A 57,671-nucleotide genomic window follows, 5' to 3' on the forward strand; every position below is an offset into this window, starting at 1 on the left:
TAAACGATCAACATTTTCATATTGATTTCATGTTAATTATCGTTACGTTTGTATTACAAAATAATTAAATCGAAGTTCATTCAAAAGTCCTAGTGATAATATCAAAAAAGAGTGATACAATCAGTGTGTATAAAAGAACGGTGTGCTTTATTAGGGAACATTAAAGCTAAATGCTTTTTACATACGTTAAATAAATATAGGAGGTCATTGCATGTTGTTAGACAAATTTGAAACTTACATTATCAACATTGTAGGTTTAAAATCTAGATCAACTCGAAAACATTTAATCAAAGTCTGTAAAGACGTTAAATTTTGCGATTCATTTCAATATTCAATAATCAAACACGACGATATACCAGTTTTAGAAGTTAGCTTACCTAAGCAACAACTTCCATATTTCATTAGTTTTTTAAGTTTTTACCAATTTTCAATTTATCAGATTTTATCTCCTAAACGATTAAATACGCTATTAGATACTGAACAAACATATCAAGCTTCTAAACGTTTCGACTTAGCAATTGATGGCCTCCAAGATGCATTCATAAAAGATAAAGTCATTGATATTATGACTTATTTCTCAAATAATTATGAAATTAAATATACTTTAAATAACAACTTTGCAAGCGTATGTTGTGCACCTGAAACGTTTAGTAAATTACTACAAACTATTGCATGTAGAAATATTGATATTCTTTCAGCATCTTATAAAACACGTGCGATGCATAAAGCAAATATATCTTAGTAAAATTCGTGAGATTGTATTAAAAAATATTATAAGTTATATAGCTAATTTACACTAGCTTATAGAACAGAGACGATACTCTTCAAGTGTATCGTCTCTATTTTTTAATTCTGTTCAAGCAATATCACACCCAACAAAAGTTTCTGGTGTTGTGATCAGTATAAAGCTAAGTTGGACAAGTTAACTAATTATATTAAGCATTGTATATTAAAAGCCAGTAAATGAATAAATACTAATTCACTTACTGGCTAAATTGATTAATTATTTTTTATCATTATCATCAAAAACTAAATGTTCAAATGCTTCACGTACTTGGGGTACAGTCATTCCAACAACGACTTGTACATTTTTACCGCTTTTAACTAATCCGTGCGCCATTTGTTCATGAGTGAAATATCCACTATCTTCAACTTTTGTTTCATCATTAACTGTTAGACGTAAACGTGTTGTACAATTAGTAACGTCTTTAATATTTTCTTTTCCGCCTAATCCTTCTAAATAATAATGTGCTTTCGCTTCATATTCATTGCTAGGTTGGAATCCAGAATTATCAGTACTTCCATCGCCTTTTTTCTCTTTATAATCTTTTTTAGAGAATAATTTAACTTCTTCTTCAGCTCGACGTCCTGGTAATGGAATATCAAATTTCAAGATTAAATATCTGAATACAACGAAATAGATACCTGAGAAGATCAATCCTATAACAACTTGAGCTACATAAGTTAGCCAATGATTTTGTCCTAATGGAATCCAGTTCGTCGCGATGAAATCAAGCAATCCACCGCCCATGTTACCAACAACACCGAAACCATACATAATTGTATCCATTGTCGCTGCTAATAATGCATGTATAACAAATAAGTAAGGTGCGATAAATAAGAATGTAAATTCTAAAGGTTCAGTAATACCAACAACCACCGCAGTTAATGTAGCTGGTACTAATAACGCAGCAACTTTTTTACGATTGGCTTTAGGTGTTGTAGAATACATTGCTAATGCGATACCGATAGCACCAAACACTTTACCGTTACCTTGTAACATGAAACCATAATGGAATTGTTCTTTTAACGGTTTACTGCTTTCAGCAAATTCATTTAAATGTCTAAACCACTCTGCTTTAAGTCCGTCTTTTGCAACAACCGGACCTACTTCAATTGGTGCATAGATGAAGTGATGTAAACCAGTCGGTATTAACACGCGTTCTAAGAAATGATACAACCAAACACCGATGTAGCCTGATGCGATAATGAAATGTTGCATTGATTCAATACCATTTTGTATTGTTGGCCAAACGACACAAGTAATTGCAGCTATTGGCAACATAACGAAGAATGAAATCGTTACAACAAATGTTAAACCTTGGAATACACCTAACATCTCTGGTAATTTTTTACTATAGAAACGATTATGTATCCATGTCACAATGGCAGAAATAATGATACCACCTAAAATATTAGTATCTAAAGTTTCAATACCAGCAATCGCTTTTAATCCAGTTACATTTTCTACACCTTTTTCTAAATTAGCACCAAATGTATGTGGCCATTGCGTTAAAATAGCGTTGATAAAGGTATTAAACATTAAATAGCCCATCAATGCAGCTAAAGCCGCATGACCAGGGGCCTTCTTAGCTAGAGATAAAGGCAATCCAACCACAAATACGATTTCCATATGATTGAAGATAACCCAACCACCTGATTCAATTACAGACCAAAATTTAAACCAAAATGTATGATCATTTGCTAATCCACCCATGATGGTAGGATTTTTAAATAATGTTGCAAAACCTAATACTATCCCAAAGAATGCAAACATTAATACGGGAACAATCATTGCACTCCCAAAACGTTTAATAGCGTTCATAATTTAACCCCCAAATCTTTCTATGTTGTACTTAAATATATCGTACATATAAAAGCGTTTTCTTAATATCTATTATAGTAAACGCTTACACTTATACAATGACGTTGACCGATTTTGAAATAATTTTGTATAATCAGTTTATGTTTTCTATACATGAAAATATTTTCAGGAAAGAGTAAGAGGTGTCTTTGTGCTACTAGATGAAAAAGTAAATGCCAATTTTGACAAGTTAAATGATAATGACCTACAAATTGCACACTTTGTAAACACGCACGTAAATCAATGTAAAACTTTGAAGATACACGAACTTTCACAATATACTCATGCATCTAACGCTACCATTCATAGATTCACACGAAAGTTAGGATTTGATGGTTATAGTGACTTTAAATCCTATTTAAAATTTGAAAGTGAACATTTAAGTCAACTACCTAAAGATTCGATGGATGCTTTTAAACAAGAAATAGAGACAACATTTAGCTATTTAGATCGTATTGATTATAATTTGATTACCGATAAACTTAACCATGCGTCTACCGTCTACTTATATGGTACTGGTCGTGCACAGAAAAATGTTGCGGACGAAGCTCAGCGAATATTATTAACGATGCATAAAAATATTATCGTGTTACATGACGTTCATGAGTTAAAAATGGTACTGAATCGTTCTATTGATGAAGATTTATTCTTTATTATTTCTCTATCTGGTGAGAGTCACCAACTCACAGACGTTACAAATCTACTTCAATTACGCCAAAAATATTTTATCTCAGTTACAACAATGAAAGATAATTCATTAGCCCAAAAAGCGAGCTATAACGTTTATGTATCAAGTAATACTTTCTATTTATACGATGGTACAGACTACTCAAGTTTTATTAGTTATCATATCTTCTTTGAAACATTACTCAGAAAATATAATGAACGTAAAGATAACGGTGAACTCAGTTAATCTTTATCACAACTTAATAGCGGTACTGATTAATTATTAACACATCAAAACCCCAACAATGAGGTTGTCTTTGTAAACTCTCCTTGTTGGGGTATCCACCCTAGTAAGAATGACTAGATATTTGGTAATATTGATATCAAATTTCTAAGTTTAGACTGCTAACGTGAATTCACGCAAAGGCCTAAGTTTTTATTTTAATAGATTATTGTCTTCTACATATTGTTCAAGTATTTGATGCATTTTATCAAACATCAATTCTAAACCGTGAACAGTAGAATCGTGATATTCCTTTTTCTTTTGTTTGTATTCTAATGTTGTTAAGCGTCGTTCACGTTCAACTAATGACTGATAAAAGAAAAACATTTGTGTGCCACCGTTTTCACGCTCTTCAAATTCAACTTCAATGACATCCTCTTGATCACTTAATTCAGGCATACCAATTGTCATTTTAATATACTCATTGTCAACGAGTTCTTGATACGTACCTTGAATAATATTTTGTCGTCCATTACGTGAATCAACTATGCGATATGAGCCACCTTCAGTCATATCTACATCAATTGACTTATTCGTACGTTGAGATGTCATAAACCACTGTTTTAATAAGTCAGCATCCGTCCAAGCTTGATATACTAATTCTGGTGAGTATTTTAATAAACGTTCGATATGAATTTCAACATGTTCATTCTCAACATTATACTTTGCCACTTGTTTCACCTACTTTCACTCTTATATCTATTTTAACGCATTTCAATACAGTTCCAAACTTTGAACTATTAAAATGTTTAATTATTTTAATTTTTCTTATTAAAAATGCTTATTATAAGCCTATTATTGTTATTTGTTTTTACTTTAAGATTTAGCTTTAACACGAGGGTATCTTAATATAATAGCTATAATACCGCATATCCCTAATAAAAATGAATAAATGCAGTAAGGCATTACACTAAATGGTGAAATACTTGCAACGCCAGCTGCAGCTATCACTTGTGGGCTATAAGGTAAAAAGCCTTGAAAGCACCCTGCAAATATATCTAATAAACTTGCAGATTTACGTGGATCAACATCATATTCATCTGCAATATTTTTGGCTAATGGACCTGACATAATAATTGAAATTGTATTATTAGCTGTTGCAATGTCAGCTGCGCTCACTAAACCAGCAATACCAAATTCAGCACCACGTTTAGTTATAACTTTAGAACGAACAAAATTTAATAACCATTCAATTCCACCATTATGTTGAATAATTCCAACTAAACCACCGATTAACACTGCTATGATTGCAATGTCTTCCATACCTATAATACCCTCTGATACTGCATTTAGTAATCCTTTCCAACCAAAAGAACCATCAAATAAGCCAATAGCACCTGATAATAACGTACCACCGATTAACACAATGATTACATTTACCCCTACAAGCGCTAATACTAATACTAGTACATAAGGGATTACCTTAATTAAATTATAGTCATAGCTTTTAGAGTGATCTATTGAGATACCGTTAGTAAGGAAGAATAAGACAATAATTGTTAATATTGCTCCGGGTAGTACAATCCAAAAATTCACTTTGAATTTATCTTTCATTCTTGTTTTTTGAGTTCGAACAGCAGCTATGGTAGTATCTGAAATCATCGATAAATTATCGCCAAACATAGCACCACCTACAACCGTACCCATTGCTAACGCTGCTGGAATATCAGTTGCCTGTGCAAATCCAAATCCAACAGGTGCTAATGCAGCAACTGTACCTACAGAGGTACCCATTGAAATTGACACAAACATACAAATTACAAATAATCCAACGATGATTAAATTTTGAGGTATCAATGATAAACCTAGATTTACTGTTGATTCAACACCACCCATTTTTTCAGTGGTAGTTGAGAAAGCACCAGCCAATATAAATATAAATACCATTAAAATGATATTGGAATGACCTGCTCCTTTTGTAAACACTTCAACTTTGTTAGCAAATGTTTCTTTCCTATTCATTATTAAAGCAACAATAACAGTAATCGTGATAGCTACATTTAAAGGCATATTAGTGAAATCACCTGTAATGGTACCTACACCTAAAAACAATGCAATAAATAATACTAATGGAAGTAACGCCCATGCATTGCCTTTTCTTTGTTCCTCCATACTAAACCTACTTTCCTTTTTAAAAATAATTTTATTATTAAAGTTACAAGATTACTGTCATAACGTCAATAAAGTTTTATGAAAATTACATATTAAAACCATAGTTAATGTCTAAATTATCAATTAGTTGGACGCTCAATTGTAAATTGCTCACCTAATTTAGCGTAATCATTACCTGCTAAACGGGCAACTGGTTTTAATTGTTTCGCATCAATTTTACTATCACCAAAATACACATCATCTTGTATGTGGTACTTAACAATTTTTCCAATAATTAAATCAGCACCATCATCTTCAGTGCCTAATAAAATCATTTGTTCAAGTTGACATTCAAATCTAATTTTAGCTTCTTTTATAGCTGGAATATCAATCACATCAGATGAGATGGTATTGAGTTCTGTTAAATCAAGTTCATTATCTTTAGGATTAATAGATGCAGCCGTCTTATTAATTTCCTCAACATTATCTTCATCTGTAACATGCACTACAAATGATTGGCAGTTTTCTATATTAATTGCCGAATCTTTACGCTTTCCTCCTGCTCTCTGTGCCGAAATAGCAATCATAGGTGGCGCATTATTAACTATATTAAAAAAACTAAATGGCGCAGCATTTACATGTCCTTCGCTATCAGAAGATGTAACAAATGCTATTGGCCTTGGTATGATTGAACCACTTAATAGTTTATAATTTTGGATATCTGATAGTTGATTAGGATCAATATGTTTCACTGTAATCCACTCCTTTCAATACAAAAACGCAAGAGTCTTTTTTGAAACCCTTGCGTTGGATTTATATTCTGAGATATTTAATTGATTTGGATGCCACCTGTGACGCCAAAAACTTGACCAGTCGTATAACTTGAATCCTCTGAAGCAAGTAATACATATGTGCCTGAAAGCTCTACAGGTTGACCGGCTCTACCTAATGGCGTGTCTTGACCAAATTGAGGAATCGCTGATTGTGGTTGACCACCTGTTATTTGAAGTGGAGACCAAAATGGACCAGGTGCTACACAATTAACGCGAATACCCTGCTCCCCTAATTGCTCAGAGAAACTTTTTGTTAATGAGATAATCGCTGCTTTTGATGCTGCATAATCATGAATCAATGGATTTGGATTATAACCTTGAACGGATGATGTTGTAGTGATTGACGCACCAGGTTGTAAATAATCCAATGCTTTTTGAATTGTCCAGAATACTGGATATACGTTTGTTTCAAACGTTTCTTTAAAAGATTGTGTATCGAACTCTTCTAATTTATCGTGATACTGTTGATGGCCTGCTACTAATGTCACATTGTCTAAACCACCTAATTCTTTATACGCTTGTTCAACTAAATCATAGTTAAATTGTTCATCACGAATATCTCCAGGTATTAATACAGCTTTACGTCCTGCTTTTTCAATGACAGCTTTAACTTCTTGAGCATCTTGTTCTTCACTTGGAAGATAGTTTATTGCAACGTCTGCCCCTTCTTTGGCATATGCAATCGCTGCTGCACGTCCTATTGCTGAGTCTCCTCCTGTTACAAGCATTTTATAATCTAACAATCGGTTATGACCTTCATACGATGTTTCACCACAGTCAGGTTGTGGTGTTAGTTCAGATTGAAGTCCAGGTAGTTCTTGTTCTTGTTTTTCATAATCAGATGTTTTAAATTTTGTTCTTGGATCTTGTGCACCCATTATTTACTCATCTCCTAAAACATGTTTAGTGTATGTTTACCCGTTCATCATGCTTTTTAAATCACATTTTAAAAATTGTAATATAGCTACACAAATCAAACTCTTAAATGAAACATCGATTATTCATTAAATGCTGTGTCGTCAAGCAATTGATAAATCAACGTTATAAAGTACTCAGGGACTTTCTCAAGTATACGCTCATCTGGATCAAACTTTGGATGATGTAAATCGTATTTACTATTAGAACCAATAAACGCAAATACCCCTGGATGGTTAGCTAGTAAACCAGAAAAATCTTCGCCAATAGTATATGGATTCTCTAATTCTATGATTTGATAACCTACCTTTTGAGCAGCTTCCTTAGCTTGCTCAGTTAAGTATGCATCATTAAAAACTGTTCCTGGCAGTTTAGTATATATAACTTCTATATCGACATTGAACAATGCCTCTAATCCTTTAGCAATCTCTTTAAATCGTTGTTCTATATAATTTTGAACCTCTGGCTTAAATGAGCGCACTGTACCTTGGACATATGCTTGGTCAGCAATCACATTCCATGTATTCCCAGACGATACTTCTCCAATAGTTACTACAGCACTATCAAAAGCTGATAGATTTCGACTTACAATCGTTTGTAAACTTGTTATTAATTGACCAAGTACCATGACTGGATCATTACCTTGTTCTGGTTTAGCAGCATGTGCACCTTTACCGTGAATTTTAAATTCAAAACGGTCTACTGCCGATGTGATTGGTCCAGATTTAATTGCAAATTCTCCAATATTTAAAGTTGGATAGTTATGGAAACCTAATATCGCTTTAACATCGTCTAATACATCCGTCTCTGCAATCGCTTTGGCACCATATCCCGTTTCTTCTGCAGGTTGAAATATAAATTTCACGCGCCCTTTAAGCTTATCTTCTTGTTCTTTTAAATTTGTAGCAATGGCTAGAATACTTGCTATATGAATATCATGGCCACACGCATGCATCACACCTTCATTTGTTGAGGTGAATTCATGTTCAACTTGCTCTGTAATTGGTAAAGCATCTATGTCTGTGCGAACAGCAATACAAGGTTCACCATGTCCTATTTCAGCTATAAGCCCTGTTTCTAAAGGATAATCTATGATTTTTATATCATAAGCTTGTAATATGCGTTTTAATCGCTTAGTTGTTTCATATTCTTTCTGAGATACTTCAGGAAATTGGTGAAATGTGCGTCTCCATTTAACATAATCATTGTAAGTTGTCATAGCGACGGTCTTCCTTTCTTTGTAAAAATAAAGTGAATGACATAATAAATAAGTGTGCCTATAACGACACCTATAGCTAAATTGTGTGACATTAATATTAAAATAATTGTTATGCACATTACGATACTATGCTTTATAGGTGCTTCTTTTAAATGTTTAAACGTACGTCTATCAAATGTATTCATTGATATTGTAATTAATACCGAAGCCAACACTGCCATAGGAATAAAACCTACAATCGGTCCTAAAATAACGACGCAAGAGAGAAGAAATAATCCTGTAACGAATGTGGCTAATCGCGTAGTAGCACCCATTTTAAAATTAAATTTTGATTGACCTACTAAGGCGCTTGAACCATATCCACCTAATAACCCGACAAACAAATTAGCTAACCCTTGACCAATGACTTCTCGGTCTTTATTGGAGTGACTTTGTGTAATTACATCCATCATTTCATTTGTAAGATTTGTTTGTACTACGGAAATAATAGACATGGTTAATGCATATAACGTAATAATACTTAATGCATGTAAGTTTAAAAGTTCTGTATAAACAGAAATTTTAGGAAAGGTAAGTCGAATTTCTGCTAAATCGTGGACTAATTGAACATTCGGTTTAAGAAAATAACTTGCTATAGTCACGACGATTATAGCTATAAGCGGAGCTGGCATAAATCGAATAAATGTTGAAGATAAATAAATTATTAGAAATGTAGCGATTGCTACTAAATAAGTCGCAGTAGTTATACCAAAAATATATTTTATTTGCGTTGTAAGTAATAGAATGCCCAATGCATTCATAAAGCCAATAACAACAGTATCTGGAATATGATTAAGGATCTTATCTATGTGACACATGCCAAAGATAATTAGAATGATGCCCATTATAAGTGTGGCCATTATTAAGTAATGAATATTGTATTGTTCTACTAGTGGTGCACCTACTATTGAAATACCACTACTTGGTCCAGACACCATACTTATTCGTTCTCCAAGAAAGCTAATGAATAACATCATTAATCCACAACTCATTAACCCTATCGTAGGACTGATATGAACAATAAATGAGAAGGCTATAGCCACAGGGAGTAGTGCTAAACCCATTAAGATACCTGCCATTATATTTTGCGAGATATCTCCAAGCCATTGTTGCTTATAACTTAACCGCTTCATCACCATCCATTACCTCCCTAATTATTTATATCGTAACATAATTGTCAAACTTTTCTATCAATTAAAAGTAATTAAAAAAGTAGAACAGAATTCAACGCGAATTCAACGTTCTACTCTTTCATGTTTGAATTTAATTTTAAAGATTATCGTTATCTTCTATTTTCAGAGTCATATACGACAATTTAATTCTACTTTTTAAACTAGGAAATGGTGAATTAGATTCGCCGCTAACTTTGACGTACGATTATCAACATCATAGTCTGGGTTAGTTTCTGCAATACTAATTGATGATACCTTATCGCTTAATATTACACGCTTACTTATTTCAAATACGGAATGAGGATATAATCCTAATACACTAGGTGAACTTACACCAGGCGCGAACGCACTGTCAATAACATCCATACATATGGTAAACATAATCGTATCATGGTCATGAATAAATCTTTCTATTTTATCTTTAATAGTCGGTGACACTTGATGTAAAAGTTCCTCCGCATACACATAAATAATATTATTATCTTTTGCATAATCATATAACGCACGCGTATTACCACCTTGAGCCAAGCCTAAAACTAGATAATCGACATTTTCGTCATTATCTAAAATTTCTCGGAACATAGTGCCAGATGTAGGTGGCTCATCAGGACGTGTGTCAAAATGAGCATCAATATTGATAATTCCAATTGAAGCATCTGAATAGACTTCTCTTGTAGCCAAATATTGTGCATATGCAATATCATGGCCACCTCCAATTAAAAAAGCCTGTTTATGTTGCTTAATAACTTTAGCAGACCATTGTGCCATCTCTTGTTGCGTTTCTCTAAGATGATTACTTGTATGTTCAACATTACCGTAATCAATCAACATTTCGCACTCACTTAAATCTGGAAGTTTCGCGAATTCATGTTTTATGATATCTGGTCCCTTCCTTGATCCGATTCTACCTTTATTGTTTTCAACACCTTTATCAACGGCATATCCTAAGAGACCAACACCTGTCTTATCACTTACGTTTTCCATATTTTCCAAATTAGCGAACTTAACTGTTTGAAAATGTCTAAACTGTTTAGGATCTGTTTCACTATCCAAACGACCAGTCCATAGTTTTGGATTACCTTGTGTATACATTATGTTGCCTCCTATTTATTTACTCTATAGCATTATCTTACATCATAATGAGATTTATCGTTACCATTTGTTTATATTTATGATTACCCTTTTCAAATTAATTTAAGACATTAAAAATTGTTTTCAATCATATAAAAATAATTCAAGACTATTACATTTTAATGATATTTAAAATGGACAATTTATTTATGGCCTTGTAATATGTATAATATTAAAGAAAGAGTTTTTACGGTTACCCTAATGGAGGTTACATAAATGAAGACGAATCGTATATCAGGATTTCAGTGGGCGTTAACTATCTTCGTATTCTTCGTTGTCACGATGGCGCTATCATTAATCCTACGAGATTTTCAAGCATCAGTAGGTATTAAACGTTTTGTATTTGATATTACTGATCTTGCACCGTTTATCGCAGCAATTGTTTGTATTATTGCATTTAAAGATAAACGTGCTCAATTAGCTGGATTAAAATTTTCAGTTGATATTAGAGTCATTGAACGTATATTACTAGCATTGATTTTACCGCTAGTTATTTTCATGATTGGCATGTTTAGTTTTAACACATTTGCCGATAGTTTTATTTTATTACAAGCAACTGATTTATCTGTATCAGTTCCTACAATTATTATTGGTCATATTTTAATGGCATTTTTTGCGGAGTTTGGATTCCGTTCTTATTTACAAAATATTGTAGAAAACAAAGTTAATACATTTTTCGCTTCAATCATTGTCGGTTTGATTTATTCTATATGGGCCGCTAACACGACATATGGAATGGAATATGCAGGATACCATTTCCTTTATACTTTCATGTTCTCAATTATTATTGGTGAACTCATACGCGCAACTAAAGGACGTACGATATATATCGCTCTCTTATTCCATGCAACAATGTCATTTGCACAAGTATTCTTATTTAGTGAAGAAACTGGCGACCTATTCTCAATGAAAGTTATCGCATTAAGTACGACGTTAGTCGGCATTATCTTTATCATTTTAAGTTTAATTATTAGATTTATTGTTTATAAAACAACTAATCGTTCACTTGATGAAGTTGAACCTAATAATTATTTAGACCATATGAATGATGACGATACATCTACTTCAAATGAAACAAAGTCTGAAGATCATGAACATAACGATAAAAAAGACAGCTTCACTGAGAGTCAACTTAATGAAGATCATGTTGAACATAAATCACAGTCTGAGAATCAAACTGATTCTTCAAATGATAAACTTAAAGAGAACACATCTTATAAAGAAGATAGACGTTCATCTGTAGTTGATGATGCTAAGGATGAAATAGATCAAATGAAAGATACATCTAGTCATAAAACTGAGAAGTAAAGCTTATATTACGCCTTCTTATGAAGGCTAAGTGCACATACAAATAGCCAGAAAATGAATTTTTCTTAGTTCATTTTCTGGCTTATTTTTATTTATTTTAGTTAGATTTGTTTATGAATTTAACGCCATCTTGTGTACCTACTATAACTTGATCTGTTATATCTAAAAAATATCCAGTTTCTAAGACGCCTGTTAGATGAATTAAATACTCATGAAATTGATATGGATCAATCTGTTTATTTAACTGACAATCTAAAATGTAATTGCCATTATCCGTTATAAATGGTACATCATCACTCATTCGACGCTCTGTAATAATATCATCATAAGCTTCAATTTTTTTAGCGATATGGAACCAATTGAACTTATCCACCTCTACTGGCAGTTTGAAACTTTCACCTAAGTAATTTACGAGCTTGCTTTCATCTGCTAAAACTACAAAACGATGAGCCATTTCATCTATTACTTTTTCGCGAAATAGCGCTCCACCACCGCCTTTAATTAAATTGAGATTATCATCCACTTCATCAGCACCATCAATTGCTAAATCAACATGACCAACATCATTAATATCAACAACATTAATATCTAGTTTTTTTGCAATAAATGCACTTTTATTAGAAGTACACACGCCAGTGATATTTAATTGTTCTTTGTGAATTCTTTCAGCGAGCTTTGGAATAAGCAATTCAATAGTACTACCCGTTCCAATTCCTAGCACCATATTATCTTCAATTTGAGCTACAGCATCATCTACTGTCATGATTTTAAGTTCTTTAGAATCTTTCATTTAACTGTGACCCCTTTTCAAATATACTCACTCATTATTTTACATGACGTTCAAACAAATACCTAGTTCAATATCGGAAATTATTTTATCATTTTTCTTATATTTTAATTATTAATATAGTAGAATTTTTCTTAACACTTTAATTAAGGGGGGCAATAAATATGATTTCAGTATGTGCAATTTCAGTAGGACAAATTAAACAATTAGATTACGGTCAAAAGAGAGAAATGTTGTCCGCTTTGAATAAATCTCCTATTTCTGAAACAATGTGGTTATCAAGAACTGGATTTGTTGATGATGAACAGGCATATAAAGACCATGGTGGTCGACATAAAGCAGTATGCTGTTTTAGCAAATCTCATTATCAAATGTATAAAAATGATTTAAATACGCTTCCTGATTACGCAATGTTTGGTGAAAATTTAACTTTGGAAAATTTAGATGAATCAGACGTGTTCTTTGGAAATCAATATCGTTTAGGTGAAGCAATTTTAGAGGTATCTGAAATAAGAGAACCTTGTTGGAAAATTCAAACAAAGTACGGTATAAAAGACTTAGTTAAAAGAATGTCTACTAGTGGAAAAACAGGCTTCTATTTTCGAGTGTTACAAGAAGGATATGTAGATCAAGATGATGATTTAGAATTAATTCAGTTGGCAGATGAAGCAACTCGACTTTCTGTACAAGAGCTTAACGATATTTACTATAATAATCGCAAAAATGTATCTCGACTGAAGTATGCGCTACAAAATCCATATTTATCTGAAATGCGTTTAGCTAAATTACAAAAGTTATATGATAATGCAATGAAATAAATTCTATTTAGCATAAGATAAAGCGGATAAATCGTACTGACGATGTACCCGCTTTAATGTTTTTTACTTTATTTTTCTGATATATGATAAGTTGTTTTAGAATAAAAATGCTCGTTAGCTTTTAAAATAGAGTTTGCTTTATTACCATACAAATTAATATCATTAGGTAAAAATTGTGTTTCTAGAGATATACCTGAATGTGGTTTATAAATATTAAAATCACTATCCCAATCTTTCGTATCATTAAATGTATAGATGACAACGTTTGGCATAGATGACGTAACATCTAATTGAAACTCATCATTTTCAATGAAAAATTGTTGATTTCCAACATCAAAAGGGTGATCTAATCCATTTCTAGAACCAATTTGCTCTTTAAGTAGTTCATTATCAGAGTTAAAAATATCACTAAAAGATATACTGTTTGTTTTAAAGATAGCTAACAAATCAATTGAACTAGTATTTTTAATAAGGTTGTTTCGATCAATTGGATACATATTTAATTGCTCACTCTTAATTTTATGATTATCTATAACATTATTGTCTCTATTCAAATTAAAATAAACATGATTAGTTGGATTAAATAATGTATCTTGATTTGTCTGTGCTTCATATTCTACTGTCCAACAGTGTTCGACGTCATAAGTATGTATCACTTTAATAGTCATATCCCCTGGATACCCATCTTCCATTGACTTTAGTTGAACTGTAAAAGTAACCTTAATATTCGTGATATTATCTTGAATGTCGTAATTAAAAAGTCTTTTATCTAAACCATTACTGCCACCATGAAGGTGATGTACGTTATTATTAGCTTCTAATTGATATTCCTCATCGTTCAAATGAAATTCGGCATTTCCAATACGTCCAGCGTAGCGACCGATAGTAGCACCGAAATGATACGGATTTGATGGATAAAACTCATCCGCTTCAACTCTATTGCCTAATACAATGTTGTTATCATGGTACTTCCATGATACGATGCGCGCACCGAAATTTGTGAATACAATATTGGTTTCATCGTTGTCAATTTTAATTAAGTCAATACCATGTCTTTGCTTTTCTACTTCAACTATCATTACTTACGTCTCCCTCTTAAACACGCTTAATCAGGTTCTGCTCGGTAATATCATAACGCATACACCAATAATACAGATGCATGCTCCAATTAAATCGTACTTATCAGATGCTTGTTTATCGACAATATACGCCCAAATTAAGCTCATTACAATAAACACGCCACCATAAGCAGCATAAACACGACCGAAAGTTGGAAACGACTGGAATGTTGCAATGACACCATACATCATTAATATAACGCCACCTATAAATCCCAACCAACTTGATTGTCCTTCCCTTAACCACAACCAAATTAGATAGCCACCACCAATTTCACAGAGACCTGCTAATAAAAAGATAAAGATTGAATAGAGCATTGAAATGACCTCCAACTTGTAATAAAGTTATCCTCATTGTATCAATGCAATGATACCTTTATCTATTTAAATTTTAAGCACTGACTTTTTCACATACATATTGTTACACTTTTTTTATTAATATTCCATAGATTTTATATAAATTAAAAAATGAAAACGCTATCTATTAAAATTTTTAATAGACAGCGTTTGCGTAACACTTTTATTCATGAAGTGTGCTGCGAATTTGTTTGTTTTTAAGCTTGAGAATCAATAATTCAACGACAATGACTATGATTGTAATGAAAGCAGCCAATGGCATTTGTTGCATGATTAATTCGATGATTATATCAATGATACACACAATAGTTAATCCGATCGTCATCCAGATAAAATTAGTCGCATGTACTTTTAATATGACTAATTTCTGTTGTTCATCTGCATATCTATAATTTGGGATTAAATCTATTACACCTTTAGGTGACGCACCACGATTCTCTATGGTAGGGGTATCCATTTCTGTATATTTAATTCGCTTATCATCAAACATACATAGTGCGACAACTACACCTACTCCTAAAATAAGCCCACTCGGTTCAAACACCCATTCATAGTTACTTGTATGATTAATGTTCGGTGTTATTATGTTAGCGATGAGAACCATATAAACTATCCACAGAATAAGATAAACAATTCTTTTTAATTTAGAATGACGATTTAGTTTTGATTTATCGCTAAAGTCATGTACATAAATATGAATATCATCAACTGTTTCTGAATGAATTGTTAATTTACAAACAATAACAATTAAAAGTAATAAACTACCAATAAAAAATGGTGAAAGAAATTGCCGTTGCAAGTCGTTGAACATTGCAAAAGCAATGATGGCACATAAGAAATTTAAACTTAAAATGCCAAGTTTAGCTTACAATGTAATTTTTTCTACTTGCAAAGCTTCATCATTTTTAGTCATTCTCTACCTCCCAGAATAAATCATTCAAAGTAACACCTAGCGTCTTAGCTATATTAATACATAATTTTAATGACGGATTATACTTATCATTCTCTATCATGTTAATGGTTTGACGTGATACTCCAACTGATCGTGCAAGTTCTAATTGCGAAATCTTCTTCGCACCACGATAAACTTTAACTTTATTCATATCTCCACACTTCTTTCAACATCCCATATTATTCATCATAACGATATAATGCTAATATCGTCAAATATATATGACACTTATATTTAAGTCTTTAAATTCTTGGTTAATTTCAATTATAATTGCAATCATAATATATTTTAATCCTGTTATACCAGTCTAAGCATCAGCTTTAATTATCAGTTATTAAATTTTCAAGAGAAGGAAGGTGTTCATGTGGATTTTGTATCAAGACCAACGACTGAAACCGCTAAAGCGTTATTAGGTGTCAAAGTCATATATGAAGACGAATTTCAAACGTATAGTGGCTATATTGTTGAAACAGAAGCTTATTTAGGTTTTACAGATCGAGCGGCTCATGGATTTGGAGGTAAGCAAACGCCAAAAGTGACTTCACTTTATAAAAGAGGCGGCACCATTTACGGACATGTGATGCACACACATTTATTAGTGAATTTCGTAACTCAAAACGAAGGTGTCCCTGAAGGAGTACTGATTCGAGCTATTGAACCTTTAGATGGCATTGAAATGATGAAACATAATCGTAATAAGTCAGGATATGAATTAACAAATGGACCCGGAAAATGGACAAAAGCGTTTAATATACCTAGAGCAATTGATGGTGCCACATTAAATGATTGTCGCTTATCCATTGATACTAAACACCGTAAATACCCTAGGGACATTGTTGAAAGTGCTAGAATTGGAATACCGAATAAAGGCGACTGGACTAATAAACCGTTGCGATACACAGTTAAAGGTAATCCATTTGTTTCACATATACGTAAATCAGACTGCCTAAATCCAGATGAAACTTGGAAATAAAGAAAATAGACATTCTAGAAATCTTATTCCTTAAAATGGGCCTTTATGACTATTTCTAAATTGTTTAATATCAACAGATCTATTTTCATAGATATTACAAATTAATATTCCAATTCGTTTTTTATCTTTTTATAAACTTATTAAAATTTCGTATTATATAAAAACTATAATACCTATCCTAGAAATCTATATTTTTTATATGTATAATGTTATATATGGGGATTTGTAGCGCTTACAAGAAGTGCTATTTTAAATTTTTAAACTCGTTTATAAAGGGGGCTATAAAAATGGAAATAGATGCGGTCACAACACTATGTCTTGCCTGTCTTTTATTTTTACTAGGTGAATTCGTCGTCAAGCACGTTTCATTTTTACAAAGAATTTGTATACCACCTCCCGTTATAGGAGGATTATTATTTGCAATTCTAGTTGCAGTCTTAGATACCTTAAATATTATTCAAATTAAATTAGATGCTAGCTTTATTCAAGATTTCTTCATGATGGTATTCTTCACTACTATTGGATTAGGTGCATCTTTTAAATTATTTAAAATTGGTGGGAAAGTTTTAATACTTTACTTTGTATGCTGTGCATTTCTGGCAATATGCCAAAATTTCATTGGTATCTCATTAGCTAAAGTATTACATATTAAACCATTGTTAGGTTTAACAGCTGGTTCAATGTCAATGGAAGGTGGACACGGGAATGCAGCGGCTTATGGTAAAACGCTCGAAGAAAGTTTTAATATTGATTCAGCTATCACAGCTGCACTTGCAGCAGCAACTTTAGGCTTAGTATTTGGTGGATTAATTGGTGGACCATTAGTAAAGGCACTCATTAAACGCTATAACCTAAAACCTGAAAACAGCGATGATTCGTTTAAAGATTATAGTAAAGTAGAATCTAATGAAGTGCTACATCGTAAATATCAACCTACACAAGTATTTTTTATACAATTAACAATTATTGCACTGTGCATGTCAGTAGGTACATGGATAGGCGATCAATTTTCTAATTTAACTGGTCAAAGTTTACCTATGTATGTAGGCTCAATGTTTGTAGCAGTTGCAATTCGAAATGTATCGGAATATGCGAACATACAACTCATCGATTTAAAACTGAATGATCAAATTGGTGATGTGGCTCTAGGCTTATTCTTATCACTAGCATTGATGAGTATTCAACTTACACAAGTGTATTCACTTGCATTACCTCTTATCGCTATCGTTTTAGTTCAAGTCGTGTTTATTTCATTATTTGCATTCTTTATACTATTTAGAGTGCTTGGTAAAGACTATGATGCTGCTGTTATGGCTGGTGGGTTTATAGGTCATGGTTTAGGGGCTACACCAAACGCGATGGCAAATTTAGATGTAATTACTAAAAAATATGGTAGTTCACCAAAATCATATCTTGTCGTTCCTATAGTTGGAGCCTTCTTAATTGACTTAGCAGGTGTACCTATCGTTATGGGCTTTATGAATATTTTTGGAAACTAAAGTTTTATATTATGCATTATAAAAAAGCAAGTTGGGAGTCCAAACTCTCAGCTTGCTTTATTTGTGTAATTTATTAATGCGAATTATGGTTGAATAACCTATTCATTATTACCCTCTATGAATGTCTAAACCACGTTGTTCAATCCATGACATTAACTTATGGTCGAAAACGAACTTACTTTGTTTTAATTCACTAATATCTCGCGCATTTAACATTGTCATAATTGATTTCGTATGTTCAATAAATGACTCAACATACTCAATCGTTGTCGTAATGCCCCCATTTTCAACTTGATTTAAGAATGGTCGAGACATACCTACAGCTTTAGCACCTAATGCTAGGCTCTTAACAACATCTAGAGGTGTACGTACACCACCACTAGCAAAGACATTAAGTGAATCTTGATAAGCTGAACTTTCAAGCAATGACTCTACAGTTGACTGTCCCCAATTTGCAAGATAGTCCATATCTTTATTTGAACGACGCTCATTTTCAATTGTGACAAAGTTTGTTCCACCTTTACCACTTACATCAACGTATGTAACACCAACATCAATTAAATCTTTATATAATTCTTTGCTCATGCCGAAGCCAACTTCTTTAATAATAACTGGAACATCAACACGTTGAACAATAGCTGCTACATTATCTAACCAAGTCGAGAATTCACGATTCCCTTCAGGCATCACAAGTTCTTGTGGTGCGTTCACATGAATTTGTAAAGCCTGTGCATCTAATAAACTAACCGCTTCTACGGCTTTATCTACAGGAACATCGGCACCAACATTACTAAAGATTATACCTTCTGGATTGGTTTGACGTGCAATACTGAATGATTCCGCCATTTTAGGATTTCTCAAAGCGGCATGTGTAGAGCCTACAGCCATTGCTAATCCAGTTTCTCTAGCGACAACTGCAAGCTTCTCATTAATTTGTTTTGTCCATTCACTGCCGCCTGTCATCGCATTGATATAAATAGGATATGTCATATCAAAATCTGTTGTTCGACTTGTTAAGTCTACTTCATCTACATTTATGCTAGGGATTGAATGATGCACGAATCTTACTCGATCAAAGTCTGATTGAGGTGCATCACTTTGAGCCATTGCTATTTCAACATGTTCATTTTTCCTCTGTTCTCTTTGAAAGTCACTCATCTTTATACCTACCTTTGCTTAAATTAATAAAGTTTCAATTATATTAGAACCATTTTTTTCTTTTGAAAAAGATAATCAATGCAATAGCTATAATTAACATGACGATCATACAAATTGGATAACTATATTGCCATTTAAGTTCTGGCATATATTCGAAATTCATGCCATAGACACCTGCAATAAATGTTAAAGGTGAGAAAATGACTGAAACCAATGTTAATACTTGCATGATACTATTCATTCGAAATGATGAATAAGATTCGAAGTTCTCTCTTATTTCATTAGCCATCTCCTGTGATGTTCTTATGATATTATTTTGCTTTATTAGATGGTCATCGATATGTTGAATATACATCGAATGCTTACTATCTACAATCAAATTACCTTCAGTTTTAATTGTATTAACTAATTCTTGCATAGGGAATAATACCCTTTTAATTTTGATTAAATCAGATTTAATTTGAAAAACATTATCCATTATTTTTTTACTTTGAGTATCATCTACATGTGCATCTTCAAAGTTATATGTTTTATCCTCAATTGTATATACGAATTCAAAATATTTATCAACCATCATATCTAAAATATGTATCACTATATCTGCACAATCCAAGTCTGGATCATGATGTTGTGCATTCATTTTAGCCACTTCATTTAACGATTCAAAATGTTTGTGGTGATATGTAACAAGTACTCTCTCACTTAAAAATACATTTAAGGAAATTGGAGAAAAATCATCTTTGTACATACTGTGAAATACTAAATATTGATATGATTCATAGGATTTATATTTTACACGTGGCACACCTGTAATGGCGTCTTCTAACTCTAAATAGTTAAATTCAAATTGACTGATTAAATAATCATTCTCTGCTTGTGTTGCATTTTCAAAATCAAACCATACAATTGTTGCTGTTTCAGGAATCTCCTTCACACTATCAACTTGAGTGAGCGATTGATTTTTAGTTTGATATCGAATTGTCATAGTCATTGTTACGTTTACCTCCTACATAACCATACGTCTTTCATTCTACCATGAATTAAATCATGTGTATGTGTTATTTTTATTTAGTAAAATAGAATTATCAATATATGAATGAGGTCTTTAGTAATGAGTAATCCTGTAATTATTAATAAAGTAGTAGAAGCAAATCAAATTGATCATAACAACCACATGCATGACTCAGAATATAATAAAGTGTTTAGTGAAGCTGTAAATGAATTTAACTACACGCATGGACTTTCTTTAAAGGAACGTGAGGTACTTCAATACACAATGTTCACTTTAGAAGAACATACGACGTATCTAGCAGAGTTATCACTTAATTCAGCTTACCGAATCGAAGTTTATATTTATGATTATGATTATAAGCGTGTACATTTCTTTTTAATGCTTTATACAGATGAAGGTGAACTAGCTGCAACTAACGAAGTGATCATGATGGGAATTGATAGTAACAAACGTAAGTCTGATCCTTTTCCAAGTGATTATCATCAAAGCATTGCTAATTATTATAGTCACCAAGGTACTATTGATTGGCCTAAACAATTAGGTCATCAAATAGGAATACCTAAAAAGGAGAACTAAAAATGGTATCACAATTCCGCAATCAACTATTAGAATTATTATATGATTTAAATGATGAGCTTAAAGTAAACTTAATAGAACTCAATAGTACGAAACAATTATTTATGAATGGTCCTAGTCAGGAATTGCTTAAAAGAGCATTTAATATTAGTTATTATCAAGGACAGAAACAGGCTATTGAAGCATTACAAAATATCGTTGCATCAGAGGAAAATGAAGAAGTTTTGAAACGCTTATTAAATGACTATGCAAGTCAATTTGCGAACTTATCATCGAATTTAGTGAATTTGTTAAATCAACAAGACGTATCTCAAATAGATTTGGCACAAGGCATAGACAATTATTATCATAACTTAGGTCAACAAACGGTTATAACTAAAGTTCAAAATTTAATTTAAAAATTTAGAACAATGAAGTTATTCATATTTCATGATATGAAGTGACAGAAGACGAGAACTCATCTTCAACAAAAAGAACTGAGAAGGACCAATTAAATGCCCTTCTCAGTTCAATTACCTACGTCATATCTGCTAAATAGACTTAGAGTACTTTTTTTATCAAGCTATGTTTTGTTTGATGTTAATTATGCATCAATCGTCTTAGTGATTTGTTTAATTACTTTGTGTGACTCACGTATAGGGAATAAAGGGAAATCGTGGAACATTTTCGGATACTCAAAGAATTGAACTGGTTGTCCCTTTTCCTCCAAATTATATACAAAACGCTTCATATCTGGATGATAAATTTCTCTGCCACCACCGAATATAACGATAGGTGGTAAATCGTGTAGTTGTCCATAAATTGGTGATATTAATGGATTAGCTAGTGCTTCTCCTTGCGTCCATACATTGAATATACGTTGCAAACCATCCCTATTGACGAAACGGTCTTTATTGCTTAAATCCTCAGTAATTTCAGGATTAGTCAATGTTGCATCCAACATTGGTGAAAGTAGATAAACTTTATTAGGTAATGGTTGATTATTAGCCACAAGTTGTTGAACGTAACTTAGTGCTAATGCCCCCCCAGTACCATCTCCCATAATAACGATATGTTTGGCATCCACTTCTTCTAATAAAGATTGATATATCCCATCGATTGCTTTAAATGTGTCTTGAATATTGTGTTCTGGTGCTTTAGGATAAATTGGCAACACAACTTCATAAAGCGTACTAAGTGCAAGTTTATCCATAAATCTCCAATGAAATGGTGAGGGTTGTAACGTATTATAACCACCATGAATATAGAGAATTTTCTTTTTTGTTTCATGACGAAAGTTAAATCTAAATACTTGCATATCATCGTGTGACAACTTATCTAAATTAGATTTAACATTTAAACTTGAAGGTTGTTTATGCTTCGCTTGATTAATATCTTTTCTTTTATCCATGAACTTATCGAAATCTGAATCATTATCAAACATTATTGAACGATTGTGCAGTAAGTATCGATTGATGATTCGATTAACCATATGTGATCTCATAAAATTCTACCTACCTTAATTAATAATAAATTACTTAAACGTCATTACATTAAGCACAAAAAGCGATATAATGAAAACTATGTTCTAAAAAATCATGATTAAATATTTAATATAATATTGTTAATTGCATATTAAATTCAGTATAAATTAGTCAATCTTAGAAAACAAATGAATTATAGAAAAGGAGTTAGAAAAGTGTCAGAAAGAAAAACAACACAATATGATAATAGACCTCCTATTGATAATCACAACTATCTTCGTTCTAATCGTAACAACCGAAAAAGAAGATCTTGGGTGAGTTTAATTATCCAAATCATAATTTTCATATTAGTAGCTATTACGGGTTATAGTATGTACAAACAACCTATCTTTAATTTAGCATTTGCTAATCAACCCATTAGTTACGGTCAGATTAAAGATTTTCAGAATACGGTTACACAAATAGGTACATTTAATATTAATTTAAGCCAATTAGCTAATCTTGAAGATGTGGCCAATCGTCTCGTATTCGTTTTTAATACATTTTTCATTTTAACAATTGTAAGTTTAGTTATCACTATTTTGACTATTATCTTCAATCGAACTTTATTAAAGATTTTAAATTTTATTGTGATTTCAATATTATTAATCATGTCACTGTATTTTGGATATGCAATACAAGTAATTGGTCAACGAATTGCTGATAAACTACAAAGTTTCTCATTAAATGTTTCTGCTAATCAAATTATTAGTGAAGCGGATGCTATTCATAATGCACTTATTTTATTAGTATGTAGTCTAGCTTTATTAATTGTTAGTTTCTTTTTCAGAAATCGGAAAACGAACCATCCTAAAATCAAATAATATATTTTTTGCCATTGTAGACGCGATAATTTAGTCACAATGGCTTTTTTCTAATAAAAAAAGTATCGATCACACTTAAAGAAGTGTACGGATACTTTAAAAATAATGTCCCCCAACATCATTTTATTTAAATTTATTACTTTCTGCATGCATCATTCTTTCATGTTCTGCATCAGCGCCTTTTTTACCTTTTAAGAATAAACTTAAAATAAATGCTAAGACTGCTAATCCAGTCGCAATCCAGAATGCATCGTTAATGCCTTCGATATATGCAAGCTGATTTACGTATTTTAAGATAGCTTGTAATGCTTCAGATTGACCACCATATTGTGCCGCCATTTGACGGACGTGGTCTTGGATCACAGGATTTGTTTTATCTAATTCATCTGTAAACGCACCAACATGATTTGTTGTTTGCGTCGTCATAACAGTAACAAGAATCGCAGTACCAATTGAACCAGCCAATTGTCTCATCGTGTTTAGGAATGCATTACCATGAGAAATAAGTCTTGGTGGCAGTGCGTTAATGGCTGCTGTCATAAGTGGCATCATTACAAACGCCATACCGAATGATCGAATCACATATATACTCATTATATGAAGATATGATGTATCCATATTTAATTTAGTAAGTTCCCATGTTCCGTAAGCCATTACAGCTATACCAAACAATGCTAAAGGTTTTAAACCAATAGTATCAAGTAGCTTACCAGTGATTGGTCCTAATATACCCATCACTAATGAACCAGGAAGTAATAACAGTCCTGAATCAAGTGCTGAGAAACCACGTAAATTTTGTAAGTAGATAGGTAATAAAATCATACCACCGAATAAACTCATCATAACAACCATGTTAATAATAGTTGTTAATGTAAATGTTGATGATTTCAACACTTCAAGATTTAACATTGGCGCTCTCATTGTTAATTCACGAATGACGAATGCAGCAATGAATATCGCACCAATTATGAACATCGTTACGATTTCAGCTGAACCCCAACCTTTATTACCGGCTTCACTAAATCCGTATAATAGTGCACCAAATCCAATCGTACTGTAAACGATACCTTGATAGTCGGCTCTTGGATTTGTTGTTCTTTGATATAATCTGAACCAGAAATAGCCAAATATCATTGCAGCAATTCCTAGGAAGAACATACCATAGAACATAACGTTCCAATGATAATTTTGAACGATGTAACCTGATAAAGTTGGTCCAATAGCTGGCGCCAATATCATTGCTATACCCATCGTTCCCATTGCAACGCCACGTTTTTCAGGTGGGAAGATTGTAACGATTACGTTAGAACCTAATGGCATTAATACACCAGCACCAATGGCTTGTAGTACACGTCCACCCATCATCATAGGGAAGTTATTAGAAAGTGCACAGACAAGTGAACCAATGGTGAATAATAAAAGTGCAATAATAAATAACTTACGATAAGAGTATTTATTAAATAAGAACGCACTTATTGGAATTAAAATACCATTTACTAACATGAATCCTGTCATCAACCATTGTCCAGTTGACGCAGAAATATTGAATTCTGTATTAATCTTAGGCAATGCAACGTTTAATAACGTTTGGTTTAAGATGGCTATAAACATACCAAACAACATTGCTGCTAAAATTTTATTTCTTGTAATCCCTTTTCCAAAAACAAAATCTTCTTTTTGTTTCTTAATACGTTCGTTTACACGTCCTTCTTGAGAATCAGGATTAATCGGTTCATAAATTGAATCCTTAGGTAGATGTTGATTATTTACATCATCATCTTGCTTGTCATCCTCAGTAGCATCATCAGCATAATGTAAGGAATGTGATGCTTGCTTTTGCTCAGGATGCATTTGCTCTGATACATGATCTTGCTGATCTTGTTCATTCTCGAAATGATTTTTTCGTTTATCATTTTCAATGTGTCTATCTTCAGAGTTCGTGTGACGCTGTTTATCATCGTCTCTTTGAGAATCTTGCGTACGATTCAACGCTTTATCTCGGTCTAAGTCACTGATTTTAAATTTAGATGGATTACTTTGACTTTTAGATTCTTCATTTACGTGTTGTCCCCTAGCTTGGTTCTTACGCTTCTTACGTGATTTCAACACAAGAACGTTAACTAAACCAACTAAAATGACCGCTAAAACAATATATCCAACAATGAAGGTCGTTGTCATTCTATGACCTCCTTAGTCTTTATGAATTTTTACTTCAGCGTTCATTCCAGGAACAACATTTTTAGATGGTGCAGAATCTAAAGAAATTTTAACTGGTACTACTTGAGATACTTTAGTGTAGTTACCGTCAGTGTTAGATGATGGCATTAATGAGAAGCTAGCTGCAGTTGCTTGGCCTACTTCTTCAACTTTACCGTCAACGTCAGAATCTTCACCGTCGATTGTTACGTCAACTTTGTCGCCTTTTTCTACACTGCTAACATCTTTTTCGTCAATATTTGCTGTAATATATAAATCATCTAAATTGTAAGCATAAGCAATTGGTGAACCTGCTTGTGCAACTGAACCTTCCATACCACTTGTTTTAACGATAGTTCCGTTTTGTGGCATTTTGATATCCATTGTTTGTGACTCACCGCTTTGGCTTTGACCACTCACTTCTGCTACTTTGTCACCTTTTTTAACTTTGTCCCCTTGTTTTACATCAAGGGATTTAATTTGACCTGAAGTTGGGCTAGAGATTTGAATTTGTTCTCCATCAACTTTGGCATTATCAGTTGTTACAAAGCTTGTAGCATTATGATATAAATAGAAACCTACAATACCAACTACAACTAGAACAACGATTGTGATGATATTAATTAACACCATTTTCTTCATTGAACATTTCCTCCTATTTGCTTTTCAAAATCACTTTTAATATTATAAAGACATATAAATAAAATTAACACCAACAATTATTAGTAAATTGTCGGCTAAATGAAGTACGAGATAAATCAGGTGACAAGATGAAGCAAAATGCTAAATATAAAATTATAAAAAGTTTAATTGATTTATTAGAAATTTATCCCTTCGAAAATATATCTATAAAGATGATTTGCGCAAATAGTAATGTCAATCGGTCAACTTTCTATGATCACTTTCAAGATAAATTTGACTTGCTATCAAAAATCCAAAATTATCATTTAAATAAATATGAACACTTACTCAACACATTCTCTTTTAATTTTGATAATATAAAAAAAAATCCTGAAAAAGTTTATAAATTCTTTCATATTATTCTAAAATATATCTATAGAAAAAAAGCGTTTTACCACGCTATTTTTATTTCTCATCCAAATAAAGAATTAGTTATGGAATATATTGATATTACGAAACAATATTACGCAAGATTTTTAGGAGAAAATAATACAACCATTCAAAACGTGCCTTTTTTTATAACTTATACAATGAGTGGTCAAATAGGTGTCATTTTAAATTGGTTAAGATTAGGGTGTCAAGAAAGCCCGGATGAAGTAGCAAGTGCATTACTAGCTAATACTTTAAAAGTTCAAAGATAGTTGCATTTAATCAATGAAGAAGCCATTAATTGAGTTAACTCGATTAATGGCTTCTTCACTTTGATACTGTATTTAATTATTTCATCGTAGCATAATAATTAATTTAGTTTCTTTTATACTTTGTCATGCTTAAATACTTTAATATTTAATAATTGTAAAATGATAAGTAAAATTGCTGTGAGACTAATAATAATGATATAAGGCATACTGTTATATTCACCTTTTAGGTTAACAAGTGGTGTCACAAGGCCGCCTAATAAAGATTGTAATAATCCCAATAAACTTGATGCGCTCCCGCTTCCGGTTGTACGTTCTTCCATTGCAATTGAAAATCCTAATGTCGCGACGCCTGTAACAGGTGCCACTAAAACGATAAAACCTATAACTAATAACGCAAAATGCCAATGATTTATTAATGTTAACGATACAATCACAACGCCAAAGATTTGGATAATTGTAAATGCACGTAGTAGCACTTGTGGGTGAAAATAGTCTACTAATTTTCCAGCAATCTGACTCGCAATAATAAGTGTGATTCCCACTCTGCAAACATCCAACTAAAGTGTAATGGCGAAACACCATATATTTTTTGAACTAAAAATGGTGATGCAGAAATGTAACTAAATAACATGATGAATGTAACGCCTTGAATGAGCATTGGTAAGACAAATCGTGGTGTTGTGAGTAAACTTTTAAAGTTACTAAAAATCACATTCACTCCACTGCTATCACGATTTTCTACCGATAAAGATTCAGGAACTTTAAACAATGAACCTAACACCATTAATACACCAAATAGCGTTAAAATGACAAAAACCATTCGCCAAACAGCAAAACTCAATATTAAGCCACCTAAAGCGGGTGCAATCACAGGAGCTACACCATTAACTAGCATGAGTAGTGCTAAAAATTTAGTCAGTTCATTTCCACGATACATGTCACTAGCAATCGCTCTTGATATAACTGCTCCAGCGCCTCCAGTAAATCCTTGAATAAATCTAAGAAATACCATAATCCAAATATTTTCAACGAAGACAATACCTAAACTTGCTGAAGCAAATATAATCATAGATATAACTAGTGGTTTCTTTCGCCCAATACTATCGGATATTGGACCTACAAATAGATTACCTAACCCTAAACCTATCATAAATAAAGATAAAGTTAGTTGTGCATTAGCAGTAGTCGTATTAAAATCATTTTTTAATTCTGGTAGCCCTGGCAAAAACATATCTATAGATAAAGCACCTATAGCAGTTAAAGCACCCAATATAATAATAAATAACGGTGAATTTTTCTTTTGCTTTTGCTCTACATCCATTATATTATCCCACCCTTTTAGGTTTCATATTTTTATGTATTGATTAAAATTTAATAAGTTGGAATAAAACATGCTTTAATATTACTCTAGCTTTCGAATTTTTAAACCACTTATTGAAATTTTAAGTTTGTGTTTCGTTCATTCTCTTATAAATGACTAGAACTGAGAAAAGCTTCATTTAATCACCTTCTCAGTTCAGTCTACAAATACTTATTTAGAATGAATGTTAAAGATACAATATCGATCGCTACTCATTCATTTATTTTGAATCAACTAATTGAATATTACCCGTATCACTATCTTCTCTTAATTCATAATTAGTGGTTTCATACTGCCCACTGCTATTTAAATGTTGCACTTTAGTATTAATCGTGGTGCCTTTTTGACTAGCACTTATAACTTGTGGATTAATAAAGGCTACTGATTGGTTTAAATTGTTTTTTATAGAATTATAGATACTCGATTTATCTTTTAAAAATGTACTCACTAAATTGAAATCACTTTGTGAAATAGCTGAATTCAAAGTGAAAGAATAATTACTAAAGAAATTACTTAGCTTTGTTTTCAAACTATTTTCTTCCGCTTCTTTTTCCTCGATATAGTCACTAATCTCTTCATCATCAAACTCTAGTGTAGCACTATTAATATTACCTAAATCTCTTGCTTTGATTGTTTTTGTCTCTGCATGGAATGTTTTCCCTTTTGCCTTACCTAGTGCAGAAACTGTAACATCTTTCGTTTGAGGATAAGGTCCATATTCTCTAGAACTGCTATATTTCATTTGTTTATCATTAATTTCAACTTTCAATGAGTCTTTGTCTAAATCACTTTTTCCTTTTAATTTGACTGTTAATAACGCTTCGTTGAAGTTTTCATTTACTTCAACTGTGTTACTCTTTCCATATCTAAAGTCAAATTTAAGTTGACCACTAAACTCTCCATATTCTGTTTCTTTTTTAGCATCAACAGAATATATACCTGGGATATAAGTACCTAGTGAAGTCGTCTTATTCGCATCAGCAATAACTGTTTTCTTTTTTCCACCATCTTTAAATTCATATTTCGTATCCAATTTAGGTTTCACAATTGCCTTCTTTGTCGGAGCAGTGTAACTCATATTATCGAATATTAATAATCGTGTACCATTTTTACTTACCCGTAAGTAGTTATTACCTGCACGCGTTTTTAAATTAATTGCCTCTTTAGAATCACTTTTATTGAGTGTTTCTACTGTAGATTTAATATCGCGCGCAAATTTCTTCATTCCAACTTCACTTCTAATATAGTCTATATATACACTTGCCTCATCTGAATCTATATGAGAATTTTTAGAGCTTAATAGCGTCGCTACTTTTTGTGAATCATTATTATCAATTGCATTAACTAAAATCTTTGTTTGTGCATCAGGTGAATTGTAATTTCTAACCAATACAAACACAATAATTAGTAAAACAATGATAAACGCAACGATAGCCCAAGGAATAAACTTTCTTATCCTAATATTAGATGTGTTGATTTGAGGGGAGTTTATTTGATTGTCTTTATTGTCTAATTTTTTCCCACAATTAGGACATTTGTTTAAGTTGCTATCAATTTTCTGTCCACATTTCGGGCATGTTCTCATTTAGTCACCAACTTCCCCTCTACTAGAATATATTTATCGATTGATATTTTAATTTCAAATAAGAATATGATTTCTATTATATAATAATCATTCTAGACCTTCATACTAATTTAAACTTTTGAATTAAATTTTTTTACTCTCTCATCTATTATATATAATACACTTAAAGCTTTCTCAATATCTTTACTTGATAAATCAGCTACCATATCACTAACCATATCGCTAACAATTTTATTGTTTTCTTCAGTATATTTTCTACCTTTTTCCGTTAGAGCAACATATTTTAGTCGTTGATCAATATTGTTATTTGGCTTTTGTAATGCTACGAAGCCACTATCGATTAGTTTCTTGATACGTCGACTTACTGCTGCTTTATTAACACCTTGTTTTTCAGTTATTTCAGTAATTGATAATACTTGATGATGGCTTAGCAATCTTAGAACATTGGATTGTTCCATTGAAATACCATACTTGCTTTGCTGATCTTTTAATAACTTTGCAGTTAAAGTATTAGTATCATCAATGAATTGCTTCATAAATTCGATGTGGTTTCTTGAAATTATGCTCATTACTTTACTCCTCGTTAAATAGTAATCAATAGCGTTTTACATACTCTGTTAAATAATATCAATAAACAATTCTCTTGAAAACCTAATTACGCTATTAATAGTTGCTAATAGGTAAGTTGTTCGATTACATTTATATATATAAAGAAATTAGAGGTATTCCTTATGATCGCAATTATCTTAGCTCTCATTGTGTTATTGTCTGTACTAGGTGTATTATTCAACGTGAAATGGCTTCTGAATTTAAGATTGTTTATTACAACTATTATATTATGTATGTTGATTACTATTTTGAATCTATTAACAATGACACTCCCTACTACACTTATAATAATCATGATTATTACTATGGTTGGTTTACTAGTAAAGCACAACCATCTTTTCTCCTTACAAAAAGGTCAAGCTTTTTTAAATAAAATGACGAAATATCTCATATTAGGAGTGCTCTTTACATCGATTTTTGCATATCTTAGCACTATGCCTATTCCTATAATTAATGGTGTTTTCTTGTGGCTAACTATGATTGCTATAAGTACTTGTTATGCATTATTGCTTTACATGTCTTGGTCATCAGCTTTAGGTCGCATCTCAACTCATAAGCAGTACGACTTAATTATGGTATTAGGAGCTGGAATTTTCACAGAAAAAGTTACACCAATGTTAGCCGAAAGATTAAATCGTGCACTTAGTGTATATCAACATCAAACTGACAAATGTAAAATAATTGTTAGTGGTGGTCAAGGGCCAGATGAACCCATATCTGAAGCATTAGCGATGCAGCGTTATTTAATACAACATGGGGTTCCCCAATCTAGTATTATTATGGAATCTCAATCTACAAATACGTTTGAAAACTTCTATTATTCAAAAAAAGTCATACACAACCTATACTCAAATAGCCCCAATATACTTTGTGTTACGAGCCAATTTCATATCTTACGAGGAATGAAATTTGCGCATACGAATCGAATGAAAGTTGATGGTATAGGAAGTCACACCCCTTATCATTTCTTTGATGTCGCATTAGTGAGAGATTTCTTAGCACTAATGTATCAATATAAATTACTATTGACCATTTACTTTGCAATTTTATTTTTTGCTTCTCTTTTCATTCTATTTTAAAAAAACGGGAGTGGAACAGTATGTTTTGTTCCACTCCCGCAAAATGATTAAAGCTGAGAGAAGTTTGATTATTGTGTGATTTAAATGACACAACTAATTAAACTTTCTAAGTTTATTTTTTATAACTCGATTTTACCATCTTCAATTTCAATCACTCTATCCGCATATTCAAATAATCTTTTATCATGCGTAATCATAATACCAATCATATTTTTAGTTTGAACATGTGCTTTAATCATTTGCACAACAGATGTAGCTCTATCTGCATCTAAACTGGCAGTTGGCTCATCTGCTAATATGATTTTAGGTTCATTCATAAAAGCTCTCATTATAGCAACGCGTTGTTTCTCTCCTTCAGATAACAAATGAGGATAAACATCTAAACGATGACTCAGACCTATCTCAGTTAATAGTCTTTGTGCTTTATCTTTAGCCTCTTTACGCTTTATACCCGCTTCTTTAGCTACAATCATTAATTGTTCTCTAACTGTTAGATACGGAACTAAATGAGATGATTGAAAAATAAAACCTATATCATTTAATCTTAGACTTGTTTTATCTACTTCATTTGACAATAAATGCTCACCATTATACAAAACATCTCCACTCGTCGGACTTAGTAATCCACCTAAAATATTAAGAAGTGTAGATTTACCTGATCCAGATGCGCCACTTAGTATGATGAATTCACCTTGATTCACATTAAAATTAATATTCTTTAATACTTCTGTTTGTGCAGCTCCATTGCCAAATGTCTTAGTAATGTGTTTGAGTTGTAATGCCATTATTCCATACCTCCAATTGCTTCTATAGGATCTACTTTTAGAACTTTTATAAAGGATAATAATGCACCGATTAACCCTACAATTAGAAATACGACTATCATTAATAACACCTGACTATAACTTAGATAAAACGGCATAGTTACAGGCATAAAGGCATTTAATATAAGTATGACAGAAAATGCTAAAATAACACCTAACATTGTTGTTAAAATAATTTGTAATAAAAGTGCAGTTAATAAATGCTTCGTTTTAATACCTATGGCTTTAAGAATGCCTATTTGAGGTATTTTTTGAATCGTCATCACATAGAAGAACGCACTTAAAACAATTGCTGTAATCACGAATAGACTAATAATCATTAAATTAAGTGGCATTTGTTCTGCTTGATAACTAGCAATGTTATCAGTTAATGCCTTTTCATTTACAACCTTAATACCTTTAATTTGTTTAAGTGATTGTTTTTCATCTTTATTGATTTTGTCAACCGGATAAAATGTTGATACTTGTTTATTTAATGACTTAAACGCTTCTTTATTCATTAATATCATTGAACTATGTGAGTACATCGACTCATTCATTATGCCGCTTATTTTATAGTTATGATTATGTCCTTTAAAAGTTACAGAATCTCCAACTTTCAAGTCATTTCCAGTCAGTTTCTCACTAATAGCTATTTCATTCTGTTTTTTTGGATAATTACCACTTACAAGTTTTGGCTTAAGATGTTTAGGTGTATTTAACGTGATGACATCTTGATCTTGTTGGTTTATTTTAAGTGTTTGCGACCCCATTTGAGTTGCATTTTCATGAATAATATTCTCTATTTTATTTTGTTGTGATTGGTTCAACTGAGAACTTTCTAACTTCGGTTCCTTATTATCTTCGACTATATAATGTTCAGCTGGCATATTATTTAAATATGATATGTTTTCTCGTGCTAAGCCTTGAGCTAATCCACTAATAAATAACACCATGCTTCCCAATAGAAATATAATTAACATGATTAATGTATAACGAAATCTGTAAAATTTTATTTCTTTCCATGCTAAATTCATATTTAGTACCTCCCACTGCTATTTCAATACATAGTTTAATGACACATTATGAACTGAATATGAACTTTAAGAAGAATTGTTTTTTGATATAGTTATTCATATAATCATTTTATGAATAACAAAGGAGTAAAACTGATGGTGAAGTGTTTAATAGTAGATGACGACTATAAGATATTACATTATGTATCTCAACATCTCGAAGCAGCCCAAATTCAAACCGTCACTCACGCAAGTGGTGAAAGTGCAACCGCGTACCTTGCAAATAATAAAGTCGACATTGCAGTTGTTGATATTATGATGACTGGCATGGATGGATTTGAGTTGTGTCAATTGCTTAAAAATGATTTTGATCTACCTGTCATAATGTTGACGGCAAGAGATGCTTTGAGTGATAAAGAACGTGCATTTGTAAGTGGGACAGACGATTACGTTACCAAGCCTTTTGAAGTAAAAGAATTGTTATTTAGAGTACAAGCTGTGTTAAGACGTTACCAAATTAATTCTCAAGACATTATAAAGTTAGGAAATGTTACTTTAATTCAAGAGTATATGGAATTATCTGTCGACTCTAAAAATGTCAATTTGCCTACAAAAGAGTTTCAATTATTATTTTTATTGTGTGGTCAACCAAAACATATTTTCACAAGAGACACACTAATTGAGCGAATTTGGGGATTCGATTATGAGGGAGATGAAAGAACTATAGACGTTCACATTAAGCGACTACGTCATCGTTTAAATCAATTAAATGCCACAATTGAGATACAAACAGTTCGTGGACAAGGATACAGGGTGATTACACATGTTTAAGACGCTTTATACACGTATTGCTATTTACACGATTACGGTCATTCTTTTTAGTGCTTTAGTCAGTTTTCTTTTTGCAAACGTGTACTATCATTTCAATTTAAAAGCACAAAATGACGCAAAAATTATGCGTACTTTAGAAGAGGCAAGAGCATTCCATACATCTTCAAATCAATCTGACACTCAATCATATTTTAAACATTTAGGAGATATGAACTATCAAATTATGATTGTAGATCACTCACATCATAAAACTTTTTTTGGTGAACCATTCCGAAAAGACACTATTTCAGATTCAGCTATTAACCAAGTACTAAAAGGTAAACCCTACCATGGTATTAAAAATAAACCTTTCGAACTGTTTATAACTGGCTTTTTTGATAATGAAACGGATAATACTGTGGGTATCCCTTTTAACCAAAATAATCAAAAGCTTGCCGTATTTATGCGTCCTGACATAGGTGAAACATTTAGTGAGTTTCGCACTTTTCTAGCTGTTCTTTTAATATGCTTATTAAGTATATCTATCACGCTCGTTATTGCATCTACATATTCAATTATTAAACCTATAAAAATATTGAAGCAAGCAACTGAACGTTTAATGCATGGTGATTTTAATTCACCAATCTATCAAAGTCGTCATGACGAAATTGGTACGTTACAATATCGATTTGAAGCGATGCGACAATCTTTAAAACAAGTAGATGATATGCGACAACACTTTGTTCAAAATGTTTCACATGAAATCAAGACGCCATTAACGCACATTCATCGTCTACTTAGTACGTTACAAAGCAATGTAAATCAAGGAGAGCGTGATCAGATTATTCATGAAATTCATGAAGAAGTTACGCATTTAAGTAATTTAACAAAAGAATTATTACTATTATCCGAACTAGATAACGCTACTCATCTAAAATTTGAAGATGATGTTCACTTTAAAGAATTAATAACTGACATCATTCGTCACGAGCAATATGGGATAGATAACAAACAATTAATGTTGATGTCTGATATAGATACGGTTCATTTCCGAGGAAATAATCGTTTATTACATCAAGCATGTTCTAATCTCATTCAAAATGCAATTAAGTATTCTAATCCCAATAGCATGATTGATGTGAAATTATTTATTAACGAAGGAATTATTTATTTTACCGTTACGAATGAAGGGCATACCATTCCAGAATCAGTGCAACCTCATCTATTCGATCGTTTTTATAAGCGTAATGCTGAGGATAATAGCAATGGATTAGGATTAGCAATAACTCAATCTATCATTCATTTACATCGTGGACAAATATCAGTAACTAGTAATGAACGTGACGGAACGACGTTTACAGTGACATTGCCTGAAACTAACTAATCAATTTAATTAGATATTATTTTACAAAACTAACCACTTACTTCAATATATCTACCATTTAATATTGTTCTAAAAATTTTCTATACATTTGTGGTTAAATGACGTTGAGGAGGCATTAGTCGAATGAAACTACGGTTACACATATCACCCGAAGAAGATGAGAAGTATATCGCGATTCACGCACCTGAATTTGATGATGAAGTACAGCAAGTTATTACAAATATTGAAGATTTGAATAGTTTAAAACAACTCTATGGCAAACAAGATGACATGATCCATATTATAGAAATTCAAACCATCATTAGTTTTCGTACACATAAAAATCAAGTCATTGCAATTAGAGATGGCGAACAATTTAAATTGAAAGAACGATTATATGAACTTGAAGAAAAACTTCCTACTTCATTTATTCGAATTTCTAAATCTGAAATTGTAAATATAAATAAGATTAAAAAATTGCAATTAGAACCTAATGGTTTGATTAGAATTTATTTGCAACATATTGATTATACCTACTCCTCTAGAAGATATTTAAAATCCATAAAGGAGAGACTTTCATTATGAGAAAATTATATCAATTTGTTAGTATTTCTTTAGTTATAGGTTTAGCACTTTCTATCATTTTTAGTTATATCAATGCTGGCGGTGAATATTATCCAATTTCACCAGTTACAACACTAGGTAAGTTATATTATTCACACTTGTCTGAACCAATAGTAATGCTCATCGCCATTTGTTTGTGGCTTTTAATTGGTGCATTATTTTACTTAGCAAACTTTTTCTTTTCGCACACAGATTGGAGTATCACACGTAGCACATTAATGCATTTTATGTTGAGTTATATTGGATTATTACCAATCGGTATTTTATCCGGATGGTTTTCGATAAGTGTTTCAAATATATTTATTTTCACATTCTATTTCATCATTATCTACATCATTATTTGGATTATAGAGTTTTTAAAAAGTAGAAAATATGTTTCTGAAATCAATAACCAATTAAATAAAAAATAATTACTAATGGTAAAGCTCCTTATAAAGTAAACACTTAAAGTGCAAACTTTATAAGGAGCTTAATGTGATTTTATATTGAAATGATACTTATTTTACATTTAAATATTTTTGAATTTCTTTATTAACAACTCGATAGACGTCCTCATGCTCTGTTAATTTAAGTCCGAAAGAAGGTACCATTTCTTTAATTTTCGGAATCCAATTTTTAAATTCATTACCATAACAACGTTGTAATAAATCTAACATAATATCTACTGCAGTTGATGCACCAGGTGAAGCACCTAATAATGCTGCAAGAGAACCATCATCAGATGTAATTACCTCAGTACCAAACTGTAAGTTACCTTTACTATCTTCAGTATCCTTGATCACTTGTACACGTTGACCTGCAACAATAACTTCCCAATCTTCGTCTTTTGCATTAGGTACAAATACACGTAAATCATTCATACGATTTTCATGTTTTAACATAAGTTGTGATACGAGATATTTAGTTAAATCTATTTCTTTAACACCTGCTGATAACATTGTTAATAAATTATTAGGTTTAACTGAACGTATTAAGTCTAAATTTGAACCTGTTTTTAAGAATTTAGGTGAAAAGCCTGCAAATGGGCCGAATAATAAAGCACGTTCACCATTTACAAATCGTGTATCTAAATGAGGTACCGACATTGGTGGTGCACCTACACTTGCCTTACCGTAAACTTTAGCATGATGTTTTTCGATAACGTCTTTATTAGTACAACGTAAGAACAGACCACTTACTGGGAAACCACCGATATGTTTTGATTGCTTGATACCTGTTTTTTGAAGTAATGGTAAACTTGCACCGCCGGCCCCAATAAATACAAATTCTGATTCATACGTATGACTTTGTCCAGAATTAAGATCTTTAACAGTCACTTTCCAGTTACCATTATCCAGTTTCTCAATATTTTCAACTTCTTGTTTATAAGAGACTTCTACATTTCTTTCTTTTAAATTAGAGATGAGTTTTTTTGTTAGTGCACCAAAGTTTACATCTGTCCCACTTTCATCACGAGATAATGCAATTGGAACATGTGATGTTCTTCCTTCAACCATTAAAGGTACCCATTCTTTAATTTTTTCACGATCTTCAGTAATATCCATTTTTTCAAATAGTATATTTTCTTTTAATGCTGCTACTCTGTTTTTAAGGAATTTTACATTGAAGATACCTTTTACGAAACTCATATGTGGCACTGATTGAATGAAGTTAGATGGATTTTCTAATTGTCCAGTTCTTACTAAATGTGCCCAAAATTGCTTAGATACTTGGAATTGTTCATTGATTTTAATTGCTTTAGTAATATCAACAGAGCCTTCTTTGCCTTCTTTAGTGTAATTCAATTCACAAAGTGCAGAATGCCCTGTGCCAGCATTATTCCAAACATTTGAACTTTCTTCACCAGATTGTTCTAATTTTTCAAATATTTTAATTTCTTTGTCTGGAGATAATTCTTTTAATAACGTACCGAGTGTTGCGCTCATTATACCGCCACCTATTAAGATGACATCTGTTTTGCTATGTTCTGAACTCATAACAATACAGTCCCCCTTTTTTTCACATCTTTAGTCGATAGGAAATTGATCTTGGCTTAATAAATTAAAACGCTTTCTTTATTTATTAAAATTTTTAATATTAACTTTACGCAGAACGTAAATCGACTTTTTTAATAACTAGTTTAATTATATACATAATCGTTCTATGAAAAAAGTGTTTACATAAAGTTTTCATCTTTTATCGAGAATAAAGGATAGACGTACATTATCTTAGTTAGCATTGGCTATTACTATTAGACACATCTCAGAAATGCTATAATTTTCTATTATGAATTATTTGAGGTGTAACTATGAAATCATTCACATTTTTCATGCATAATATTTATGCATTAGGTGGAACAGTTAAAGCAGTTTCTGAATTAGCTAATACACTTGCCGACAAAGGACATCACATAGAAATTATTTCTGTGTTTCGAGCTCAAGACGAGCCTTACTTTGAAATAAATGACAAAATAAAAATAAAGACATTAGTAGACTACCGTTTAAAACCTCAGAACACTAAAGCAATAATGATGAATCGTTTAAATAAATATACTTCACTATTGAAACCAAAAGAAATAAATCAGTTTGAGCCGGGGTTAAATCAATTTTCCAAGTATGTAGAACATAAAATGATTAAAGCAATTAAAAAAGTTGATACAGATGTACTTGTAGGTACTAGAGCGAGCTTTAATATTTTAATTTCAAAGTATCATTCAAACAATGTCATAACTGTGGGAATGGAGCATATGAACCTACATGCACATCCGGAAAATTATCAACAAGATATACTCACTGCCTATCGCAACATAGATATAGTCACAACGCTAACTCAACAAGATCAACTGAATTACGAGCAACAAATCGACACACCTGTTTATACAATTCCAAATATCATCAATCCAGTAAAACATGCTACTAAGAAAGAAAATATCATTATTAGTGCAGGTAGATTAGAATTTGAAAAAGGGTTTGATATTTTAATAGAAAGTGTTCGCCGTATTCAAAATGACCTTAAGCGATTGAATTTTAAAGTAGAAATATACGGTGATGGTCAAGAGCGTGGACATTTGCAACAATTGATTGATCAGCATCAATTAAATGATTTAATTACTATCTATCCTGCAACTCAACAACTTAATACCAAATTATCTAACAGTAAAATTACTGTGGTACCGTCGAGAAATGAAGGCTTTGGTATGGTTTTATTAGAAGCTATGGCTCAAGATAATATTGTTATCAGCTTTAAAGATACACTTGGACCTGCTAGCATTATTAATCATAATTCCAATGGCTATTTAGCCAATTATGGTGATGCTGGTTCTTTAGCAAAATATATAGACATCGCTATGAACCACGTCGATGAAGCTAGTCAGATGATCAATGAAGGACATGTTACTTTGAAACAATATACGCCTAATACGGTTTATGAAAAATTTATGACCGCAATTAATAACGTTTAATTCTACTTATAATTATGTTTATTTGTGGGGACTTCTATGAATATTCAAAAAGCCCGTAAACGAATTTTTACAATTCATTTACGGGCTATTTTTGAAATAATTATATCTTAGAATAATATTGTATATTAATTACAGAATTAGAGATAAGATAAATCTCCAAATACAGATGAAGATTAGTAATCCAACACTGTAACGTAATGTCATTTTAAGTAATTCTGATTCTTTACCTACTTCTTTAACAGCAGCAGTCGCAATTGCTATTGATTGAGGTGAAATTAATTTCGCTGCTACACCACCCACTGTGTTTGAAGCTACTAGTAATGAACCACTTGTTCCAATTTGTTGTGCAACTGAAGCTTGAATTGGTGCAAATAATGAGTTGTTATTAACAACTGATCCTGTCATAAATACGCCAATCCAACCTAAGATTGGTGATAACACTGGGAACACGTTTCCAGCTTTAGCAATACCTTGACCCATTGCTGCACTTAAACCACCATAAGTAGTGATTTTAGAGATTGCTAAGATGAAACAAATTGTTAATACTGGTAACCATAGTTCTTTAAAAGTTACACCGAATAAACGTCCTGCATCTCCGAAACTTACTTTCTTAGCCATTAATACTGTAATAATAATTGTAATTAAAATCGCTGTACCAGTTTGACCAATAAAATTGAAACTTAACATAATTGGTTTATGAGCGACTTCACTGAAAGTACCTGGTAAATTAAAGTTAAGCACTAATGAAGATAATTTACCTTTGGTAAGAATAAGTTTTTAAAGAATGGTGCGCTCCAAATCATAACTACAACTGTTAATATAACAAATGGACTCCATGCATAGATAATTTCTTTTGCATTGTGATGTTTTGCCGGTTCAGGTTCCACATCTTTCTGTACTCTGAAAATATGTTTTGGTTGGAATTTTCTAGAGAATAAAGCTAAAGCTCCCATAGTTACTAATGGTGGGATAATGTCAGCTAATTCAGGTCCGTTAAATACTGTTAGTAAACCTTGTAATACTGTATACGTAACAGATACAACTAAGATAGCAGGTAATGTTTCTTTTACACCTTTTAAACCATCAATGATAAAGATAAGTAAAAATGGTATAAAGAAGTTAATAATTGCTAATGTTAATGTAGATGTTTGAGATACGCCCATTGCGTGAACGCCACCTGGTAAGTGTAGTGTATCTACAACACCTACTGGAATTCCTATAGCACCAAAAGCACCTGAAGCAGCATTTGCTACTAAGCATAACATTGCAGCTTGTAAAGGTCTAAAACCTAATTGAGCAAGTAATAACGCACAAATTGCAATCGGTACACCAAAACCAGCAGCACCTTCTAAAAATGCATTAAATGAGAAACCAATAAGTAATAATTGTATACGTTGGTCTTGTGAAATACTTGTAATACTGTCTTGAATCGTATTAAATTGACCAGATTCTTGAGTGATTTTATAAAGTAATACTGCCATCATGACAATATAACCAATCGGAATAATACCTTGATAGAATCCTTCTACAACACCACCTGTTGCAATGCCAAGTGGTAATTTAAAGAACGGGATAGCAATAAGTAATGTAACAACTAACGTTGTGATAGCTGCATAGATACCTTTCATTTTAAAAACGGTTAAGCATAATAAGAATAGAATAATAGGTACTGCGGCTATTAAACTAGATAATACCAAATTATCAAATGGATTAAATGTTTGAACTAACATAATTCTGACTCTTCTTTCCTTTAGTTTGTATTAATGATCACTCTAGCGATATTGACAATTGAAGTTTGAGCGTACTTCTAATTGTTATATTGTTTATTAGTTTGTCGACAAGTTAATAATGCTAGATTTCACAAATTTATATCTTGTGAACTTTTTCACAATAAAAATATACCATCTTTCTACTTAAATGACAATACTATATAGTACTTTTTATAAAATTTTTGTTAAATTTTCAACAAAATAAAATCCCACTATTTTTCAACGAAAATTTCCAAACATTTCAATTATATAATGATGTAATTTTTGTAAATATGAATTTTTTTTAGTCACATGGTAAAATATATTTAAGAAATTTAAGAGTTAAAGGACAATGTATGATGATTAAACAAATAAATATTTCTAACATGCGCCATCTTGCATTACAATTAAACAAAGCCAAATCAGCTGGTTTTTCACATTTCATTCCTTATTCAAATGATATTAAAATCAATCATGATATGTTGGAAGCTATAGACTTAACACATAATTCAATAGCAGTAGATTATACTTTAAATGGTTTATATTTAAATGACTGTCGTTATTTTGGTGAGGATACATTAACATTTTTATCATGGATGAAAAATATTAACCACTATCCTAATATTATTTTTAATATTGAACGTGCTTTATTACATTTATCTAAGTATGATATTCAATCTATTATGGATTTAGCCGTTATTTCTGTTTTAAAAGACGAAATTGATATAGACAATCACGTCGTTTTTGATTTCATCAATGAATGTCGCACTAGCCATGCTTTTTGGGCATCATTAGATACATTCGATATTAAAAAAATAAATCATTTTGATTTGAACAAATTGGCATACATTCATGGTCACTCTATACCTTACAGTAAATTCAAATATCCTGGTAAAGAAGATGAAATGCGCTTTGTAGATAGTTGGCTTATCACTACGAAATTTAAATTACCCAAATGGATTTATAGAAAGATGCAAAATCATGCATTAAAAAAGCATCGTAATCTAAGCTATGTATATGATAAAGATCCTTCAAAAGTTAAAAATCATGTTGTGTTTTTAGGATTTGATTATGGTTATAGAGGTAACTCTAAATATTTATTCAATTATTTTGTGAAGAGAAATCCTACCACTGAAGCTTATTTCATTACTAACGATAGACGTGGACCATACTTTTTACCTACTGATGCAGAAAATAATAAAGAATTAATAGAAACTGCCAAAATTGTAGTCATTGAAAGTTATATTCCTGATGAGTTTAAACCAAATGGTACAGTTATTCAATTGTGGCATGGAACACCAATCAAAAAGCTCTTCTTAGATAGCAAAGAACCAGACCAAAATAAAAATATCTACAATTATAAGGCCCGTAAATATAATAAATGGCTAAAACAAGACTACCTTTTAACAGATTCCGAGGCAGCTACAGGCTTATTTGAAACGGCATTTCCTAATCAACATACTCAAATGATACCTTATGGTTATCCAAGAATTAGCTATTTACTACATTATCAGAATGATAAAAATCATCAGAAGAAAATTAAAGATGCATTAAATGTTGATCGAACAAAGCCAATATTATTGTATGCACCAACATGGCATGCGACAAAAGATTCAACTGAATTGATGTCGATTTCACCAGAATTAATAGAAGAATATCACGTCATTTTCAAAGGCCATATAGAGGATGACATGACACTTCCAGAAGGTGCAATTGAAGCACCAAATCATATTGAAACGCAAGATTTATTATTAATATCTGATGTCGTAATTACCGATTATTCTTCAATTATCTTTGATGCTTTAACTATTGGCAAAAAAGTATGTCTCTATACACCAAATCATGCGGCTTATCAACAAGAGCGTGGTGTTTATGATGATGTTATGGAAAGTTTATCTAAAGTTTGGTATACAGATGAAGATTTATTACACAATAACTTAATCCATCATACATTGACTGATATTTCTAATCATCCACTCGTGAACCGTAATAACACCTCACTAAAAAGACTAACTCAACTTATGCGAGATATTATCAATAATAAATAATATATAGCCTGGGACATAATTCAATGTCTCAGGCTACATATATATTGGCAATAGTTGACTGAATTAAAAAACGCACTTGTAAAAATTATTTTAATTCTAATCAACCTTGCCAGGGGATTGAGCCCCGAACCCCAACTCCCCTATTTTATTAGCACCAAACTTTATTCGTTCTATAGCTAAACTTCTCTTTCCATTATTAAATCTATATCGACGACTTCACCTGTTATAAATTCATGTTGTCCTGTGACTTCAAAGCCGTGCTTCTTATAGAATGATAATGCCTGTTGATTATGTTCCCATACACTTAACCAAACTTTATTTTTATTTAGTTCCTTCGCTTTATCAAGAGCCAATTGAATAAACTTTTGTCCTCTTCCCCCACCTTGATAGGTCTTGTAGAAATAAATTCTTTGAATCTCCAAATAATCTTAACCTTTAGGTTCAGTTTGAGCATTACCGACATTAAGTTTTAAATACCCTGCAATTTGATCATTCACCTTGTAAAAATAATGAAATGAATTAGGATTATTTAATTCATTTAACAACACTTTTTCATTATAGCTTTCTTTGAAAAATTGATTAAAATCCTCATCTGAATATTCTCCTTCAAATGTGTCATAAAACGTTGTCTCAGAAATTTGACGTAAGTCACTCACATCGCTATTTTCAATCATTGTTATATATTCACTCATCATTCTAACCTCCTAAAATACCGCTCATTATTCATTTTTTATTTTGTAACTTATTCCCTATTAACATGCCACTATGCATTAAATTCGTTTTATTTGTGAACAGAGCAAATTTCTATTGATAATATTTATCAATAAGTATAAAGTATAGATGATATTATTAACAATAATGAGTGAGGTTATCAATATGTTTGTATTAGGAATTACAGGACCGACAAGTTTAGTCGTTATTAGCATAATTGCATTAATAATTTTCGGACCTAAAAAATTACCACAATTTGGCCGAGCAATTGGTAGTACTTTGAAAGAATTTAAATCTGCAGCAGAAAATATAGATACAGATGAAAGTCATGATACTCCCAGTAAAGAGTCAAAACAACAACGAGAACACATTAAATAGTAATACACTTCTAGGACACTTTGATGAACTACGATCGCGTCTCGTCAAAGTGTTCATCGCTTTTATTGTTGCAACGATAATCGTATATGTATCATCACATTGGTGGATGAAACCATTTATACACTATATTAAACGTGCACATGTAACACTACATGCATTTTCATTTACTGAAATGATTCAGATTTACATTATGATTATCTTCTTTGTAGCGTTGTGTTTAATTATACCTATTGTGTTTTACCAATTATGGGCTTTTATTGCACCTGGCCTCCATGTTAATGAACGGGGATTTATTATTAAATATAGCTTATGGTGTGCACTGTTATTTATAATTGGAGTTGCATTTGCGTTTTTTATAGGATTTCCATTAATTATAAATTTCTCTTTAACATTATCTGAAGTTTTAAGTATTGAGCCTGTTATTGGTTTTAAAGCCTATTTGCATGAGTTAATACGATGGTTGCTAATTTTTGGTGTTCTTTTTCAACTCCCAACATTATTTATGGGGCTAGCTAAATTTGACTTAATCGATGTTAATGAACTTAAACACTATCGTAAGTATATTTATTTTGGTTGTTTTGTAGTGGCGAGTATTATTGCACCACCAGATATTACTTTGAATTTATTATTAACATTGCCTTTGATTATTTTATTTGAATTCAGTATGTTTATCGCAAGAATTACACAACGATCATAATATCTAATAAACCTCGAGTACTTGTTATTCCCACAAGTCTCGAGGTTTTATTTTACTATTCATGATAATTAGTTTAGATTAGTATTCTTTTGTTTGTTTTGGCGATTTTTTAAAATGAAGAACACAATAAACACTATATATATTAATTGAGCTACTATTGATTCAATATTAGGATAAAATCCTAAAAAACCAATTGTAGGTAAACCTTCAATACCATGCTGTAGAAGTGTGCCTAACAATTGTAGTTTTTGAATACTTACACCAAGCATTTTGAATGCCATAATAAAAATTAAAATTGAAAGGACTCTAAAGATGTAATAAATTGGAATAAGTTTCACTATGAATCTAAATAATAATGCGAAGATAATTAAAATTATAATCGCTAAAGCAATACCAATTACGAAGTCCATTGTTGTAATACTTCCTATCATACCCATGTAGAAAATAATCACTTCTACACCTTCACGTAAAACAGAAATTAATCCAATTGTACCTAACAATACTAGATTACCGTTACTAATAGCGTTTTGATACATATTTTGAATCATATCATTCCAACGTTTAGCACTTGATCGTCTATGCATCCAAATACCAACGATATACATTAGAACCACTGCAATTATTCCTAGTGTAGCTTCCATTCCTTCTCGTAGTAATCCATTATTACCTAGCGTTTGTATGAATACAACTGCTAACGTAATACTTAGTATTAAGCCTAATATTGAACCACCTATAACACTAGCTGTACCTTTATTATCTTTAACATTACGTGTCATTGTAGTTAATGTCATAATGACCAACAATACCTCTAAACCTTCACGTAAAAAGATAATCATAACATCTACAAATGTGTAACCGTCTTGACCAACAGTGTCTTTGATATCATTGTTGATGTCTTTTAATCCGTCTTTAACGCGATCTTTGTTATTCTGGTCTAGAATACTTTGATAATACGGTATTTTATCTTCAATTGTAGTATATAATGAACCGTTTTTTGTTTGAATTTTCCCTTCAACATATGGCCAAATTTGAACAAATTTAGATAATGCCGCATCAGTTTGATCTAAATTATTATCTTCTATCCCTTTAATCGCTTTATCCAACTCATCATTTAGTTGCGTTACTTTATATTTACCATTATCTGAGCTGGATTGTTTTTGATCGACCGTATCAATACTTGATTTGAAGGTTGTCCAGGCATTGTCTACTTTCTTAGTATCTAAAGGTTCTTTTTGGATAGCAACACGTAGTTGCATTAAGTTAACTTCAATTTGTCCATATTTACCTTCATCATAGTTTCTTATGGCTGTTTCATGAGTCGTCCAAATTTGATTTAAACTATTGTTAATTGATTGTAGCTCTGACTCATTTTTACTTTTGATTGCTTTTTTAATAGGATCATCTTTTGCAGCAACTTGTTGCTTCAATGTTTTAATCTCACCACTGATATCTTTGGTAGAAACTGCATCTTCATAAGCGATTAATGATTTAGTTAATTGTGATAATTTATCAGCTTTAGCATTCATTGAAGAGGCTTTATCTACCGCTTCAAGTTTTGACTTTACGTCTTTACCTTCTTTGTTATCTTTAATATTTAAAGATTTTACTTTTTCTTTAATATCAGCAAGTGCACTTTGCTTTTCTTTTTTACTTTTATCTTTATCTTCTATAGTTGATTTTGCATCAGTTATCGCTACATACACATCACTTATTTTGCTATCATCTGCAGCACTCACTTGATGTGCTGGGACAATTCTAATAACCGTTAGAATAAGGACTATCGCAACGACTAATTTAGTTAAATAAGGTTTCACCGATATAGCCTCCCTTTTTTACACCTGGTAACACAAGGAAGGATGCAGAACCTCGATGCGTAATATATTCATTTAACTTATCACTGTGTCCTAAATTATTTTGAATATCAATAAATTGTTGTGTTGATTTTTGGAAACAAATAAACATTAATCCTGTTTCCAACGCACCCGTTTTGGCATTTGTTCCATCATTATAATTATATGCACGTCGTTTGATTGATGTTTTCACTTCACGTGCTAGTCGCGCATGCGCGTTTGGATCGATAACATATTGACCACTGCTATCTTTAGCGTCTAAATCTATATTGTCGAATTCTTTTTTACCGGTTAATGGTGCTCCGGATGCTCGTTTACGTCCGAAAGTAGCTTCTTGCTCTTCTAATGATGTACGGTCCCATGTTTCTATATGAATTTGAATGCGTCGAATAATGCAATACGTTCCATTTTTAGCCCAACCGTCGTCAATGAAGACATACTTTTTAAGCTCGTCATTTTTACGAGGATTAACTGTACCATCTTTAAATGCCATTAAATTTCTAGGCGTTTCTTCTAGTTTGCCAGAGACAAAACCATTTTGTGACCATTTCATTTTAACAACATCTCTAAATGGACGAATTAAGTTGTGAATAGCATGGAATGTTACTTGTGGATCATTTGAACAAGCTTGAATCATAATATCTCCATCACTGTATTCATCATCTAGTTGGTCATTAGGAAAATGTGGTAAATCTTTAAATCCAGATGGGATTTTTGATGACATACCAATCTTTTTCAAAAATGATTTACTAATACCGTATGTCAATGTTAATTTACTAGCACCTAATCCGATTGATTCTCCAGTATCCACAGGGGGTAATAATTCATTTTGACTATCTTTTTCAGCAGGTGCACCATCGGTCATATTGACTGACATTTGCGTCCACTTCTTAAACATGTCTTTAATCGCTTGTTTATCTTTAGTCTTTAACTCTAATGCAACGAAGTTACAATTTTTTTGTGTCGGTGTTGTAATACCTGCTTGTACACGTCCATAAAACTCAAATGCATCTTTATCTTCATTCTCAGGTGTATCGAACATCGATTTAAATGAAAAAATACTGCCTGCCCCGCTAGCACCGATAACCACACCAGCGCCACCTATTCCTAACATTTTTAGAAAAGAGCGACGAGATACTTGGTCACTTTGATTATGATCTATTTTACTCATTCTGTAACCACAGCCATTTTACTTAGTGGTTCACCAAGTGAATTCACTGCATCTGATAGAGCTTTTCTATCTTCTTTAGTAACTGCACTATAATCTTTGAAGCCATCACCGTCTTTATACTTGTCTAATAGTTGGTTAACTTTATCAAAGTTCTTTTGAATATCAGCACTTAATTTTTTATCTTTTTTATTTAACTCAGGTTTAAACAATTCGTAGATTTTTTGTGCACCTTCGATATTAGCTTTAAAATCGTATAAGTCTGTATGTGAATAAATCTCTTCTTCACCTGTAATTTTAGATGTTGAAACTTCATTTAATAAATCAACTGATCCTTGTAACATTAATTTAGGAGTTATATCTAAAGTATCTGCTTTCGCATCTAATTCTTTAGCATCTTTTAATAATTGGTCTGCATCTTTTTTAGTTGTTGCATCTATTTTATTATCTTGATAAAGTGATTTCTCGATCTTATGATAACCTGTCCATTGATCTTCTTTTTTCTCTTCTTTCATATCTGCTAAACGAGCATCAATCTTAGGATCTAAATCACCAAAAGCTTCCGCAACAGGTTCTGATCTTTCATAATACATACGTACTTTAGGATATAATTCTTTCGCTTTATCCATATCATCAGCTTTTATAGCTGCAACAAATTTTTCAGTTCCATCCAAGAATTTATCAAGTTGACCATCAGTATACTTTTCATATTCTTTAGTTGCTTTTTGTAATGCTGCTTTGTTTTCCCCTTTACTACTCTGCGATTGCTTATCTTTATTACTATTATCGTCACTATGACTATTGTTGCCACAAGCCGCTAAAAGTAAAGAAGATGCTAATAAAATAGTTGGTAATTTTTTCATTATGTATTCACCTCAATATAGTTTAGAAGATTATCATTTGAAGATGAATCGTGTAATTATGTATACATTATATTTAACACCAACTTAATATCGTTGTTATGTCGTCTTTTATATTCATATAAACACTTTTAATTTTTCAATTGATAATCATTATCAAATTTATTATAGATTTAGCCCAATAAAGTGTCAATAACAATTCAAATACATTTTTAAATAAAAATTTTTTTATTTTTTGAAGCTCAGAGACTTTTAATTTACCTTTTATTTATAAGGCTTTGAAGCATACAACTGGTTTATTAAGGGTATAAAATAACCACTAATACAATATATAAAGGAGTCACATAATATGAGTAATCAATTTAAAGCTTTTTTAGTGGATAAAAACAACGATGGAAGCGTTAATAGTGACTTTACTCAGTTAACTACTGATGATTTACCTGAAGGTGAAGTCTTAATCAAAGTTCATTATTCAGGTATTAATTATAAAGACGCATTAGCTACAACGGATAATAATCAAATCCTTAAATCTTATCCTATGGTTCCTGGTATAGATTTAGCTGGTACCGTTGTTAAATCAGAAGATCCAACAATTAATGAAGGTGAAGAAGTCATTGTAACAAGTTATGATATGGGTGTAAGTCATTATGGAGGATTTAGTGAATACGCACGTGTAAATTCCGATTGGGTAGTTAAATTACCTGATAATATGACTTTAGAAGAAGCTATGATTTATGGTACAGCAGGCTATACAGCCGGTTTAGCTATTGAAAAATTGGAAAAAGCTGGTTTCATGACACTGGAAGGTGGCAAAGTTCTTGTACGTGGCGCATCTGGTGGTGTAGGTGCATTGGCAGTGCTAATGCTTTCTAATTTAGGATATAAAGTAGTTGCTAGTACAGGAAACAAATATGCCGGTGACAAACTTGAAGCTTTAGGGGCGAATGAAATTATTGATCGTATTACAGATAATGATGAAAAGCCATTAGGTTCAAGAACTTGGCAAGCTGCCATTGACCCTATTGGAGGAAATGGAACACCTTATGTCACTAATCGTATAGATAATAATGGTGGTGTCGCGCTAATTGGCTTAACAGGTGGTGTTTCTTTTGATACAACTGTCTATCCATTTATTTTAAGAGGCGTAAGTCTAGTTGGTATAGATTCTGTATTCACACCAATGAAATTACGTGAGCGTGTTTGGAGACGTTTAGCAACTGACTTAAAATCTGACAAACTTCATGATATTAAAAAAGTCATTTCATTTTCAGAATTACCAGATGCGATTTCAACTGTTTTAAACCACGATAATTTCGGTCGTATTATTATTGATTTTGATGCATAGTTAAATCGAAAAAAACCACTAGGACAATCCAGTCTCAATATCATAGAATGAAACAATATAAATACATGTTTTTCTATGATTTCGATTTGTCCTAGTGGTTTTTATAATTAAAACACGATATACATGCCACCTGATTTTGGCTCAGTAGTCTTGAATCCAAATTTTTCGTATAGTTTATCAGCTGGATAGTCTGCTATCAAACTAACATAAGTTCCCTTTTCAGCTACGGAATTAATATATGCCATTATTTTTTCCAAAATAACCCTACCATAGCCCTGTCCTTGATAATCTGGATCAACGGCTATATCTACAATTTGAAATGCCGTTCCACCATCACCTATAACTCTGCCCATTCCAATCAATTGTTGATCTTCATAAATCGTAATATTGAAACAGCCATTTGGTAAACCGTTTCGAGCTGCAGCTACTGATTTAGGGCTCATTCCTGCCTTAACTCTTAAGTCACAATACGCTTGAACCTCTGGTGGCTCATTAGAATATCTAATCATTATTTTCTATCCCCTTAATATAATCTTATATATATTGATTAATAACTTTTTTATTTGATTCTTTGAATACATCATTGTGACTTGAAACATATCCTTCTTTGTATGCATCAGGATCAATGTAAGTTTTAGCTAAGTTTGCTGCATTTCCAGCATCACTAAACGCGCTAGCAATGAGGTGTACTTTAGCATCATGATGTACAATATCCCCACAAGCAAAGATGCCAGGAATATTTGTTGTCGTGTTGCCAAAGCCTTTAACGCGATATTCATCGTATAAATCAAGTTTAGATGTACAGTCTTTAAGTAGTGGATTCTCATGATCAAAACCATGACTAACAATAACATCATCAAACGCTTGTGTCGTAACTTCTCCAGTCTCAATATTTTCAAGTTTTACTTCTTTAATACATTCACATTTATTGTCACCTATTAACTCTTTAATTTGTGTTTTAGGCAACAGGTTCACATTTAACGCTTTAAGTACGCTTATCATTGCTTCATAGCCTTTAATGTCTGATTTTCTATAAACAAGTGTAATCGAATTTGCAATATTAGCTAAATCTCTTGCCCAATCTAAAGCAGTGTTACCCCCACCAGAAATTAGAATATCTTTTCCCTTAAATTTTGAGAAAGATTGCACAACATAATGTAAATTTGTTAAACGATAACGCTCTGCATCTTTAATTTGAAGAGGCTTAGGATTAATAATCCCTCCGCCTACAGCAAATATTACAGCTTTTGACTCATAAATTTTTCCGCTATCTGTTTCTACTTCGAAATGTCTTTCTTCTATTTTGCGTATATCTGTTACACGTTCGTTTAAATTAACTTTAGGGTTGAAATGTAAGCCTTGGTTAATCATATCTTTAATGATTTCATTACATGGTTTAGGCGCTACACCACCAATATCCCAAATAATCTTTTCTGGATAGATTTGCATTTTTCCACCTAATTTATCTTGTACGTCAATGATTCTCACAGACATTCCTCGTAAACCAGCATAGAAACTCGCAAATAATCCAGCAGGTCCACCACCAATTATAGTTACATCTTGCATTGTAAATCCTCCCAAGATTATGTCCCGTTTCGAATGATAATTATTATCATTATTTTGCCTTAATTATACTATATGTGCATATATTATTGAAGAAAATCATATCTTAATTGCAATTCTACTTTATTAGCTAAAAAAAAGACTTTTCATCAATAACACGATTGTGCTATTAAAAATGAAAAGTCTAACTTCAAATCAATTAATCTCTTGGTTCTTTGAGTGCTGCTTGTCGAATTAAGAAAAATAACAATAATAATCCTGCTAGCATTCCTGTATGACCAATACCTGCAAATCCAGCAAATGCTTCTGGAGAAAAGCTTTTCCCTAATACTTGGAATGTTCCTTTCGTTACCATCATACCAATGGTTGCCAAAACACTAATGTTATAAACGATGAAGAACCAGTTAAATAAATAGTAACTACTTAATTTAAATACCTTTTCTAATGGTATCAGTATTAAAAACATAAACATACCTAAAATCAGTGTATGCGTATGTACAATAGATAATTGTGTATCACCCGTAAAATGATGTGCTTTTGTCAATTCTCTATAGTAGAACCCGCTGAAAAGTCCCAAGATCATATAGACCAAAAATGCATATAATAATCGTCGCATAAACAATGCCTCCCTCACATTAATATTATAATTTATTATCATCAACTTTACAGTGACAATATTTGTAATATTGAGTCACTTGTTAATAAATCGAATTATGAGAGTGAGGGATTTTAACTGAGTCAAACTTGATATACAATTCAACTCAGTTTAATAAGTTATGCCTATTTACAAAGAGACTTGGTCCTAGCCTCACTCGTTACATTATTTATTTCTTGAATGTTTAAATAATGCGACTAATGATAATATAATTGCGATGATTGACACAATCCATAAAGCAATTGAGCCACCTGAAGATGTTTGTTCACTAGCAGTATCTTTTGATTTTTCATCTTTTACATCTACTGCATTAGCATTCTTTTTAACTTCTAACGTTGGTGCTGGGTGTTCGCTATTTTCTTTTCCAGTCCATTTAACTTTATCATCGTTATCATAGGTTTGAATTGCTTTAAATGCATACTTACCTTCATCTTTAGGGCTGGCTACAACAATAGGAAAATCCATAAATTCATCTGGCCCAATGCCTTTACCTTTAGCAGTCCAAATAATTTTAGTAATGTTACCTTTTTTATCTTTATCTAACTTATACTTATAGCCCTCTACTGGTTGTATATTAACAACTTGAACTTCTTTTGGTACTTCTAATTCTACTTTTTCAGTATGATCTTTTTGTTCTACAGGAACTCTAACATCTACTTTTTCATAAGATTCTGGGTCAACTGCTTTTGGGTTTAAAGTAACATGCGCATCTGCTACTTTAAAGAAACCTAATGTAAAAAAGAGTATGAAACTTGTCGCTAATAATTTTTTTATCATCTTTTTTCTCCTTTTATGGAATACTGATTTGGCTCATAATTACTCCGACTAAAATAAGTAATATACCAATTAAGACTTCTATAATTAATGAAGATTTATTTACTCTATTACGTTTATTGAGTGCACGTGTTGTTTGCAATAATCCCAATAACATCATCATTAAAGTACCAAAAACTTTAATTAATAAGAATACCGTCCAAGTTTGCATATTTGTCCAAATTGACAAAATCTTCGTTTGATCAATAGACATTAATACACCTGAAATAATGATTATTGCTACCGCTGCAGCATTAACTTTGAATAATATTTCTCGCAATAAATCTACGGCATCTTTTTTACGTGTAAATACTGAAATCAATAAATAGCTTAATGCACCTAACCATAAACTAATACCTATTAAATGTAGTGTTCTTAGTATGATAGACCATAATGGTACGCTTTGTGACCATACATGCCCTGACATACTCATTGCTAGAATCATTGCAATAGATACAATCCAGTACCATGATTTCTCCATGTTTCTTAAGACGAATAAACCACTTAATACAATTAAAGCAATGGCACTTAATATGTAAGGGAATTGTGTTATTGCACTAGGCTCAAGAGATAGTATTGCATCTAATACATCCGAAGACAATGTCATTAAATAAAGTACAAGTGACATCAAGTATGCCATCATCATTATTAAGGACACTGCAATATGTCTAGGAAATACATCGAATGTAGATAGGTTATTACGTCGTGCAATACCATTTAACCAATATAGACCTACAAGAATTATCGTTGCACCTTCAGCTATGTATCTGAATAACCCAAACCAGAAATTAGGTTTTTCGTAAAATGCTGGAGATGTATCAATACCGTTAGCTGTCTTCTTACCTACTGAAAACTCAAAACGATCACTAATCTCATGACCGTCAGCAGAAACTGTATGCCATTCTAATTGCTGTGTCCCTTGTTGAACTTTATCAGTAGGAAATGTAAGTGTCTTTGAATGTCCGGTTGTTGTAGGATCAATATCCCCTACTTTATCCCCTTTATCATTATATATTGTAATACCTGAGTATTCAGCGTTAACGGGTTCATTAAACGTTAACTCTATCGTATTAGGCGCTTTCGATATAACCCCATTTTGTGGTGGTGTAGTTTTTTCCAAAGTTGCATGCGCAGATGCGACATTATGAAGAGTTGGAATTAACAATAATAAAAACGTCATTATCAATGCCAAAGCTACTTTAGAACTTCGCTGTAAATTCACCATTGACGTCCTCCCATAAAATTTTGCTCATTTACTTATGATAAAATAATGCGTGCTATTTAACAATAATTATTCTAATTTGTCACTTTTTATCCAAAAATAAAAGCGAGACTGAAATCGAAATCATTTCATCGCCTCGCTCACCCATTTTATAAAATTATAGATTATAAACAACTTATTATTAGTGCTATTGCCGGTTTCAATTCATTTAGCCAGTATTTTTTCGTGCTAAAACCACTATACTATGTTATTCCGCTTCAATTAAAGATGCTTTATCAACTGTTAATCGATTTCTTAGTGAATACACAATAAACATAGCTAAAAATGCACATACTGTTTCAGCTATTAATAATGACCAAATGACACCACTTAAGCCAAATAAGCTATTTAAGACAAATAGAACTGGAATAATAACTGTTCCTTGTGCGATGGCCATTATTGTAGCCCCACGACCCTGTCCAGTAGCTTGCAACATGCCAGTAAATAAAAATCCAATGCCATTTAAAAGTAATGATGTCATAGTCACTTTTAAAATAAATGTAGCTAGAGTAACAATTTGAGGATCCGTACTAAATAAATGAACAATTGAATGTCCGGCTACAAGAACGACAGCCATGCAAACTGCAAATATAACAGCAATAGACACGATGACCACTTTAATGGTATCTTTCATTCTTGTTTTATTAGATACGAAATTATACGCAATTAGAGGTACAACACCTTCTGAAAGTCCCATTATGATTAGTTCTGGGAATTGAACAAGTCTAAATGAGATGCCGTAACTTGCTATCGCATAGTTACCATATGTTGCTAAGAATAAATTAACGACTAAACCAGTTACTCCCATTAGAACTACCATCAAGAAAGCTGGAATTCCAATTTTAAAAATTTCTTGCATCATTGCTTTAGTTGTTTTGGCATGTTTGATATTAAATGATAAGGTCTCATTTTTTCTAGAAAAGTAAACAATGAAAAATAACGCCGCAACAGTATTTGAAATTGCAGTACCTAATGCTGCACCTACAACATCTAAGTGCAAACCAAAAATTAAAATAGGATCTAAAATGATGTTTATACCAACGCTTGAAAGCATTCCTATCATAGAAATAATCGGTTTACCAATGGCTCTAGCAAACTGCTCTAAAACGAAGAATAGAATAACGAACGGTGTACTTAAGAATTCAATTTTCAAATAATCACTCGTATAGTTTAACGTTTCACCACTTGCACCTAGAATACTAGCTACTTGATCTGTAAATGGTAAGGTTACAACAGCAATAATAAGTCCCAATACTAGACTACTATATATTGAAAAACTACTTACATAATGACTTTTAGTGTAGTCCTTCGCACCTAGCAATCTAGAAATATAAGTTCCACCACCAACACCGAATAAATTACCAAACGCCATCAATACTGCAAATATAGGTAATGTTAAAGAAATAGCTGAAATCATATGACTATTATCTAGGAAACCAATAAAATATACATTTAAGATTCCGTAAATGACACTGAGTAGTGATCCTATCATCATCGGTAATGAGAAATGCATCATAGCTTTAAATATTGATGATTTCTCAAAGTAAAATAATTGTTCGTCTTTCATTTCCATAATCTCCTTTATGTTAGACATCTAATAATTAGATATCTAACTATTAGTTTAAAAATTTTGCTAGCTGAATTTCACAACTTGGTTTAAATTACAGCTAGCCATAATAATTACTTTTCTGTCTTAATATTATTCAACATGCGTTCAAATAAGTCCTTAAGTTGTTGCTTCTCACTCTCATTAAAATCTTTAACAAGAATAGCTTCTATATCATCGAAGATACTTACAAAAGATTCAACAAGTTGCATACCTTCTTGAGTTAGTTTTAAATTTTTACGTCTGGAGTCGTCAGGGTCAACCATTCTATAAATAAGTCCTTTATTTTCTAAACCCTTCAATGTTGAACTTACTGTTGATCCCTTTCTTTTAAATGTCTTTAATAATTCATTTTGTGTAATGCCTCGATCTTTGTGCCTGTACATGTAACCTAACGTATGACTTTGTTCTTGTGTAACGTTGTACTCATCTAGTTTACGGTCAGCATAATGTTTCATCTCATGCGCTAACATTCTGACTAAATATTGATACGTTGCATCCATGGTCTCACTCCATTTCGTTAGATGTCTAACGAATATAATACTCCGATTTTAATAATAGTCAATCGATATATTAAAGTTTAAATTTTCTGATTTTTTTATTAAAATAAAACCCCCGATTTAATAGCAATCTGCTAAATCGAGGGATAAAATTAAATTCTTATGATGGAATTTCAGTACGTTTATTACTATGTTTTCTTACAATAGCTGCAGTTAAACTAGATATTGCGCCAAATATAATAAAGCCAATCATCATCCATATAGTTGAATTCATTTCAATGTGACTACCCATGTAGATAATTTCTCTAAGTGTATTTGTATAGTGAGTAAATGGATCAAAGTCATAAACCCAACCTTGATAGCCTTTAGGAAGCATTTGTTTTGG

Annotated in this window: 53 protein-coding genes and 4 pseudogenes (1 of these 57 cut by a window edge); 20 read left to right on the forward strand and 37 right to left on the reverse strand. The window is 31.9% G+C overall.

Annotated elements, in window-relative coordinates:
• The first annotated feature begins 211 nt into the window (after positions 1-211).
• Positions 212-742 carry a hypothetical protein gene (locus SBL15_RS09175; protein WP_107612201.1) on the forward strand — a complete coding sequence of 177 codons (531 nt, stop codon included), beginning with the start codon at positions 212-214 and terminating at the stop codon, positions 740-742.
• 261 nt (positions 743-1,003) lie between these two features.
• Here SBL15_RS09175 and SBL15_RS09180 read toward each other — a convergent pair whose 3' ends face one another.
• A complete protein-coding gene (locus SBL15_RS09180) occupies positions 1,004-2,605 on the reverse strand; it encodes an alpha-glucoside-specific PTS transporter subunit IIBC (RefSeq protein ID WP_107612202.1) in 1,602 nt (533 codons plus the stop codon).
• Positions 2,606-2,795: 190 nt separating this feature from the next.
• Between SBL15_RS09180 and SBL15_RS09185 the strand changes: the two genes are divergently transcribed.
• Positions 2,796-3,557 (forward strand): MurR/RpiR family transcriptional regulator, encoded by a 762-nt coding sequence (locus SBL15_RS09185; protein ID WP_037535884.1) that lies wholly within the window; start codon positions 2,796-2,798, stop codon positions 3,555-3,557.
• A 189-nt stretch (positions 3,558-3,746) separates the two neighbouring features.
• On the opposite strand, the gene SBL15_RS09190 is transcribed toward SBL15_RS09185, so the two are convergent.
• The 7 genes from SBL15_RS09190 to hutG form a co-directional block, all read right to left on the reverse strand.
• Positions 3,747-4,265: an SRPBCC family protein gene (locus tag SBL15_RS09190; protein WP_037536110.1), complete on the reverse strand. Its 519-nt coding sequence runs from the start codon at positions 4,263-4,265 to the stop codon at positions 3,747-3,749.
• Positions 4,266-4,409: 144 nt separating this feature from the next.
• Complete coding sequence (locus SBL15_RS09195) at positions 4,410-5,705, reverse strand: Na+/H+ antiporter NhaC family protein (RefSeq protein WP_317955812.1); 1,296 nt, start codon at positions 5,703-5,705, stop codon at positions 4,410-4,412.
• 119 nt (positions 5,706-5,824) lie between these two features.
• Positions 5,825-6,436, reverse strand: a complete 612-nt coding sequence (locus SBL15_RS09200) for a flavin reductase family protein (RefSeq protein WP_107612204.1) — start codon at positions 6,434-6,436, stop codon at positions 5,825-5,827.
• A 77-nt stretch (positions 6,437-6,513) separates the two neighbouring features.
• Complete coding sequence (locus SBL15_RS09205) at positions 6,514-7,395, reverse strand: SDR family oxidoreductase (protein WP_037535877.1); 882 nt, start codon at positions 7,393-7,395, stop codon at positions 6,514-6,516.
• A 119-nt stretch (positions 7,396-7,514) separates the two neighbouring features.
• Positions 7,515-8,651, reverse strand: coding sequence for an amidohydrolase (locus SBL15_RS09210; protein ID WP_107612205.1), 1,137 nt, complete (start codon positions 8,649-8,651; stop codon positions 7,515-7,517).
• Entirely contained in the window at positions 8,648-9,829 is a 1,182-nt protein-coding gene (locus SBL15_RS09215; RefSeq protein WP_182477399.1) for a SulP family inorganic anion transporter, read from the reverse strand. Before SBL15_RS09215 ends, SBL15_RS09210 begins: the two co-directional genes overlap by 4 nt.
• Before the next feature lie 189 nt (positions 9,830-10,018).
• Positions 10,019-10,954 carry a formimidoylglutamase gene (hutG, locus tag SBL15_RS09220; protein WP_317955815.1) on the reverse strand — a complete coding sequence of 312 codons (936 nt, stop codon included), beginning with the start codon at positions 10,952-10,954 and terminating at the stop codon, positions 10,019-10,021.
• Positions 10,955-11,209: 255 nt separating this feature from the next.
• Between hutG and SBL15_RS09225 the strand changes: the two genes are divergently transcribed.
• Complete coding sequence (locus SBL15_RS09225; RefSeq protein WP_107612207.1) at positions 11,210-12,301, forward strand: CPBP family intramembrane glutamic endopeptidase; 1,092 nt, start codon at positions 11,210-11,212, stop codon at positions 12,299-12,301.
• 97 nt (positions 12,302-12,398) lie between these two features.
• Here the strand turns inward: SBL15_RS09225 and SBL15_RS09230 are convergent, their stop codons facing one another.
• Positions 12,399-13,091: a ribose 5-phosphate isomerase A gene (locus tag SBL15_RS09230; RefSeq protein WP_037535869.1), complete on the reverse strand. Its 693-nt coding sequence runs from the start codon at positions 13,089-13,091 to the stop codon at positions 12,399-12,401.
• 161 nt (positions 13,092-13,252) lie between these two features.
• Here SBL15_RS09230 and SBL15_RS09235 point away from each other — a divergent pair, with 161 nt between their 5' ends.
• A complete protein-coding gene (locus tag SBL15_RS09235) occupies positions 13,253-13,906 on the forward strand; it encodes an MOSC domain-containing protein (RefSeq protein ID WP_107613374.1) in 654 nt (217 codons plus the stop codon).
• Between the two features lie 68 nt (positions 13,907-13,974).
• Here SBL15_RS09235 and SBL15_RS09240 read toward each other — a convergent pair whose 3' ends face one another.
• From SBL15_RS09240 to SBL15_RS09255, 4 genes are all read right to left on the reverse strand, one after another.
• Complete coding sequence (locus SBL15_RS09240; RefSeq protein WP_317955818.1) at positions 13,975-14,985, reverse strand: aldose epimerase family protein; 1,011 nt, start codon at positions 14,983-14,985, stop codon at positions 13,975-13,977.
• Between the two features lie 30 nt (positions 14,986-15,015).
• A complete protein-coding gene (locus SBL15_RS09245; RefSeq protein WP_107637745.1) occupies positions 15,016-15,342 on the reverse strand; it encodes a YnfA family protein in 327 nt (108 codons plus the stop codon).
• A gap of 202 nt (positions 15,343-15,544) precedes the next feature.
• Positions 15,545-16,180: a hypothetical protein gene (locus SBL15_RS09250; RefSeq protein ID WP_317955821.1), complete on the reverse strand. Its 636-nt coding sequence runs from the start codon at positions 16,178-16,180 to the stop codon at positions 15,545-15,547.
• A 106-nt stretch (positions 16,181-16,286) separates the two neighbouring features.
• A complete protein-coding gene (locus SBL15_RS09255) occupies positions 16,287-16,484 on the reverse strand; it encodes a helix-turn-helix transcriptional regulator (RefSeq protein ID WP_037535858.1) in 198 nt (65 codons plus the stop codon).
• Between the two features lie 213 nt (positions 16,485-16,697).
• On the opposite strand from SBL15_RS09255, the gene SBL15_RS09260 reads away from it, so the two are divergent.
• Positions 16,698-17,306 carry a DNA-3-methyladenine glycosylase gene (locus SBL15_RS09260; RefSeq protein ID WP_011275039.1) on the forward strand — a complete coding sequence of 203 codons (609 nt, stop codon included), beginning with the start codon at positions 16,698-16,700 and terminating at the stop codon, positions 17,304-17,306.
• A gap of 287 nt (positions 17,307-17,593) precedes the next feature.
• On the forward strand, positions 17,594-18,805 hold the full coding sequence (gltS, locus tag SBL15_RS09265; RefSeq protein ID WP_037535854.1) for a sodium/glutamate symporter: 1,212 nt from the start codon (positions 17,594-17,596) through the stop codon (positions 18,803-18,805).
• 108 nt (positions 18,806-18,913) lie between these two features.
• Here the strand turns inward: gltS and fni are convergent, their stop codons facing one another.
• On the reverse strand, positions 18,914-19,963 hold the full coding sequence (fni, locus tag SBL15_RS09270; protein ID WP_011275037.1) for a type 2 isopentenyl-diphosphate Delta-isomerase: 1,050 nt from the start codon (positions 19,961-19,963) through the stop codon (positions 18,914-18,916).
• A gap of 43 nt (positions 19,964-20,006) precedes the next feature.
• Positions 20,007-20,954: a magnesium/cobalt transporter CorA gene (corA, locus tag SBL15_RS09275; protein ID WP_107612066.1), complete on the reverse strand. Its 948-nt coding sequence runs from the start codon at positions 20,952-20,954 to the stop codon at positions 20,007-20,009.
• A 120-nt stretch (positions 20,955-21,074) separates the two neighbouring features.
• Here corA and SBL15_RS09280 point away from each other — a divergent pair, with 120 nt between their 5' ends.
• Both SBL15_RS09280 and SBL15_RS09285 read left to right on the forward strand, forming a co-directional pair.
• Complete coding sequence (locus SBL15_RS09280; RefSeq protein WP_107613372.1) at positions 21,075-21,551, forward strand: thioesterase family protein; 477 nt, start codon at positions 21,075-21,077, stop codon at positions 21,549-21,551.
• Positions 21,552-21,553: 2 nt separating this feature from the next.
• Positions 21,554-21,949, forward strand: coding sequence for a hypothetical protein (locus SBL15_RS09285; protein WP_053016604.1), 396 nt, complete (start codon positions 21,554-21,556; stop codon positions 21,947-21,949).
• Positions 21,950-22,134: 185 nt separating this feature from the next.
• On the opposite strand, the gene SBL15_RS09290 is transcribed toward SBL15_RS09285, so the two are convergent.
• Positions 22,135-23,034: an alpha/beta hydrolase fold domain-containing protein gene (locus tag SBL15_RS09290; RefSeq protein WP_107613371.1), complete on the reverse strand. Its 900-nt coding sequence runs from the start codon at positions 23,032-23,034 to the stop codon at positions 22,135-22,137.
• A gap of 195 nt (positions 23,035-23,229) precedes the next feature.
• Here SBL15_RS09290 and SBL15_RS09295 point away from each other — a divergent pair, with 195 nt between their 5' ends.
• The gene (locus SBL15_RS09295) at positions 23,230-23,877 is read left to right on the forward strand and encodes a hypothetical protein (protein ID WP_107612063.1); all 648 of its coding nucleotides are present in this window, start codon (positions 23,230-23,232) and stop codon (positions 23,875-23,877) included.
• A 123-nt stretch (positions 23,878-24,000) separates the two neighbouring features.
• Here SBL15_RS09295 and SBL15_RS09300 read toward each other — a convergent pair whose 3' ends face one another.
• Together SBL15_RS09300 and SBL15_RS09305 are read right to left on the reverse strand one after the other, a co-directional pair.
• Positions 24,001-26,055 (reverse strand): DHA2 family efflux MFS transporter permease subunit, encoded by a 2,055-nt coding sequence (locus SBL15_RS09300; protein WP_107612062.1) that lies wholly within the window; start codon positions 26,053-26,055, stop codon positions 24,001-24,003.
• Positions 26,056-26,067: 12 nt separating this feature from the next.
• Positions 26,068-26,715: an HlyD family secretion protein gene (locus SBL15_RS09305; protein ID WP_011275030.1), complete on the reverse strand. Its 648-nt coding sequence runs from the start codon at positions 26,713-26,715 to the stop codon at positions 26,068-26,070.
• Positions 26,716-26,843: 128 nt separating this feature from the next.
• On the opposite strand from SBL15_RS09305, the gene SBL15_RS09310 reads away from it, so the two are divergent.
• A complete protein-coding gene (locus SBL15_RS09310) occupies positions 26,844-27,395 on the forward strand; it encodes a TetR/AcrR family transcriptional regulator (RefSeq protein WP_107612060.1) in 552 nt (183 codons plus the stop codon).
• A 113-nt stretch (positions 27,396-27,508) separates the two neighbouring features.
• Here SBL15_RS09310 and SBL15_RS09315 read toward each other — a convergent pair.
• The 3 genes and pseudogenes from SBL15_RS09315 to SBL15_RS09325 form a co-directional block, all read right to left on the reverse strand.
• Positions 27,509-28,716: pseudogene (locus tag SBL15_RS09315) on the reverse strand (multidrug effflux MFS transporter).
• Between the two features lie 259 nt (positions 28,717-28,975).
• Entirely contained in the window at positions 28,976-30,340 is a 1,365-nt protein-coding gene (locus SBL15_RS09320) for a zinc ribbon domain-containing protein (RefSeq protein WP_107637747.1), read from the reverse strand.
• Positions 30,341-30,450: 110 nt separating this feature from the next.
• Positions 30,451-30,909, reverse strand: coding sequence for a MarR family winged helix-turn-helix transcriptional regulator (locus tag SBL15_RS09325; RefSeq protein ID WP_053018363.1), 459 nt, complete (start codon positions 30,907-30,909; stop codon positions 30,451-30,453).
• A gap of 162 nt (positions 30,910-31,071) precedes the next feature.
• Between SBL15_RS09325 and SBL15_RS09330 the strand changes: the two genes are divergently transcribed.
• Entirely contained in the window at positions 31,072-32,028 is a 957-nt protein-coding gene (locus SBL15_RS09330) for a YdcF family protein (protein ID WP_107613738.1), read from the forward strand.
• A gap of 119 nt (positions 32,029-32,147) precedes the next feature.
• Here the strand turns inward: SBL15_RS09330 and SBL15_RS09335 are convergent, their stop codons facing one another.
• Positions 32,148-32,813, reverse strand: a complete 666-nt coding sequence (locus SBL15_RS09335) for an ABC transporter ATP-binding protein (RefSeq protein ID WP_107612056.1) — start codon at positions 32,811-32,813, stop codon at positions 32,148-32,150.
• The gene (locus tag SBL15_RS09340; protein WP_107609868.1) at positions 32,813-33,868 is read right to left on the reverse strand and encodes an ABC transporter permease; all 1,056 of its coding nucleotides are present in this window, start codon (positions 33,866-33,868) and stop codon (positions 32,813-32,815) included. The genes SBL15_RS09335 and SBL15_RS09340 overlap by 1 nt, the downstream gene beginning before the upstream one ends.
• A gap of 135 nt (positions 33,869-34,003) precedes the next feature.
• On the opposite strand from SBL15_RS09340, the gene SBL15_RS09345 reads away from it, so the two are divergent.
• The 4 genes from SBL15_RS09345 to SBL15_RS09360 all read left to right on the forward strand — a co-directional run bounded on the left by SBL15_RS09345 (position 34,004) and on the right by SBL15_RS09360 (position 37,054).
• Positions 34,004-34,678 carry a response regulator transcription factor gene (locus tag SBL15_RS09345; protein ID WP_142837080.1) on the forward strand — a complete coding sequence of 225 codons (675 nt, stop codon included), beginning with the start codon at positions 34,004-34,006 and terminating at the stop codon, positions 34,676-34,678.
• Positions 34,671-36,041, forward strand: coding sequence for a sensor histidine kinase (locus SBL15_RS09350; protein WP_107612055.1), 1,371 nt, complete (start codon positions 34,671-34,673; stop codon positions 36,039-36,041). The genes SBL15_RS09345 and SBL15_RS09350 overlap by 8 nt, the downstream gene beginning before the upstream one ends.
• A gap of 123 nt (positions 36,042-36,164) precedes the next feature.
• Positions 36,165-36,605 (forward strand): LytTR family DNA-binding domain-containing protein, encoded by a 441-nt coding sequence (locus SBL15_RS09355; RefSeq protein ID WP_011275020.1) that lies wholly within the window; start codon positions 36,165-36,167, stop codon positions 36,603-36,605.
• A complete protein-coding gene (locus SBL15_RS09360) occupies positions 36,602-37,054 on the forward strand; it encodes a DUF3021 domain-containing protein (protein ID WP_037535828.1) in 453 nt (150 codons plus the stop codon). The genes SBL15_RS09355 and SBL15_RS09360 overlap by 4 nt, the downstream gene beginning before the upstream one ends.
• Positions 37,055-37,141: 87 nt before the next feature.
• Here the strand turns inward: SBL15_RS09360 and mqo are convergent, their stop codons facing one another.
• Positions 37,142-38,620 (reverse strand): malate dehydrogenase (quinone), encoded by a 1,479-nt coding sequence (mqo, locus tag SBL15_RS09365; RefSeq protein ID WP_107637750.1) that lies wholly within the window; start codon positions 38,618-38,620, stop codon positions 37,142-37,144.
• Between the two features lie 311 nt (positions 38,621-38,931).
• On the opposite strand from mqo, the gene SBL15_RS09370 reads away from it, so the two are divergent.
• On the forward strand, positions 38,932-40,083 hold the full coding sequence (locus tag SBL15_RS09370) for a glycosyltransferase family 4 protein (RefSeq protein ID WP_107612053.1): 1,152 nt from the start codon (positions 38,932-38,934) through the stop codon (positions 40,081-40,083).
• A gap of 129 nt (positions 40,084-40,212) precedes the next feature.
• Here the strand turns inward: SBL15_RS09370 and SBL15_RS09375 are convergent.
• A pseudogene (locus SBL15_RS09375) lies at positions 40,213-41,813 on the reverse strand (L-lactate permease).
• A gap of 377 nt (positions 41,814-42,190) precedes the next feature.
• Between SBL15_RS09375 and SBL15_RS09380 the strand changes: the two are divergent.
• On the forward strand, positions 42,191-43,879 hold the full coding sequence (locus SBL15_RS09380) for a CDP-glycerol glycerophosphotransferase family protein (RefSeq protein ID WP_107612051.1): 1,689 nt from the start codon (positions 42,191-42,193) through the stop codon (positions 43,877-43,879).
• Between the two features lie 176 nt (positions 43,880-44,055).
• Here the strand turns inward: SBL15_RS09380 and SBL15_RS09385 are convergent.
• Positions 44,056-44,571: pseudogene (locus tag SBL15_RS09385) on the reverse strand (GNAT family N-acetyltransferase).
• A gap of 166 nt (positions 44,572-44,737) precedes the next feature.
• Here SBL15_RS09385 and SBL15_RS09390 point away from each other — a divergent pair.
• Together SBL15_RS09390 and tatC are read left to right on the forward strand one after the other, a co-directional pair.
• On the forward strand, positions 44,738-44,968 hold the full coding sequence (locus tag SBL15_RS09390) for a twin-arginine translocase TatA/TatE family subunit (RefSeq protein ID WP_370444502.1): 231 nt from the start codon (positions 44,738-44,740) through the stop codon (positions 44,966-44,968).
• The gene (tatC, locus tag SBL15_RS09395) at positions 44,919-45,665 is read left to right on the forward strand and encodes a twin-arginine translocase subunit TatC (protein ID WP_053016589.1); all 747 of its coding nucleotides are present in this window, start codon (positions 44,919-44,921) and stop codon (positions 45,663-45,665) included. Before SBL15_RS09390 ends, tatC begins: the two co-directional genes overlap by 50 nt.
• A gap of 68 nt (positions 45,666-45,733) precedes the next feature.
• Here the strand turns inward: tatC and SBL15_RS09400 are convergent, their stop codons facing one another.
• From SBL15_RS09400 to efeO, 3 genes are read right to left on the reverse strand one after another with little or no spacing between them, the layout of a single operon-like run.
• A complete protein-coding gene (locus SBL15_RS09400) occupies positions 45,734-47,479 on the reverse strand; it encodes an FTR1 family protein (RefSeq protein ID WP_107612049.1) in 1,746 nt (581 codons plus the stop codon).
• Positions 47,460-48,686 carry an iron uptake transporter deferrochelatase/peroxidase subunit gene (gene efeB, locus SBL15_RS09405; protein ID WP_107612048.1) on the reverse strand — a complete coding sequence of 409 codons (1,227 nt, stop codon included), beginning with the start codon at positions 48,684-48,686 and terminating at the stop codon, positions 47,460-47,462. Before efeB ends, SBL15_RS09400 begins: the two co-directional genes overlap by 20 nt.
• Positions 48,683-49,546 carry an iron uptake system protein EfeO gene (efeO, locus tag SBL15_RS09410; protein ID WP_107612047.1) on the reverse strand — a complete coding sequence of 288 codons (864 nt, stop codon included), beginning with the start codon at positions 49,544-49,546 and terminating at the stop codon, positions 48,683-48,685. Before efeO ends, efeB begins: the two co-directional genes overlap by 4 nt.
• 346 nt (positions 49,547-49,892) lie before the next feature.
• Here efeO and SBL15_RS09415 point away from each other — a divergent pair, with 346 nt between their 5' ends.
• Positions 49,893-50,888 carry an acryloyl-CoA reductase gene (locus tag SBL15_RS09415; protein ID WP_053018376.1) on the forward strand — a complete coding sequence of 332 codons (996 nt, stop codon included), beginning with the start codon at positions 49,893-49,895 and terminating at the stop codon, positions 50,886-50,888.
• A 107-nt stretch (positions 50,889-50,995) separates the two neighbouring features.
• Here the strand turns inward: SBL15_RS09415 and SBL15_RS09420 are convergent, their stop codons facing one another.
• The 8 genes and pseudogenes from SBL15_RS09420 to SBL15_RS09455 form a co-directional block, all read right to left on the reverse strand.
• Complete coding sequence (locus SBL15_RS09420) at positions 50,996-51,397, reverse strand: GNAT family N-acetyltransferase (RefSeq protein WP_053016581.1); 402 nt, start codon at positions 51,395-51,397, stop codon at positions 50,996-50,998.
• 25 nt (positions 51,398-51,422) lie between these two features.
• Positions 51,423-52,454 (reverse strand): NAD(P)/FAD-dependent oxidoreductase, encoded by a 1,032-nt coding sequence (locus tag SBL15_RS09425; protein WP_037535806.1) that lies wholly within the window; start codon positions 52,452-52,454, stop codon positions 51,423-51,425.
• 196 nt (positions 52,455-52,650) lie between these two features.
• Positions 52,651-53,067 carry a DUF2871 domain-containing protein gene (locus tag SBL15_RS09430; RefSeq protein WP_037535805.1) on the reverse strand — a complete coding sequence of 139 codons (417 nt, stop codon included), beginning with the start codon at positions 53,065-53,067 and terminating at the stop codon, positions 52,651-52,653.
• 204 nt (positions 53,068-53,271) lie between these two features.
• Positions 53,272-53,883, reverse strand: coding sequence for a YcnI family protein (locus tag SBL15_RS09435; protein WP_053041426.1), 612 nt, complete (start codon positions 53,881-53,883; stop codon positions 53,272-53,274).
• Between the two features lie 13 nt (positions 53,884-53,896).
• A complete protein-coding gene (locus tag SBL15_RS09440; protein ID WP_317955831.1) occupies positions 53,897-55,144 on the reverse strand; it encodes a copper resistance protein CopC in 1,248 nt (415 codons plus the stop codon).
• A 244-nt stretch (positions 55,145-55,388) separates the two neighbouring features.
• Positions 55,389-56,747: an MATE family efflux transporter gene (locus tag SBL15_RS09445; protein WP_107612044.1), complete on the reverse strand. Its 1,359-nt coding sequence runs from the start codon at positions 56,745-56,747 to the stop codon at positions 55,389-55,391.
• Positions 56,748-56,860: 113 nt separating this feature from the next.
• Positions 56,861-57,289: a MarR family winged helix-turn-helix transcriptional regulator gene (locus SBL15_RS09450; RefSeq protein WP_037535798.1), complete on the reverse strand. Its 429-nt coding sequence runs from the start codon at positions 57,287-57,289 to the stop codon at positions 56,861-56,863.
• Between the two features lie 157 nt (positions 57,290-57,446).
• A pseudogene (locus tag SBL15_RS09455) lies at positions 57,447-57,671 on the reverse strand (YhgE/Pip domain-containing protein) (it continues 1,053 nt past the right edge of the window).

This window comes from Staphylococcus sp. NWU MKU2, assembly GCF_033283605.1.
Taxonomy (GTDB): domain Bacteria; phylum Bacillota; class Bacilli; order Staphylococcales; family Staphylococcaceae; genus Staphylococcus; species Staphylococcus haemolyticus.

Bases quoted from the DNA above. Each gene is read 5' to 3' on its own strand.
- SBL15_RS09245 (WP_107637745.1), bottom strand. From the start codon at position 15,342: ATGCTCTATTCAATCTTTATCTTTTTATTAGCAGGTCTCTGTGAAATT.
- SBL15_RS09300 (WP_107612062.1), bottom strand. From the start codon at position 26,055: ATGACAACGACCTTCATTGTTGGATATATTGTTTTAGCGGTCATTTTA.
- SBL15_RS09425 (WP_037535806.1), bottom strand. From the start codon at position 52,454: ATGCAAGATGTAACTATAATTGGTGGTGGACCTGCTGGATTATTTGCG.
- SBL15_RS09175 (WP_107612201.1), top strand. From the start codon at position 212: ATGTTGTTAGACAAATTTGAAACTTACATTATCAACATTGTAGGTTTA.
- SBL15_RS09330 (WP_107613738.1), top strand. From the start codon at position 31,072: ATGATCGCAATTATCTTAGCTCTCATTGTGTTATTGTCTGTACTAGGT.
- SBL15_RS09285 (WP_053016604.1), top strand. From the start codon at position 21,554: ATGGTATCACAATTCCGCAATCAACTATTAGAATTATTATATGATTTA.
- SBL15_RS09415 (WP_053018376.1), top strand. From the start codon at position 49,893: ATGAGTAATCAATTTAAAGCTTTTTTAGTGGATAAAAACAACGATGGA.
- SBL15_RS09230 (WP_037535869.1), bottom strand. From the start codon at position 13,091: ATGAAAGATTCTAAAGAACTTAAAATCATGACAGTAGATGATGCTGTA.
- efeO (WP_107612047.1), bottom strand. From the start codon at position 49,546: ATGAAAAAATTACCAACTATTTTATTAGCATCTTCTTTACTTTTAGCG.
- SBL15_RS09435 (WP_053041426.1), bottom strand. From the start codon at position 53,883: ATGATAAAAAAATTATTAGCGACAAGTTTCATACTCTTTTTTACATTA.
- SBL15_RS09445 (WP_107612044.1), bottom strand. From the start codon at position 56,747: ATGAAAGACGAACAATTATTTTACTTTGAGAAATCATCAATATTTAAA.
- SBL15_RS09440 (WP_317955831.1), bottom strand. From the start codon at position 55,144: ATGGTGAATTTACAGCGAAGTTCTAAAGTAGCTTTGGCATTGATAATG.
- SBL15_RS09355 (WP_011275020.1), top strand. From the start codon at position 36,165: ATGAAACTACGGTTACACATATCACCCGAAGAAGATGAGAAGTATATC.
- SBL15_RS09430 (WP_037535805.1), bottom strand. From the start codon at position 53,067: ATGCGACGATTATTATATGCATTTTTGGTCTATATGATCTTGGGACTT.
- SBL15_RS09345 (WP_142837080.1), top strand. From the start codon at position 34,004: ATGGTGAAGTGTTTAATAGTAGATGACGACTATAAGATATTACATTAT.
- SBL15_RS09205 (WP_037535877.1), bottom strand. From the start codon at position 7,395: ATGGGTGCACAAGATCCAAGAACAAAATTTAAAACATCTGATTATGAA.
- mqo (WP_107637750.1), bottom strand. From the start codon at position 38,620: ATGAGTTCAGAACATAGCAAAACAGATGTCATCTTAATAGGTGGCGGT.
- SBL15_RS09380 (WP_107612051.1), top strand. From the start codon at position 42,191: ATGATTAAACAAATAAATATTTCTAACATGCGCCATCTTGCATTACAA.
- SBL15_RS09360 (WP_037535828.1), top strand. From the start codon at position 36,602: ATGAGAAAATTATATCAATTTGTTAGTATTTCTTTAGTTATAGGTTTA.
- SBL15_RS09195 (WP_317955812.1), bottom strand. From the start codon at position 5,705: ATGGAGGAACAAAGAAAAGGCAATGCATGGGCGTTACTTCCATTAGTA.
- SBL15_RS09280 (WP_107613372.1), top strand. From the start codon at position 21,075: ATGAGTAATCCTGTAATTATTAATAAAGTAGTAGAAGCAAATCAAATT.
- efeB (WP_107612048.1), bottom strand. From the start codon at position 48,686: ATGAGTAAAATAGATCATAATCAAAGTGACCAAGTATCTCGTCGCTCT.
- SBL15_RS09370 (WP_107612053.1), top strand. From the start codon at position 38,932: ATGAAATCATTCACATTTTTCATGCATAATATTTATGCATTAGGTGGA.
- SBL15_RS09325 (WP_053018363.1), bottom strand. From the start codon at position 30,909: ATGAGCATAATTTCAAGAAACCACATCGAATTTATGAAGCAATTCATT.
- corA (WP_107612066.1), bottom strand. From the start codon at position 20,954: ATGACTATGACAATTCGATATCAAACTAAAAATCAATCGCTCACTCAA.
- SBL15_RS09180 (WP_107612202.1), bottom strand. From the start codon at position 2,605: ATGAACGCTATTAAACGTTTTGGGAGTGCAATGATTGTTCCCGTATTA.
- gltS (WP_037535854.1), top strand. From the start codon at position 17,594: ATGGAAATAGATGCGGTCACAACACTATGTCTTGCCTGTCTTTTATTT.
- SBL15_RS09240 (WP_317955818.1), bottom strand. From the start codon at position 14,985: ATGATAGTTGAAGTAGAAAAGCAAAGACATGGTATTGACTTAATTAAA.
- SBL15_RS09420 (WP_053016581.1), bottom strand. From the start codon at position 51,397: ATGATTAGATATTCTAATGAGCCACCAGAGGTTCAAGCGTATTGTGAC.
- SBL15_RS09305 (WP_011275030.1), bottom strand. From the start codon at position 26,715: ATGAAGAAAATGGTGTTAATTAATATCATCACAATCGTTGTTCTAGTT.
- hutG (WP_317955815.1), bottom strand. From the start codon at position 10,954: ATGTATACACAAGGTAATCCAAAACTATGGACTGGTCGTTTGGATAGT.
- SBL15_RS09225 (WP_107612207.1), top strand. From the start codon at position 11,210: ATGAAGACGAATCGTATATCAGGATTTCAGTGGGCGTTAACTATCTTC.
- SBL15_RS09320 (WP_107637747.1), bottom strand. From the start codon at position 30,340: ATGAGAACATGCCCGAAATGTGGACAGAAAATTGATAGCAACTTAAAC.
- SBL15_RS09215 (WP_182477399.1), bottom strand. From the start codon at position 9,829: ATGGTGATGAAGCGGTTAAGTTATAAGCAACAATGGCTTGGAGATATC.
- tatC (WP_053016589.1), top strand. From the start codon at position 44,919: ATGATACTCCCAGTAAAGAGTCAAAACAACAACGAGAACACATTAAAT.
- SBL15_RS09340 (WP_107609868.1), bottom strand. From the start codon at position 33,868: ATGAATTTAGCATGGAAAGAAATAAAATTTTACAGATTTCGTTATACA.
- SBL15_RS09450 (WP_037535798.1), bottom strand. From the start codon at position 57,289: ATGGATGCAACGTATCAATATTTAGTCAGAATGTTAGCGCATGAGATG.
- SBL15_RS09255 (WP_037535858.1), bottom strand. From the start codon at position 16,484: ATGAATAAAGTTAAAGTTTATCGTGGTGCGAAGAAGATTTCGCAATTA.
- SBL15_RS09235 (WP_107613374.1), top strand. From the start codon at position 13,253: ATGATTTCAGTATGTGCAATTTCAGTAGGACAAATTAAACAATTAGAT.
- SBL15_RS09350 (WP_107612055.1), top strand. From the start codon at position 34,671: ATGTTTAAGACGCTTTATACACGTATTGCTATTTACACGATTACGGTC.
- SBL15_RS09290 (WP_107613371.1), bottom strand. From the start codon at position 23,034: ATGAGATCACATATGGTTAATCGAATCATCAATCGATACTTACTGCAC.
- fni (WP_011275037.1), bottom strand. From the start codon at position 19,963: ATGAGTGACTTTCAAAGAGAACAGAGGAAAAATGAACATGTTGAAATA.
- SBL15_RS09310 (WP_107612060.1), top strand. From the start codon at position 26,844: ATGAAGCAAAATGCTAAATATAAAATTATAAAAAGTTTAATTGATTTA.
- SBL15_RS09390 (WP_370444502.1), top strand. From the start codon at position 44,738: ATGAGTGAGGTTATCAATATGTTTGTATTAGGAATTACAGGACCGACA.
- SBL15_RS09210 (WP_107612205.1), bottom strand. From the start codon at position 8,651: ATGACAACTTACAATGATTATGTTAAATGGAGACGCACATTTCACCAA.
- SBL15_RS09335 (WP_107612056.1), bottom strand. From the start codon at position 32,813: ATGGCATTACAACTCAAACACATTACTAAGACATTTGGCAATGGAGCT.